Annotated in this window: 50 protein-coding genes and 7 tRNA genes (2 of these 57 cut by a window edge); 23 read left to right on the top strand and 34 right to left on the bottom strand. The window is 72.8% G+C overall.

The window, feature by feature from the left end; all coding sequences use genetic code 11:
• The 4 genes from AB0I22_RS07430 to AB0I22_RS07415 all read left to right on the top strand — a co-directional run.
• Positions 1–1,167, top strand: partial view of a histidine kinase gene (locus AB0I22_RS07430; RefSeq protein ID WP_363129687.1) — the 3' portion only. The gene continues 48 nt to the left of window position 1, outside the view; only the last 1,167 of its 1,215 coding nucleotides appear in the window; its start codon lies off the left edge, out of view; it ends in the stop codon at positions 1,165–1,167.
• A gap of 41 nt (positions 1,168–1,208) precedes the next feature.
• Complete coding sequence (locus tag AB0I22_RS07425; RefSeq protein ID WP_363129789.1) at positions 1,209–1,832, top strand: response regulator transcription factor; 624 nt, start codon at positions 1,209–1,211, stop codon at positions 1,830–1,832.
• Between the two features lie 219 nt (positions 1,833–2,051).
• The gene (locus AB0I22_RS07420) at positions 2,052–4,250 is read left to right on the top strand and encodes an elongation factor G-like protein EF-G2 (RefSeq protein WP_363129686.1); all 2,199 of its coding nucleotides are present in this window, start codon (positions 2,052–2,054) and stop codon (positions 4,248–4,250) included.
• Positions 4,251–4,422: 172 nt separating this feature from the next.
• On the top strand, positions 4,423–6,072 hold the full coding sequence (locus tag AB0I22_RS07415) for a hypothetical protein (protein ID WP_363129788.1): 1,650 nt from the start codon (positions 4,423–4,425) through the stop codon (positions 6,070–6,072).
• 28 nt (positions 6,073–6,100) lie between these two features.
• Here AB0I22_RS07415 and AB0I22_RS07410 read toward each other — a convergent pair whose 3' ends face one another.
• The 9 genes from AB0I22_RS07410 to AB0I22_RS07370 form a co-directional block, all read right to left on the bottom strand.
• Positions 6,101–7,294, bottom strand: coding sequence for a YncE family protein (locus AB0I22_RS07410; RefSeq protein WP_363129685.1), 1,194 nt, complete (start codon positions 7,292–7,294; stop codon positions 6,101–6,103).
• On the bottom strand, positions 7,291–8,097 hold the full coding sequence (locus AB0I22_RS07405) for a polysaccharide deacetylase family protein (protein WP_363129684.1): 807 nt from the start codon (positions 8,095–8,097) through the stop codon (positions 7,291–7,293). Before AB0I22_RS07405 ends, AB0I22_RS07410 begins: the two co-directional genes overlap by 4 nt.
• A gap of 263 nt (positions 8,098–8,360) precedes the next feature.
• Positions 8,361–9,419, bottom strand: coding sequence for an FAD-dependent oxidoreductase (locus AB0I22_RS07400; protein WP_363129683.1), 1,059 nt, complete (start codon positions 9,417–9,419; stop codon positions 8,361–8,363).
• Between the two features lie 31 nt (positions 9,420–9,450).
• A complete protein-coding gene (locus tag AB0I22_RS07395) occupies positions 9,451–11,676 on the bottom strand; it encodes a LodA/GoxA family CTQ-dependent oxidase (RefSeq protein WP_363129682.1) in 2,226 nt (741 codons plus the stop codon).
• Between the two features lie 200 nt (positions 11,677–11,876).
• Positions 11,877–12,914 (bottom strand): ferritin-like protein, encoded by a 1,038-nt coding sequence (locus AB0I22_RS07390; protein ID WP_363129681.1) that lies wholly within the window; start codon positions 12,912–12,914, stop codon positions 11,877–11,879.
• A 491-nt stretch (positions 12,915–13,405) separates the two neighbouring features.
• Positions 13,406–13,966: an HIT domain-containing protein gene (locus tag AB0I22_RS07385; protein WP_363129680.1), complete on the bottom strand. Its 561-nt coding sequence runs from the start codon at positions 13,964–13,966 to the stop codon at positions 13,406–13,408.
• A gap of 82 nt (positions 13,967–14,048) precedes the next feature.
• Positions 14,049–16,034 (bottom strand): threonine--tRNA ligase, encoded by a 1,986-nt coding sequence (gene thrS / locus AB0I22_RS07380; protein ID WP_363129679.1) that lies wholly within the window; start codon positions 16,032–16,034, stop codon positions 14,049–14,051.
• A gap of 125 nt (positions 16,035–16,159) precedes the next feature.
• Positions 16,160–17,344, bottom strand: coding sequence for a hypothetical protein (locus tag AB0I22_RS07375; RefSeq protein ID WP_363129678.1), 1,185 nt, complete (start codon positions 17,342–17,344; stop codon positions 16,160–16,162).
• Positions 17,344–17,910 carry a DUF4365 domain-containing protein gene (locus tag AB0I22_RS07370; protein WP_363129677.1) on the bottom strand — a complete coding sequence of 189 codons (567 nt, stop codon included), beginning with the start codon at positions 17,908–17,910 and terminating at the stop codon, positions 17,344–17,346. Before AB0I22_RS07370 ends, AB0I22_RS07375 begins: the two co-directional genes overlap by 1 nt.
• A 149-nt stretch (positions 17,911–18,059) precedes the next feature.
• Between AB0I22_RS07370 and AB0I22_RS07365 the strand changes: the two genes are divergently transcribed.
• Positions 18,060–18,803 (top strand): exonuclease domain-containing protein, encoded by a 744-nt coding sequence (locus tag AB0I22_RS07365; protein ID WP_363129676.1) that lies wholly within the window; start codon positions 18,060–18,062, stop codon positions 18,801–18,803.
• A gap of 6 nt (positions 18,804–18,809) precedes the next feature.
• Here AB0I22_RS07365 and AB0I22_RS07360 read toward each other — a convergent pair whose 3' ends face one another.
• From AB0I22_RS07360 to AB0I22_RS07345, 4 genes are all read right to left on the bottom strand, one after another.
• Positions 18,810–18,986, bottom strand: a complete 177-nt coding sequence (locus tag AB0I22_RS07360) for a hypothetical protein (RefSeq protein ID WP_363129675.1) — start codon at positions 18,984–18,986, stop codon at positions 18,810–18,812.
• A gap of 199 nt (positions 18,987–19,185) precedes the next feature.
• Positions 19,186–19,257, bottom strand: a tRNA-Val gene (locus AB0I22_RS07355).
• An 85-nt stretch (positions 19,258–19,342) separates the two neighbouring features.
• Positions 19,343–19,828, bottom strand: a complete 486-nt coding sequence (locus tag AB0I22_RS07350; protein WP_363129674.1) for an SRPBCC family protein — start codon at positions 19,826–19,828, stop codon at positions 19,343–19,345.
• 67 nt (positions 19,829–19,895) lie between these two features.
• Positions 19,896–19,967, bottom strand: a tRNA-Val gene (locus AB0I22_RS07345).
• Positions 19,968–20,319: 352 nt separating this feature from the next.
• Between AB0I22_RS07345 and AB0I22_RS07340 the strand changes: the two genes are divergently transcribed.
• The gene (locus AB0I22_RS07340) at positions 20,320–20,733 is read left to right on the top strand and encodes an SsgA family sporulation/cell division regulator (RefSeq protein ID WP_003959770.1); all 414 of its coding nucleotides are present in this window, start codon (positions 20,320–20,322) and stop codon (positions 20,731–20,733) included.
• Positions 20,734–20,932: 199 nt separating this feature from the next.
• Positions 20,933–21,490 (top strand): CGNR zinc finger domain-containing protein, encoded by a 558-nt coding sequence (locus AB0I22_RS07335; protein WP_363129673.1) that lies wholly within the window; start codon positions 20,933–20,935, stop codon positions 21,488–21,490.
• A gap of 78 nt (positions 21,491–21,568) precedes the next feature.
• On the opposite strand, the gene AB0I22_RS07330 is transcribed toward AB0I22_RS07335, so the two are convergent.
• Both AB0I22_RS07330 and AB0I22_RS07325 read right to left on the bottom strand, forming a co-directional pair.
• Entirely contained in the window at positions 21,569–21,709 is a 141-nt protein-coding gene (locus AB0I22_RS07330; protein WP_363129672.1) for a hypothetical protein, read from the bottom strand.
• Positions 21,710–21,777: 68 nt separating this feature from the next.
• Positions 21,778–22,233 (bottom strand): hypothetical protein, encoded by a 456-nt coding sequence (locus tag AB0I22_RS07325; RefSeq protein WP_363129671.1) that lies wholly within the window; start codon positions 22,231–22,233, stop codon positions 21,778–21,780.
• A 163-nt stretch (positions 22,234–22,396) separates the two neighbouring features.
• Here AB0I22_RS07325 and AB0I22_RS07320 point away from each other — a divergent pair, with 163 nt between their 5' ends.
• Entirely contained in the window at positions 22,397–22,933 is a 537-nt protein-coding gene (locus AB0I22_RS07320) for a DsbA family protein (protein ID WP_363129670.1), read from the top strand.
• 29 nt (positions 22,934–22,962) lie between these two features.
• On the opposite strand, the gene AB0I22_RS07315 is transcribed toward AB0I22_RS07320, so the two are convergent.
• From AB0I22_RS07315 to AB0I22_RS07305, 3 genes are read right to left on the bottom strand one after another with little or no spacing between them, the layout of a single operon-like run.
• Positions 22,963–23,793: a GNAT family N-acetyltransferase gene (locus AB0I22_RS07315; protein WP_363129669.1), complete on the bottom strand. Its 831-nt coding sequence runs from the start codon at positions 23,791–23,793 to the stop codon at positions 22,963–22,965.
• 40 nt (positions 23,794–23,833) lie between these two features.
• Entirely contained in the window at positions 23,834–24,706 is an 873-nt protein-coding gene (locus tag AB0I22_RS07310) for an aminodeoxychorismate lyase (RefSeq protein WP_363129668.1), read from the bottom strand.
• Positions 24,703–25,755 carry a chorismate-binding protein gene (locus tag AB0I22_RS07305; RefSeq protein WP_363129667.1) on the bottom strand — a complete coding sequence of 351 codons (1,053 nt, stop codon included), beginning with the start codon at positions 25,753–25,755 and terminating at the stop codon, positions 24,703–24,705. Before AB0I22_RS07305 ends, AB0I22_RS07310 begins: the two co-directional genes overlap by 4 nt.
• Positions 25,756–25,908: 153 nt before the next feature.
• Between AB0I22_RS07305 and AB0I22_RS07300 the strand changes: the two genes are divergently transcribed.
• The 5 genes from AB0I22_RS07300 (at position 25,909) to AB0I22_RS07280 (ending at position 26,457) form a co-directional block, all read left to right on the top strand.
• Positions 25,909–25,981: transfer RNA gene (locus AB0I22_RS07300), tRNA-Gly, on the top strand.
• A 33-nt stretch (positions 25,982–26,014) separates the two neighbouring features.
• Positions 26,015–26,088: transfer RNA gene (locus AB0I22_RS07295), tRNA-Cys, on the top strand.
• Position 26,089: 1 nt separating this feature from the next.
• Positions 26,090–26,161 (top strand) — tRNA-Val (locus AB0I22_RS07290).
• A 22-nt stretch (positions 26,162–26,183) separates the two neighbouring features.
• Positions 26,184–26,255: transfer RNA gene (locus AB0I22_RS07285), tRNA-Val, on the top strand.
• 130 nt (positions 26,256–26,385) lie between these two features.
• Positions 26,386–26,457: transfer RNA gene (locus tag AB0I22_RS07280), tRNA-Val, on the top strand.
• A gap of 224 nt (positions 26,458–26,681) precedes the next feature.
• On the opposite strand, the gene AB0I22_RS07275 is transcribed toward AB0I22_RS07280, so the two are convergent.
• Positions 26,682–26,909: a hypothetical protein gene (locus AB0I22_RS07275; RefSeq protein ID WP_363129666.1), complete on the bottom strand. Its 228-nt coding sequence runs from the start codon at positions 26,907–26,909 to the stop codon at positions 26,682–26,684.
• Between the two features lie 187 nt (positions 26,910–27,096).
• Positions 27,097–27,354 carry a hypothetical protein gene (locus AB0I22_RS07270; protein WP_363129665.1) on the bottom strand — a complete coding sequence of 86 codons (258 nt, stop codon included), beginning with the start codon at positions 27,352–27,354 and terminating at the stop codon, positions 27,097–27,099.
• Positions 27,355–27,582: 228 nt separating this feature from the next.
• On the opposite strand from AB0I22_RS07270, the gene AB0I22_RS07265 reads away from it, so the two are divergent.
• Positions 27,583–28,872, top strand: a complete 1,290-nt coding sequence (locus AB0I22_RS07265) for a serine/threonine-protein kinase (RefSeq protein WP_363129664.1) — start codon at positions 27,583–27,585, stop codon at positions 28,870–28,872.
• Positions 28,873–28,923: 51 nt separating this feature from the next.
• Here AB0I22_RS07265 and AB0I22_RS07260 read toward each other — a convergent pair whose 3' ends face one another.
• From AB0I22_RS07260 to AB0I22_RS07225, 8 genes are all read right to left on the bottom strand, one after another.
• Complete coding sequence (locus tag AB0I22_RS07260; RefSeq protein WP_363129662.1) at positions 28,924–29,742, bottom strand: RNA methyltransferase; 819 nt, start codon at positions 29,740–29,742, stop codon at positions 28,924–28,926.
• Positions 29,743–29,795: 53 nt separating this feature from the next.
• Positions 29,796–31,052: a uroporphyrinogen-III C-methyltransferase gene (gene cobA, locus AB0I22_RS07255; RefSeq protein WP_363129661.1), complete on the bottom strand. Its 1,257-nt coding sequence runs from the start codon at positions 31,050–31,052 to the stop codon at positions 29,796–29,798.
• Between the two features lie 205 nt (positions 31,053–31,257).
• Positions 31,258–35,214, bottom strand: a complete 3,957-nt coding sequence (cobT, locus tag AB0I22_RS07250; protein ID WP_363129660.1) for a nicotinate-nucleotide--dimethylbenzimidazole phosphoribosyltransferase — start codon at positions 35,212–35,214, stop codon at positions 31,258–31,260.
• Positions 35,215–35,476: 262 nt separating this feature from the next.
• On the bottom strand, positions 35,477–36,691 hold the full coding sequence (gene cbiE, locus AB0I22_RS07245) for a precorrin-6y C5,15-methyltransferase (decarboxylating) subunit CbiE (RefSeq protein ID WP_363129659.1): 1,215 nt from the start codon (positions 36,689–36,691) through the stop codon (positions 35,477–35,479).
• Between the two features lie 211 nt (positions 36,692–36,902).
• Positions 36,903–37,544, bottom strand: a complete 642-nt coding sequence (locus AB0I22_RS07240; RefSeq protein ID WP_363129658.1) for a GNAT family N-acetyltransferase — start codon at positions 37,542–37,544, stop codon at positions 36,903–36,905.
• A 178-nt stretch (positions 37,545–37,722) separates the two neighbouring features.
• Positions 37,723–38,580: a MetQ/NlpA family ABC transporter substrate-binding protein gene (locus AB0I22_RS07235; protein WP_363129657.1), complete on the bottom strand. Its 858-nt coding sequence runs from the start codon at positions 38,578–38,580 to the stop codon at positions 37,723–37,725.
• 93 nt (positions 38,581–38,673) lie between these two features.
• Positions 38,674–39,414, bottom strand: coding sequence for a methionine ABC transporter permease (locus AB0I22_RS07230; RefSeq protein ID WP_363129656.1), 741 nt, complete (start codon positions 39,412–39,414; stop codon positions 38,674–38,676).
• Entirely contained in the window at positions 39,411–40,538 is a 1,128-nt protein-coding gene (locus AB0I22_RS07225; RefSeq protein WP_363129655.1) for an ATP-binding cassette domain-containing protein, read from the bottom strand. The genes AB0I22_RS07230 and AB0I22_RS07225 overlap by 4 nt, the downstream gene beginning before the upstream one ends.
• Positions 40,539–41,135: 597 nt before the next feature.
• On the opposite strand from AB0I22_RS07225, the gene AB0I22_RS07220 reads away from it, so the two are divergent.
• Both AB0I22_RS07220 and AB0I22_RS07215 read left to right on the top strand, forming a co-directional pair.
• Complete coding sequence (locus AB0I22_RS07220; protein ID WP_363129654.1) at positions 41,136–41,495, top strand: hypothetical protein; 360 nt, start codon at positions 41,136–41,138, stop codon at positions 41,493–41,495.
• A gap of 2 nt (positions 41,496–41,497) precedes the next feature.
• Positions 41,498–41,947, top strand: a complete 450-nt coding sequence (locus tag AB0I22_RS07215) for a hypothetical protein (RefSeq protein WP_363129653.1) — start codon at positions 41,498–41,500, stop codon at positions 41,945–41,947.
• 51 nt (positions 41,948–41,998) lie between these two features.
• Here AB0I22_RS07215 and AB0I22_RS07210 read toward each other — a convergent pair whose 3' ends face one another.
• The 3 genes from AB0I22_RS07210 to AB0I22_RS07200 all read right to left on the bottom strand — a co-directional run bounded on the left by AB0I22_RS07210 (position 41,999) and on the right by AB0I22_RS07200 (position 44,420).
• Complete coding sequence (locus AB0I22_RS07210; protein ID WP_363129652.1) at positions 41,999–42,502, bottom strand: GNAT family N-acetyltransferase; 504 nt, start codon at positions 42,500–42,502, stop codon at positions 41,999–42,001.
• Positions 42,503–42,581: 79 nt separating this feature from the next.
• The gene (locus AB0I22_RS07205) at positions 42,582–43,136 is read right to left on the bottom strand and encodes a sigma-70 family RNA polymerase sigma factor (protein WP_363129651.1); all 555 of its coding nucleotides are present in this window, start codon (positions 43,134–43,136) and stop codon (positions 42,582–42,584) included.
• Between the two features lie 111 nt (positions 43,137–43,247).
• Positions 43,248–44,420: a glycerophosphodiester phosphodiesterase gene (locus AB0I22_RS07200; protein ID WP_363129650.1), complete on the bottom strand. Its 1,173-nt coding sequence runs from the start codon at positions 44,418–44,420 to the stop codon at positions 43,248–43,250.
• 231 nt (positions 44,421–44,651) lie between these two features.
• On the opposite strand from AB0I22_RS07200, the gene AB0I22_RS07195 reads away from it, so the two are divergent.
• Positions 44,652–45,320, top strand: coding sequence for a lysophospholipid acyltransferase family protein (locus AB0I22_RS07195; protein WP_363129648.1), 669 nt, complete (start codon positions 44,652–44,654; stop codon positions 45,318–45,320).
• Between the two features lie 130 nt (positions 45,321–45,450).
• Here the strand turns inward: AB0I22_RS07195 and asnB are convergent, their stop codons facing one another.
• Both asnB and AB0I22_RS07185 read right to left on the bottom strand, forming a co-directional pair.
• Entirely contained in the window at positions 45,451–47,319 is a 1,869-nt protein-coding gene (gene asnB, locus AB0I22_RS07190; RefSeq protein ID WP_363129647.1) for an asparagine synthase (glutamine-hydrolyzing), read from the bottom strand.
• 252 nt (positions 47,320–47,571) lie between these two features.
• The gene (locus tag AB0I22_RS07185; protein ID WP_363129646.1) at positions 47,572–48,486 is read right to left on the bottom strand and encodes a helix-turn-helix domain-containing protein; all 915 of its coding nucleotides are present in this window, start codon (positions 48,484–48,486) and stop codon (positions 47,572–47,574) included.
• A gap of 733 nt (positions 48,487–49,219) precedes the next feature.
• Between AB0I22_RS07185 and AB0I22_RS07180 the strand changes: the two genes are divergently transcribed.
• The 6 genes from AB0I22_RS07180 to AB0I22_RS07155 all read left to right on the top strand — a co-directional run bounded on the left by AB0I22_RS07180 (position 49,220) and on the right by AB0I22_RS07155 (position 55,659).
• Positions 49,220–50,413: a Xaa-Pro peptidase family protein gene (locus tag AB0I22_RS07180; RefSeq protein ID WP_363129644.1), complete on the top strand. Its 1,194-nt coding sequence runs from the start codon at positions 49,220–49,222 to the stop codon at positions 50,411–50,413.
• Between the two features lie 51 nt (positions 50,414–50,464).
• Positions 50,465–51,535, top strand: coding sequence for a cysteine synthase family protein (locus AB0I22_RS07175; RefSeq protein WP_363129643.1), 1,071 nt, complete (start codon positions 50,465–50,467; stop codon positions 51,533–51,535).
• On the top strand, positions 51,532–53,016 hold the full coding sequence (locus AB0I22_RS07170) for a 4-hydroxyphenylacetate 3-hydroxylase N-terminal domain-containing protein (RefSeq protein WP_363129641.1): 1,485 nt from the start codon (positions 51,532–51,534) through the stop codon (positions 53,014–53,016). Before AB0I22_RS07175 ends, AB0I22_RS07170 begins: the two co-directional genes overlap by 4 nt.
• The gene (locus tag AB0I22_RS07165) at positions 53,013–53,585 is read left to right on the top strand and encodes an NAD(P)H-dependent oxidoreductase (protein WP_363129640.1); all 573 of its coding nucleotides are present in this window, start codon (positions 53,013–53,015) and stop codon (positions 53,583–53,585) included. Before AB0I22_RS07170 ends, AB0I22_RS07165 begins: the two co-directional genes overlap by 4 nt.
• Before the next feature lie 41 nt (positions 53,586–53,626).
• Complete coding sequence (locus tag AB0I22_RS07160) at positions 53,627–54,427, top strand: alpha/beta hydrolase (RefSeq protein WP_363129639.1); 801 nt, start codon at positions 53,627–53,629, stop codon at positions 54,425–54,427.
• Between the two features lie 842 nt (positions 54,428–55,269).
• Positions 55,270–55,659 (top strand): hypothetical protein, encoded by a 390-nt coding sequence (locus AB0I22_RS07155; protein ID WP_363129638.1) that lies wholly within the window; start codon positions 55,270–55,272, stop codon positions 55,657–55,659.
• Positions 55,660–55,720: 61 nt separating this feature from the next.
• Here the strand turns inward: AB0I22_RS07155 and AB0I22_RS07150 are convergent, their stop codons facing one another.
• Positions 55,721–55,911, bottom strand: the final stretch of a protein-coding gene (locus tag AB0I22_RS07150; protein ID WP_363129637.1) for an MFS transporter. 1,366 nt of this gene lie beyond the right edge of the window; the window shows 191 of its 1,557 coding nt (coding positions 1,367–1,557); its start codon lies beyond the right edge, outside the window; it ends in the stop codon at positions 55,721–55,723.

The raw sequence follows: 55,911 nt of genomic DNA, 5'->3' as shown, positions 1-55,911 counted from the left end.
TTCTGCGCGCTGTACGCGGCCTTCGTCCTGCTGTGGGTCGCCGACCTGGCCTCCGCCACGGCGGGCCGCGCCGGCGCCGGTCCGCGGGCCTGGCTGCTCCCCGTGGTCGGGCCGCTGATCGCCGCGCTGGTGCTGCTGCCCGCGGCCCGGCCGCGCGGCCTGACCTGGCGGACCGCCGCCGCGGTCGTGCTCTCCTGGCTGCTGACCGGCTTCCTGCTGCTGCCCGGCGAACGCGTCGTGGACGGCGCGTGGGGGCTCCTGGAGACCGCCTGCCTGCTGCTGGCCCTGACGCGCGTCGCGCGGAGGGAGGGGCCGCCGGGCACGGCCGTCGCGCTGAGCGCGGCTCTGGGCCTCGCGGTCATCGTGGTGCCGCTGCGCATGGCCGAGCCGCACCTGATGGTCGCCTTCTCCTTCCTCCTCACCTTCTTCGTCGGCGCCGCCGTCGGGCTCGGCAGCTATCTGCGCGTGCTCGACGGCCGGCGCGTGCGCGCCATCTCCGCCGTGCGCGACGGCGAGCGGCGCGAACTCGCCCGCGACCTGCACGACTTCGTCGCCCACCACGTCACCGGGATCGTCATCCAGGCGCAGGCCGCCCGTACCGTCCGGGAGACCGCGCCCGAGCAGGTGGACCCGCTGCTGGAGAGCATCGAGCGGGCGGGGACGGAGACGCTGGACTCGATGCGGCGGCTGGTGCGCGTGCTGCGCGAGGAGGAGGGGGAGCCCCTGCGGCCGGGCGACACACTCGATGAACTCCCTTCCCTCGTGGCCGAGTTCACCCGCAATGGCGGCCCGCCGGTCGCCCTGGAGGTCACCGACGCGGCGCGGCGGGCCCGGCTGGGGCCCGCGGTGGAGACGTCCGTGCAGCGCGTGGTGCGGGAGGCGCTGACCAATGTGCGCCGCCACGCCCCCGGCGCCGCCACGGCCGACGTCCGTGTCGACGCGGACCGGGAGAGGCTCACCGTCCAGGTCCGCAACGCCCCTTCGGCCGAGCGGCGGTTCGCGCCGCTGGGCGGGCGCGGCGGCTTCGGGCTGCTCGGGCTGCGGGAGCGGGTGGAGGCCGTCGAGGGCGAGCTGCGGGCCGAGCCGACGGCGGACGGCGGCTGGCTGGTCGCCGCCGCCTTCCCCGCGCCGGCCGGCGCGGGGCCCATGGCAGGATCTCCCGGGTGAGCAGCTCCACGACGACCGTACTCATCGCCGACGACCAGGAGATGGTCCGTACCGGCTTCCGGCTGATCCTCGACGCGCAGCCCGGCATCACCGTGATCGGCGAGGCCGCGGACGGCGCCGAGTGCGTCGAGGCCGCCCGCCGGCTGCGCCCCGACGTGTGCCTGGTGGACGTGCGGATGCCGAGACTCGACGGCCTGGAGGTGACCCGGGTGCTCGCGGGCCCGGACGCCGCCGATCCGCTGCGGGTGGTCATCGTCACCACCTTCGACCAGGACGACTACCTCTACACCGCGATGCGGCACGGGGCGTGCGGCTTCCTCCTCAAGGACGCGGGGCCGGGGCTGCTGGTCGAGGCGGTACGGGCGGCGGCGCGCGGCGACGCGCTGGTCTCCCCGGCCGTGACCGTACGGCTGCTGGCGCGCCTGGGCGAGCAGCGGCGGAAGCCGGCGGCGCAGGCGGGGTCCGCGCCGCTGACCGGGCGGGAGTCGGACGTGGTGCGGCTGGTCGCGGTCGGCCGGACCAATCAGGAGATCTGCCAGGAGCTGTTCCTCTCCCTGTCCACGGTCAAGACGCATCTGGCGAGCGTCCAGACGAAGCTCGGGGTGCGCAACCGCGTCGAGATCGCGGCCTGGGCCTGGGACACGGGCGCGGTCAGCTCACGCTGAAGGACGGAAAGATGGAAAGACCGAAAGGCTGAAGGGTCCAAAGCCGCACGGCCCCTGCCGCAGTCCCGTCTTCCAGCCGCCTCCCAAAGGTCCTTTTCCGGCCGATGAGTTGATCTTCGTCCGGCCGGTCCCGTTACGGCCGCGTGTGCGATGTATGGACGCACCATGGCCCCGGTGGAAAGCTCGACGTACCGCAGTGTCGACCGGGAGGCGAGACACATGGGCGACAAGACGAGTACGCACCCAGGGGCCGCCGGCAGGGCAGTGGCGGCCGACCGGCCCAGCTCCGTACGGAATGTGGTGCTGGTCGGCCACAGCGGGTCCGGGAAGACGACCCTGGTGGAGGCCCTGGCGCTGGCGAGCGGCGCCGTGAACAGGGCCGGACGGGTCGAGGACGGCGGCTGTGCCTCCGACTACGACGAGATCGAGCACCGCCAGCAGCGCTCGGTGCAGCTGTCGCTGATCCCCGTGGAGTGGGGCGGCATCAAGATCAATCTGCTGGACACCCCCGGCTACGCCGATTTCGTCGGGGAGTTGAGGGCCGGTCTGCGAGCCGCGGACGCGGCCCTCTTCATCGTTTCGGCGGCCGACGGCGTGGACGGCGCCACCCGCATGGTGTGGGACGAGTGCGCCGCGGTGAACATGCCGCGCGCCCTGGTCGTGACCCATCTGGAGGCCGCGCGCGCCGACTTCGAGGAGATGACGGCGGTCTGCCGGCGGGCGCTCGGCGGCGACTCCCCCGACTCCGTGCTGCCCCTGTACCTGCCGTTGCACGGCGCCGAGGGCTCCGACGGCCACACGTCCGTCACCGGGCTCATCGGGCTGCTCTCCCAGCGGGTCTTCGACTACTCCACGGGCGTACGGACCGACAATCCGCCGGACGCGGCGCATCTGCCGCTCATCGAGGAGGCGCGCAACCGGCTGATCGAGGGGATCATCGCCGAGAGCGAGGACGAGACCCTCATGGACCGCTACCTCAGCGGCGCGGAGCTCGACGTCAAGACGCTCGTCGAAGACCTCGAACGCGCCGTGTCGCGCGGCAGGTTCCACCCCGTCCTGGCCGCCGCCCCCGCCGCCGAGGGCGCCCGGCAGGGCCTGGGCACCGTCGAACTGCTGGATCTGATCACCGGCGGGTTCCCCACCCCGCTGGAGCGCGAGGCGCCCGCCGTCACGCATCCCGGCGGCGCCCGGCGGGCCCCGCTGGCCTGCGATCCGGCGGGCCCGCTGGCCGCGGAGGTCGTCAAGACGTCCTCCGACCCGTACGTCGGCCGGATCTCGCTGGTCCGGGTGTTCTCGGGGACCCTGCGCCCGGACGAGACCGTGCACGTCTCGGGCCACGGCCTCCAGGACCGCGGCCACGAGGACCACGACGTCGACGAGCGGGTCGGCGCCCTGTCCTCGCCGTTCGGGAAGGTGCAGCGCAACGTCGCGGAGGCGATCGCGGGCGATCTGGCCTGTGTGGCGAAGCTGAGCCGCGCGGAGACCGGCGACACCCTCTCCGCCAAGGACGCGCCGCTCCTCATGGAGCCCTGGGTGATGCCCGACCCGCTGCTGCCCGTCGCCATCGAGGCGCACAGCAAGGCCGACGAGGACAAGCTCTCGCAGGGGCTCGGCCGGCTGGTCGCCGAGGACCCGACCATGCGGCTCGAACAGAACCCCGACACCCACCAGGTGGTCCTGTGGTGCCTGGGCGAGGCCCATATGGACGTCGCCCTGGAGCGGCTGCGCACCCGGTACGGCGTACAGGTCGACACCGTGCCGCACAAGGTCTCGCTGCGGGAGACGTTCGGCGGGAAGGCCGCGGGGCGCGGGCGGCACGTCAAGCAGTCCGGCGGCCACGGCCAGTTCGCGATCTGCGAGATCGAGGTGGAGCCGCTGCCGCCCGGCTCGGGCATCGACTTCGTCGACAAGGTGGTGGGCGGCGCCGTGCCCCGGCAGTTCATCCCCTCCGTGGAGAAGGGCGTGCGCACCCAGGCCGCGCGCGGCCTCGCCGCCGGGTATCCCCTCGTCGACGTGCGGGTCACCCTGCTCGACGGCAAGGCGCACTCGGTGGACTCCTCGGACGCGGCCTTCCAGACCGCGGGCGCGCTCGCGCTGCGGGAGGCCGCGGCCGAGGCCCGTATCCATCTGCTGGAGCCGGTCGCCGAGGTGCGGGTGCTGGTCTCCGACGAGTTCGTCGGGGCGGTGATGAGCGACCTCTCCGGGCGGCGCGGCCGGGTGGTGGGCACCGAGCAGTCGGGGGCGGAGCGCACACTCGTACGGGCCGAGATCCCGGAGATCGAGATCGGCCGGTACGCGGTGGACCTGCGGTCCCTCTCGCACGGCACGGGGCGGTTCAGCCGTTCGTACGCGCGCCACGAGCCGATGCCGGCGCAGCTCTCCGACCGTATCCGGGAACAGGCCGAGAACGGTCGATAGTTCGCGAGCCGCCTGCGGCAACTCGGTTGCGGCGGGCGGCTTCCCGATCTCCGGCGACAGGGGGTGGACACCGCCGATACGCTGGAGCGGCAGCTCACAAGGTGTGGCGTGAGCGGGTGTCGGGAACAGACCGCATCACCAGGTGTGCGCGGCGTTGGGGGCGGTAGTGACAATAGGGGACGCGTTCGACTTCAGCCCGGGGGCGCAGATTCCGCTTTCGGGCGCGGCCGGGCAGACGGCGGCGACGCAGGCGATCGCCTCCGCGGCGTACCGGGACGGCCCGATGGACGAGCTGCTCAAGGCCAACTCGGACACGGCCACCTCCGAGGTGCAGAAGCCGCGGTTCGCACTGCTCGAACCCAACCTGGGCGAGGCGTTCTCCCGCGCCGTGCAGAAGCGCATGATCGACGCCGGTCGCAAGCCGCTCATCCAGTCCTTCGGCATCGAGCCGCAGACCGTCGTCGAGCACTGCCTGGCCGCGCTGCGCATCCGCAAGCAGCGCGACACCCGGCTGACCGTGATCATGGTCGTCTTCGGAGTGCTCTTCCTCCCCGGCGTGCTGCTGTGGCTCGGCGGCTTCCAGCTCCGCCGGCTGATCGCCGGGGCCCAGAACAAGCGGGCCGGCTTCCTCGGCACGGCGCTGCTCCTCGCGCTCGGCATCCTCGGCGTGATCTTCATGATCCGGCTGCCGTTCAACGGGTTCTGGGGCGTCTACCTGCGCGCGATGCTCATCGCGCCGCTCATCGGCGGCTACTGGGCGAAGATCGTCTGCGAGCGCACCGCCAAGGACCTCCGCGACCGCTGGACCGGCCTCCTCGCGGGCGGCGGGGTGGGCGCGAAGATCCCCGAGGCGGTGCCGAAGAACCCCGGCGAGAGCGCGGCCGAGCGGCTGCGCCAGAGCCTGGCCCACCTCAGCGCGGAGCAGCGCAGCAACGTCGTCTACTACGCCGGCCCCAAGGGCATACTCGGCATGGGCACCCGCTGGGGCAGCTGGCAGATGGCCGAGGACCTGATCCCGAGCGACCCGGACAAGGACATCCACCCCTTCCGCAGCTGGGACGTCGTGCGGGCCGTGCACGATCAGCTCCAGCTCCTGGAGCGCAGCCCGCTGCACACCGGCGGCTTCACCCCGCCCTTCGTCGAGCACTGGGTGGTCTCCCCCATCGGCGAGGGCGCCTCGGAGGTCTCGCGCCCCGGCGGCGGCGAGAAGGGCTCGTACGAGATACGGGGCTCGGAGCTCCAGAAGATCTGCAACGAGCAGCAGTTCGGCAGCGGCAACCGGCACTACCTGGGCGTGCAGTTCGTGCTGTGGGACGGCCAGTTGGTGATCACCCTGCTGATCACGGTCACGGTGCTGCACAAGACCCTGCGCATCGAGATCACGGGGCACGCGCTCGGCCCCGTGCACCCGATGTTCTCGAACAAGCCGAAGGCCCGCACGAAGGAGATCAAGGGGCTCAAGTTCTGGGCGCCGACCCAGAAGACCCTGCCGATCGTGCACGCCCGCGAGATCGCGCGGCTGACGGCGCGGGCGCCCCTCACCTGGTACCCGCCGCTGCTGGAGTACTGGGGCGGCAAGCTCAAGCTCCCCGAGCCGTTCGGCCTGCGACACGCCTGGGCGGACAAGCCCTGGCGGCACCGGTTCATGGCGGACGACGCGATGCGCGCGGCCACGCCCGTGCTGCGGGTGGTGCACGAGGCGGCGCTGCACGTGCTGGAGGAGCACGGCGTGGACGTCACGAAGTTCGGCAATCGGGCGGCGTTCCTGAGCGGCGCGATCCAGGACCCCGCGCCGCGCAAGGCGGACGACTACGCGGGCTGACGGGCCTCCTCCCGCGTCCCGCACGCCGTCAGCGGAAGATCCCCGTGTGCCCGAGCGAGTAGCGGCCGGGCTGCGGGTAGACCGCCAGTCCGTGCGGGCCGCGGCCGACGGGGATGCGGGCGAGCTGGCGGCCGCTGCCGGTGTCGATCGCGTAGACCTCGGCGTCGTACCGGCCGGAGAGCCAGAGCACCTTGCCGTCCGCCGACACCCCGCCCATGTCTGGGCTGCCGCCGTCCGGCAGCTTCCATTTCTTCACCAGCTCGCGGCTGGGCAGGTCCAGGACGGAGACCGTGCCCTCGCCGCGGTTCGAGATGTACATCGACTTCGAGTCGCGGGAGACGTAGAGCCCGTGCGCGCCCTTGCCGGTGCGCATCAGGCGCGGCTCGGTGAACTTGTCGCCGTCCAGGACCCACACCCCGTCGGCCGTCATGTCGGCGACGTACCACGTCCTGCCGTCCGAGGAGATCTTCACGTCCTGCGGCATCGCGCCCTTGAAGGGCAGTTTCTGCTTGCCGGTCACCTTCATCGCCGCGGTGTCCACCTTCAGCAGCTCGCCGGAGAACTCGCAGGAGACGATGAAGTACCGGCCGTCGGCTGAGAAGTCGGCGTGATTGACGCCCTTGCAGCTCACCGGGACGGTCTTCTTCACCGCCATGGTGTGCGGGTCGCGGAAGACCAGTTCGCGGTCCATGGACGCCATCACGACGGCGTACTTGCCGTCCGGGGTGAAGTAGAGGTTGTACGGGTCGTGGACCTCGACGGGCTTGCCGGTCTTCCCGGTGGCCGGGTCCAGGGGCGTGAGCGAGTGCCCCAGGTCGTTGTTGACCCACAGCGTCTTCAGGTCCCAGGACGGCACGACGTGCTGCGGCTGCCTGCCCACCGGGATCGTCTTGATGACCTTGTACGTCTTCGGATCGATGACGCTCACCGTGTCGGAGTTGGTGTTCGGCACGTAGACGCGGGAGGGGAAGTCCTTCACCACCGGGGACAGGGCGTTCGGCCGGTCCGCCGCGTAGAGGTCGTGCGGGTCGAGGAGCGGCGGCATGCCCGGCAGCCCGTCGGCGGAGCTGTGGGAGGAGGCGTGCGGCCGCGGGGTGCGATCGGCGGCCTCGTCCCGGTGGCCGCCGCCCCCGCACCCCGTCGCGAGCAGGGCCCCGGCGACGGCGAGCAGGGAGACGCGGCGGACAGTGCGAGGAGTGGGCCCGGTCATGAGGTCGGTCATGAGGTCAGCAGCTCCGTAGTGGTCACGGCGCGGAGCCCGCGCCGGTGCAGGCCGTCGATGATGCCGGGCAGCGCGGTGAGCGTACCGGCGTGCCCGAAGTGCAGGGACACCACCGAGCCGGGCCGCACGGCGGCCAGCACGGTCCGGCGCACGGCCTCGCCGCCCGGGTCGGTGAAATCGAGGGAGTCCACGTCGTACGAGAGGACGTGCGGGTAGCCGGCCCTGGCGGCCAGCCGGGTGACGCGCTCGGTGGCGTACTGCGTACGGGACGGCCGGAACCAGCGGCCGATGGAACCGGTGAGCCGCCGCAGCCGGTCGGCGCACTCGGTGATCTCCGCGTACGCGGCGGCGCCGGACATCGTGGAGATGTCGAGGTGGCGCATGGTGTGGTTGCCCAGCTCGTGCCCGCCGTCGAGCACCCGGCGGGCCATCCGCGGCGCTTCGTCGAGCCATGCGCCGACGGCCAGCACGGTCAGCCGGGCCCCGGCCCGCTCGGCCTCGGCGAGCAGCGCGGTCGCGAGCTTCGGGTCGCCGCGGCCGTGGAAGGTGAGGGCCACCGCGGTCCCGGCCCGCGGCCCGTGCGCGATCTGGGCCGGGAGGCCCGCGGGCAGCGCGCGCGGCTCCGCGGACGCCGGCGCCGCCGGTACGGGCGTGGGCGCCGGGTTCCGGGCGGCCGACGGCGCGTGCCGGGCGTCGGCGGCGGTGCGGTGGTGCGCGCAGCCCGGCAGCAGCGCCGCGGCGGCCCCGGCGGCTGTGGTCCCTGCGGCGGCGCGCAGCACACCGCGGCGGTGAAGGAAGGTCACCGAACCATCAGAACGCCTTTGTCCGCGATGCGCGCGCCAACCCGGTTTTCGGGTGAAACCCGGCTGGATCTCATCTCTTCGGGCCCGCTGGGGCAGGTACGGCCGGCCACGCACCCCGTACGGACCGGTGCGACGCGCCGTCTCCTGCGGACCGGTGCGGCGGATCGGGTGCAGACCGGTGCCGCGGACCGCCGTCGGCCGAAACGGAGCGGGCGGGGGCGGAGCTGGAGGGAGGCCGGCACGGACGCCTCGGAAGGCGGCGCCTATCCGCCGGACGCCCGGCGCCGCCAGAAGGGCTCGGCGGTGTACCGGGGCGCGGCGGCGGCATGGACAGTGCGCCGGACGGTCAGGTGCCGGGCGAGCGCCTCCCGGACGAGGCGGGCGTAGGCGGCGGCCGTGCGCGGGTCGCGGCGCAGGAGGCCGAGGGCGGCGGCGGCCGCGGGCCGGGCGAGGTCGAGGGCGTGGTGGAGGCCGGCCGAGGAGAGCGGATCGAGGGCCAGCGCGGCGTCGCCCGCCGCGACCAGGCCGTCGGCCCAGGGCGGGTCCGCGCAGCCGACGGGGACGGCCCGGACGGCGGCCGGGGGCGGCAGGGGGAGGTCCGCCAGGCGCTGGGCGGTGCGGGGCGGCGGCGTCGAGGCGGCGTGCACGGCGGTGCGGTCCTGGACGCGCATCAGCGTCAGGCCGCCGCCGGGCGTCGGCGCGCTGTACCACCAGCCGTCGGCCACCGCCTCGACCAGCGACCACGACTGGCGCCCGGCGTCGGCGGGGCGGGCGCGCCAGACGGTGCAGCGCAGCCGGTCCGCCGCGTGCCAGGGCAGCCGTCGGGCGCGGGCCCGGGCCGCACCGGTGGCGTCGACCAGTACGGCTGCGGGGCCCGCCACCGGCTCCGGGCGCCCGGCCGGCGACACGGCCGTCAGGTGCCATCCGCCGGGCCCGCGCGCCGCCTTCACGTGGGCCCGCAGCGTTCGGACGCCCGCTCGGCGGGCGGCGTCGCGCAGGAGGGCGTCCAGTGCGGCGCGGTCGACGGCCAGCGGCGGGCCGTACGCGCTGAACAGGGCGGGCCGCAGATCCACGGCGCTCTCGTGGGACCAGACGCTGCGTGCCTCGTGGACGGGGGCGGCGGCCGGGGCCGTCAGCCGGTCGGCGACGCCGAGGTCCCGCAGCAGGGGCAGGGCGGCCGGGGAGAGCTGCTGTCCCACCGGGCGCCATGGGCCCCGGCCGTCGTCGACGAGGACGACGGAGGCGCCCGCGGCGGCGAGGTGCCAGGCCACCGCGGACCCGGCCGGGCCGCCGCCGACCACGGCCACGTCCGCCCGGGTCATCCGCGCCGCCGGGACCGGCCGGCGGGCGGGCTCATCGCCCGTCGCCGACGGCCAGGAAGCGGTCGCGGGCGTAGGGGTGGCCCAGGCGGGAGCTTCCGGTGATCCGCAGGCGCAGGGGGCCGGCCCCGCCCGCGGCGGTGTGCGCGCCCGGCTCGCGGGCCCCTGCCTCCGGCTGCCCGTCGCCGCCCGCCAGGGTGTACGCGCCGGGGGCGCTGCCCTCCGCCAGCGGCAGCTCGTCCCCGTCGGCCGTCACGAGGGCCGCCTCACGCGGCGGACGCTCGTCCAGGCCGGTGGTGACGGTGAGCGCGCCGTCCGGGGCCCGGGTGGCGGCGGCCCCGCCCAGGTGGACGCGGGAGTCGACGGCGACGGCGACCTGGTAGGCCATCGCGCCGCCACCGCGGGATGCGCTGACGCTCAGGCTCCACAAGCCGGCGTCGGCGTAGCGCTGGGGCAGGGCTTCGACGGGCAGCGCGACGCGCAGGACGAGGGCGTCGTCGTAGCGGATTCCGGTGCGGCGGGGGTCGTCCTCGGCGAGGGGGCCGAGGGGGCTCGCGAGGCGTACGTCGAGATCCTGCGGGACGGGCGCGCGCACGGTGATCTCGATGGCGCGGTCCTCCTCGGTGAGCCGGAAGCGCCAGGTGTGCTCGGTGTCCGCGGTGAGCTCGCCCCGACCGTAGAGGGCCAGGTCCTGGCCGGTGAGCCGGTCGGCCGGCTGCCAGGCGGCGGTCGTGGCGGCGGCCGCGGCCAGGGTGCTCCACTGGCCCTCGGGCGGCGGCAGCCGGGTGCTCTCCGTCCAGTCCCCGCGCTCCGTCTCCCGGTAGTCCCCCGCCTCGTCGGGCACGACGAAGCCGAGGCGGTGCCAGTTGTCCGCCATGGCGCCCGCGTCCCCGGCCCACTCACGTGTCCAGTCCTTGTAGCCGCTCTGCCCCTTGGGGATCGCCTCGTTCGGCCGGGGGACCGGCCACCACTCCCTGCCGCAGGCATGGAAGTCGGCCTGCCAGGGCAGGGCCATCCGGCTGGTGACATCGCCCGGCTCCACCGTGTGGGCGAAGCGCAGGCTCGCGATGTCCCCGCCGGACCAGTGGCCGGGTTCGAGGAAGAACGCCCCCGCCTCGATGCCCGGGAAGAACGCCTTGCCGACGCATGCCTCCAGGGCCGCCCGGTCGAGTCCGCCGGGGGTGACGGCTCGCGGTGCGCCGGCCCGCCAGTCCCGCAGGAAGTTCCCGTCGCGCCATTTCTGCAGCACGGCGAGCTGACGCCTTGTCAACTTCGAGTCGCCGTCGCCGCCGGCGGCGAGGCGGGGCATCGACCCGTCCGGATTGCCGTCCTTGCTGAGCCAACTGTCGATCTTGCGGCGGGCGTAGTAGCCGTACAGGGGCTCCGGCCAGGAGATGTGGTGGCCCGCCGCCGCCTCGAAGACCGCCTGCATGTGCCGGGCGCGGGCCAGCACCGGCTGGATGTCGAAGGTGTACGAGGGGACCACGTCATCGGTCGGCGGGCGGAAGAGGTCCTCCAGCCGGTCCCACAGGGTGACGACGGTGTCCAGGTGCGGGGCGTACTTGGGCGGCGTGACGACCGCCCACGCCCGTACGGCCCTGAACTCCCGCGACTCGCCCGCGCAGTCGACGCGCACGACGGCGTCGACCGGACCGTCGGAGGTGCTGTCCCACCAGCCGTCATTGTTGAAGGAGTCGGCCAGGGGGCGGTGGCGGGGTGAACCGGAGCGTCCGTCGCCGCCCAGGACCAGGAGGCGGCCCTCCTCGTCGGTGCGCAGTTCCCCGAGGGCCACCCGCTCTTTCACGCCTTCCAGCGTGATCTCGCCGACCGCGCTGGGCCCGTGCTGCCCGGGTCCGCTGATCCGCATCGGCCCGGGAGCGATCGTCAGGGCCTTGCGGCCCGCCTCGTCGTGCGGCTTCTCGGGCTCCCGCTTCTTGTTGCGGTATGCCTCGCTCCCGAACCCCTGGGCGCACGCCTTCTTGTTCACGAGATTCACGGTCCACTCGACGCTGACGCCGGCGCGGTGGGTCAGTTCGACCCACTGGTCCCCGGCCTCGTTGAAGCCGTAGCAGCGGAACCGGGCCGCCTGGCGCTTCACGCGGCCTTCGCCGTCCTTGAACAGGCCGCCGTCCGGCGCGGGGGCGGCGCCCGGGATCTCGGGCCCGGTGAAATAGCCGTCCGGGCTGTTGCCGACCCGGGCGAAGCCGATGCCCGGGTGGACGCGCACGGAGTGGATGTCCTTGAGGTCGAGACTGGTCATGGCTCTCCCGGTGACGGAGCGGTACGGGCTCGGGCGTGCGGCCGGGCGCGCCAGGCCCGTACGCCGGACGGTCGGCGCGGCAGAGGCCGGAGGGCGCGCCGCGGAGGCTGGGGGCGCGGAGTAGGGGCGTACGGGCTCGGGGCTTGAGCGGTCCGGACCGGAGGCCGGGTCTCGGCCAGGTGCGGGCGCGGCGGAGCGGTTCAGGCCCGGTGCACGGGCCGGAACTCCGGTCCGCGGATCTCGCCGGCGGAGTTCTTCTGCAACCCGATGAGGCGGGCCGCGGACTGGGCCATGCCGCCCATCACGCCCATCGCCTCCGCGACGCTCTTCTCCGCGGCCGGGCCGCTCCACAGGGCTTCGAGGCCGCCGAGGAGCCGCCCGTAGGCCGCGTTGCAGTCGTCCAGGGCGGCGCGCAGGTCGCCGGCGGCTTCCCAGCCGCCCGCGGGCACCTCGCCCAACGGGTACAGGGCCGGCCGTTCGACGGCCTCGCCGGTGAAGTCCCACTTGTCCTGGTGGGGCGGGGGCAGCTGCTGGAGCCGCCTGCCCTTCCAGTGCTCGGCGAAGCGGTAGTAGTGCGCGCGGTCGGCGGGGTCGGTGCTCCCGTTGGGCGACGCGCTGGTGCCCTCGCCCTGCTCCCTGATGGTGCGCATGGCGGCGAGGGCGCTCTCCTTCGTGTCGGCGCGCCGCAGTATGTCCCCGCCGATGTGTCCGCTGACCTGGACCCCGCCCCCGAAGCCGTACTTGTCGGCGATCGCGGGCAGCTCTTTCTCGATCTCCTTGTAGAACTGGCCGATCGTGGGGCCCTCGGCGAACGGCGTCACGGGCTTCTCCGGCTCCTCGATGTCCATGAAGCCCTTCAGCGCGTCCCGAGGGTCGGCGATGCCGCTCGCCACCCCCTTCAGCGGAACGACGAGGCCCGGGCGGACGCCGCCGGGCAGCCGGCTCGGGTAGGCGCGCGCGGCCGCGACGATGGACGGCTTCCCCTCCGCGGCGGTGAGCATGTTGCACGCCAGCCCCATGTGCAGCATCTCCTGCCAGGCGATCCCCAGCAGGGCGTCCGCCAGCTCGGAGGAGGCGTCCCGGACGGACCAGTACGCGTACAGGTACGGCGGGATGGTGGCGAGCTCCAGTGCGACGGCGGCCTGGAGGCACTCCCGCAGCCACTTCTTGTCGCGCTCCGGGGGCGCGACAGCCAGCAGGTCCGCGATCGACGCACTGGTCACGGCGGTCTCGCTCATGGCGGTGGTCCTCCTTCGGGGCGGCGGTCCGAGGACGGCTGGGGCTGCCCGGGGCACGCTCCCGCGCCCCGCCCCTGCCCGGTGACAGGGCGCGGGGCAGGGGGCGCGTACGGGCGGGAGCAGGCGCGCAGCCACGTCGACGGCAGACACCAATTACCCACGGCGGCGGCGCGGGTGAGCACATCTGCGCTCCGCGTCGGCGGAGTCCATCCGTTCAGCCGCACCCACATGACGGCCCGTCAGCCCGATCGGCCGAGGCCGCCCGCCCCCCCCACGGGCCGGCACCCCGAGGACCGCGCCCGGTCCACCGCCGCTCCAGGGGCGCGACAGGCGCCCCGCGCCGACCGGGTCGCGGATCGCGGCATCACGGCATCGCGAAACGATTCCTCGACCGTCTCAGACAGTGTCACGCCAGGACGGCCCGCCGAGTGCCACCGGGCGGCCGCCGTACCGCACCGCCCCTGATCCGGGGCCGGCGGGCGAGGAGGGGACTAGCCGAGCGGCCAGGCGTCCGCGAGCATCTGGCGGGTGTCCGCGAGGAGTTGGGGCAGCACCTTGGTCCGGCCGACGACCGGCATGAAGTTGGTGTCGCCGCCCCAGCGCGGCACGACGTGCTGGTGCAGATGGGCGGCGATGCCGGCGCCGGCGGTCGTGCCCTGGTTCATGCCGATGTTGAACCCGTGCGCGCCGGAGGCGGCCCGCAGCGCACCCATCGCCCGCTTGGTGAACTCCGCCAGCTCGGCGGTCTCGGCCGCGTCCAGCTCCGTGTAGTCGGCGACGTGGCGGAACGGGACGACCATGAGGTGGCCGCCGTTGTACGGGTAGAGGTTGAGCACCGCGTAGACATGGTTGCCCCGGGCGATGACGAGCCCGTCCTCATCGGATTTTGACGGAATCGTACAGAACGGACAGCCGTCCTCGGCCCCGGGCCCGGTCGGCTTGTTCTCGCCCTGGATGTACGCCATCCGGTGGGGCGTCCACAGTCGCTGGAAGGCGTCCTGCGTCCCCACTCCGATCTGCTGTTCCGGCTCGCTCGTCATGGTGTGCAGCATATGGCTTCGCCCGAACGCGACGTCGCCCCGGGGCGGCCTGAACCACCTCGGGGCGACGTGCGGCCGCTGCCGGTCCGTACGGTCAGACCTGCACGCGGTCCTCGACGGCCTTGACGATCTCGGCGAGGGCCTCGTCCACGGGCACGCCGTTCTTCTGCGAGCCGTCGCGGTAGCGGAAGGACACCGCGCCGTTCGCCACGTCCTCGTCACCGGCGATGACCATGAACGGCACCTTGCTCTTCTGCGCGTTCCTGATCTTCTTCTGCATCCGGTCCGACGAGGCGTCCACCTCGACGCGCAGCCCCTTGGCCTTCGCCTTGGCGGCGAACTCCTGGAGGTAGGGCACGTGCGCGTCGCCGATCGGGATGCCGGTGGCCTGCACCGGGGCCAGCCACGCCGGGAAGGCGCCCGCGTAGTGCTCCAGGAGCACCGCGAAGAACCGCTCGATCGAGCCGAACAGCGCCCGGTGGATCATGACCGGCCGCTGCTTGGAGCCGTCCGGCGCGGTGTACTCCAGGTCGAAGCGGTCGGGCAGGTTGAAGTCGACCTGGATGGTCGACATCTGCCACGTACGGCCGATGGCGTCGCGCGCCTGGACCGAGATCTTCGGGCCGTAGAAGGCCGCGCCGCCCGGGTCCATGACGAGCTCCAGGCCCTGCTTTCCGGCCGCCTTGCGCAGCGTCTCGGTGGCCTCCGCCCAGTTCTCGTCCGAGCCGATGGACTTCTCCGGGTCCTGGGTGGACAGCTCCAGGTAGAAGTCCTCCAGGCCGTAGTCGCGCAGCAGGTTCAGCACGAAGGTCAGCAGCGAGTCGAGCTCGTCCGCCATCTGCTCCTTGGTGCAGTAGATGTGCGCGTCGTCCTGGGTGAAGCCGCGGGCCCGGGTCAGGCCGTGCACGACGCCGGACTTCTCGTACCGGTACACGGTCCCGAACTCGAACAGCCGCAGCGGCAGCTCGCGGTACGACCGCCCCCGCGCGTCGAAGATCAGGTTGTGCATCGGGCAGTTCATGGGCTTGAGGTAGTAGTCCGTGCCCTCGTCGAGCTGCATGGGCGGGTACATGCCGTCGGCGTACCAGTCCAGGTGGCCGCTCTTCTCGAAGAGCTTGCCCTTCGTCGCGTGCGGGGTGTAGACGAACTCGTAGTCCGCCTCCTCGTGCCGCTTGCGGCTGTAGTCCTCCATCGCCCGGCGGATCACGCCGCCCTTGGGGTGGAAGACGGCCAGGCCCGAGCCGATCTCGTCCGGGATGGAGAAGAGGTCCAGCTCGGAGCCGAGCTTGCGGTGGTCGCGCTTCTCGGCCTCGGCGAGGAACTCCAGGTACGCCTTCAGCTCGTCCTTCGACGGCCAGGCGGTGCCGTAGATCCGCTGGAGCTGCTTGTTCTTCTCGCTGCCCCGCCAGTAGGCGGCGGCGCTGCGCATCAGCTTGAACGCCGGGATGTTCCGGGTCGTCGGCAGGTGCGGGCCGCGGCACAGGTCCTTCCAGCACAGCTCGCCGGTCTTGGCGTCGAGGTTGTCGTAGATGGTCAGCTCGCCGCCGCCGACCTCCACGTTCGCGCCGTCCGCGCTGTCGGCGGCGGCCGAGCCCTTGAGGCCGATCAGCTCCAGCTTGTACGGCTCGTCCGCGAGCTCCTCGCGCGCGTCCTCGTCCGTGGTCACCCGGCGCGCGAAGCGCTGGCCGCGCTTCTGGATCTCCTGCATCTTCTTCTCGATGCGCTTGAGGTCGTCCGGGGTGAACGGGGTCTCGACGTCGAAGTCGTAGTAGAAGCCGTCCTTGATGGGCGGGCCGATGCCGAGCTTGGCGTCCGGGAAGAGGTCCTGCACGGCCTGGGCCATGACGTGCGCCGCCGAGTGGCGCAGGATGTTCAGGCCGTCCTCGCTGGCGAGCTCTACGGGCTCCACCTCGTCGCCGTCGGCGAGCCCGTACGCGAGGTCCTTGAGCTCCCCGGCCACGCGGGCGGCGACGATCGCGCGCTCGCCCTCGAAGAGCGCGGCGGCCGTCGTGCCCGTCGTGACCACTCGCTCTTCCGGTTCGGCGGAATCGCGTTTGATGATCACACGGACGTCTGACACCGGTAGCTCCTGACACATGAGTCGTGCGGCAGCGGGCGCTGCGCACGGTGAATCGTACCGAGCCGCCGGGCCGCACCGCGAAACGGTTTGGCGACCGCCTCCCCGGCCTGATCACGCCGCGCGCTCTACTCGCCGCCGCACGCCCCCTCGAAGAAGTCCAGGTTCTCGTGCATCGACTTCAGCAGCCGGTCGCGCTCGGCGTCGTCGACCCGCACCGGGGTGACGCCGCTCGCCCCGGTGACCCGCCGGAAGCCGCCCCGGCTCTCCAGCCGGCCGCTGACCCGGATCGGCAGCCCCACCAGATGGGCGTGGCCCGCGAGGCGGTAGTCGTCCTCGTCGAGCGCGACCCGCACCTGCGCCACGTCGGCCCCGGAGAGCACCCGCAGCCGTACGCTCCCGGGCCCGGCCGGGCCCTCCCGGCGCAGCCGCACCACGGCGCCGGTCAGCCGTACGGGCACGGAGGGCTCGTCGCGTACGTACCGGGCGCCGGCCTCCCGCAGGGCGGGGAGGTCGCCGGGGGAGAACTCCACCGGCTCGGGCCGGGCCGCGAAGCCGTCGTGCGGGCCCAGCGCCGGCGACCAGTCCACGGCGATCCGGACGCCTTCGGAGCCGCGGACGAGCAGCACGAGCGCCTCGGTCAGCTCCTGGCACACCCCGGCCTCGACCGCCGCGTCGAACGCCTCCATGCCACCGGTGGCGCGCTGGTAGTCGGTGGCGTCGCGGGCGGCGTGCAGGGCGCGCAGCAGGGTCGTGACGGTCGGGCGGCCGTCCGCGACCGGCACGTACACGGTCAGCTCCCGGCCGCCGGGGGCGGGGCCCACCAGGAGCCGGTCGAGGGCGGCCTCCGCGGCCCTCCGATGCCGTGCGCCGTAGTAGCCGGCGCGGCCGCGGGCGGCGAGCGCCCCGGCGAGCAGCATGGCGCGGGCCCCGTCGCGCAGCCGCTCCTGGGCGCTCCAGGCGGCCGCTCCCCCGGCGGGCTCGGGCACCTCGCGCCGCCAGTGGATCTCGTCGCTCGGCGTGGCCAGGGCGACGAGCACCTCCCGGGCGGAGGGCGCGGCGCTGCGCTCCAGCGCGGTGAGCGCCTCGGCGAGCAGGTCGGCGGCGTCCGGGAAGCGGCGGCTGTCGGGGATGAGCAGGCTGGTGCCGCCCGCGGGTGCGCCGGGCGGCGCCCAGTGGGTGTAGCGCCCGGCCGCTCCCCCGCGCCGCCGCCAGCCGTGCCGGGCGAGCAGCGCGGCGAGGACGGCGGGGTCGACGTCCTCGGGGGTCAGGGGGCGTGTGGGGTGGGCGGACTGGTCGGTCGGCCGGTGCATCAGGGGGTTTCTCCCTCCCCGACCCGCGTCATGATCTCGCAGAGCGCGCGGTCGTCGAAGACGCGCGTGGTCGGAATCCGCACGGTGGTCCTGCGCCTGCCCGTCACCGGGTGTCCGGCCAGGTTGGTCCAGTAGCAGCAGTGCCGCAGTTCGAGGCGGTCGTGCCCGGCCCGCAGCCACGCGTCCTGGGTGCGCGGTACGAGCATCACGACGAGGATCTTGTGGACGGCGACCGGGGTCCGCGCGAGCTTGGCGAGGTGGCCGTTGTCGAGGGTGAAGGAGAAGGCGGCGCCGCTGGGGCGGGGCGCGATCTGGTACGTGCATTTGAGCTGCACCTTGATGGTCACCTCGTCGTCGACGGCGTGGCCGGGCGCGCTGTGGCTGACGTGCCAGTCGATGCCGCTGTCCGGAAAGGGCTGGGCCAGTGAGCAGCCCGCGGCGGCCGTGACGGCGTGCAGATAGCCGACTTGCAGGGTCTCCATGCAGGCGGTGGTGGCGAGCGAGCCGCGCAGCGGTGCGAGCCGCCCGGGCGAGCGCCCGCCCGGGTCGGGCTGCGTGAGCGCCATGGCCGAATTGACCTCCGGCTTCACCGATCCATCGGGTCCGTACACCTGAGTTGTCTCCGCGCGAACTACCCGCCAAACAGGGGCGGTTCGGGCACGCCGTTCGCCGGGTATCACCAGGTGGGGCGGGGATTCGATCAACTATGAGGGGAATGCGAGGAGTTGTGGACAAGCCGTGCTGGTACGAAGGACCGCTCGCCGCCTTCGACACCGAGACCACCGGAGTCGACGTCGAGAACGACCGCGTCGTCTCGGCCGCCCTCGTGCTGCAGTCCCAGCCGGGCGGCACCCCCACGGTCCGGCGGTGGCTCGTCGACCCCGGCGTGCCCGTCCCCGCCGGTGCGACCGAGGTGCACGGCCTGACCTGGGCGTATCTCCAGCATCACGGCCGCTGGCCGGCGCCGGTGCTGGAGGAGGTGGCGCGGGCGCTGGCCGCGGTGTCGGCGGGCGGCACGCCGCTGGTGGTGATGAACGCCCCGTTCGACCTGACGCTGCTCGACCGGGAGCTGCGGCGCCACCGGTCCGCGACGCTGCCGGACTATCTGGGCAGGTCATCGCTGTGCGTGCTGGACCCGAGGGTCCTCGACAAGCACCTCGACCGCTACCGCAAGGGCCGCCGCACGCTGACGGACCTGTGCGCGCTGTACGGCGTCGAGCTGGCCGGCGCCCATGAGGCCGCGGCCGACGCCCTCGCCGCGCTGGAGGTCGTACGGGCCGTGGGCCGCCGCTTCGCGACGCGGATCGGGCGGCTCAATCCGGCCGAACTCCACGCCCGCCAGGCACTGTGGCACGCGGCTCAGGCGCGCGGCCTCCAGGCGTGGTTCGCGACGCAGGGCACGCAGGAGGTCTGCGACCCGGCGTGGCCCCTGCGCCCGGAGCTGCGGGCCGCCGCCTGAGGCCGCTCAGCGGGCGCGGCGAGTGGTCCACAGTCCGACGCCCGCGCCGAGCGCGCAGGCCCCGGCCATCACGCTCAGGGTCAGTTGCAGTGCGCTGTCGCCCATCAGCAGGCTCGCCGCCACATTGACGGCGAGGCAGGCGGTGAACACCGTCCAGAGCGTGGCCCTCATCGCTGCGTTCATGTCTTTCGTCCTCCGGAGTCAGGCGGCCGTGCGGCCGTTCTCGATCTCCTCGAACGCTAGGCGGGGCGGCGTACCCGGAGAATGGGGAACGCACCCGTCCCATGGTGTACCTCGCTACACCCCGGCGGTCCCGGACGGCGCCGGAGGCGGGCCAACAACGAAGGCCGGTCCGCCTGTTGACGGACCGGCCTGTTCGGGGTGGGCGATACTGGGTTCGAACCAGTGACCTCTTCGGTGTGAACGAAGCGCTCTCCCACTGAGCTAATCGCCCGATTCTCCGGCGGGGGTCTCCCCCGCGGGACGCCCTGAACAATACAGGCCGCGGCCGCCGTACTTCAAATTCCCCGGACCGCTTCTCAGCCCCGCTCGGGGGCCGCGGGCGGGGCGGCCAGCAGCGCCCGCAGCCCGCGCCGCCCGCAGCGCATCATCCAGGCGTGGTTGGCGCGGAAGACGGGCCGGCCGGGGATCGCGAGCCGGCGCATCAGCGGCTTGGCCACCCGGACCTCCTGGTCGAAGCGCGCCCGCGAGCCGGCGCCCCGCGCGGTCACCGTCCAGCGCGCCCAGCCGCACAGGTCGCCGCTCATCTCGATCTCCAGCACTCGGGCCACGGGGTCGTGGCGCCGTTCGCGGGCGGTGATGACCAGGTCGTACGGGAGGAAGGACCGGAGGCGGGCGGTGCCCCCGCGCTCGTCGAGGGGGTGGACCTCCCGGACCTGGGGCCACCAGCGGGGGTACTCCTCGGCGCGGGCCAGCAGCTCGTAGACGGCGTCGGGCGCCGCGGCCATGTGCCAGTCGCTGCGGAAGCGGTAGCGGTGCAGGGCGGCGGCCCAGGGGCGTGTCATGCCCGCCAGCGCACACAAAAAGCCGGAAGTCCGCAAGGGGTGAGCCTCACGGACTTCCGGTCGGGGGTGGGCGATACTGGGTTCGAACCAGTGACCTCTTCGGTGTGAACGAAGCGCTCTCCCACTGAGCTAATCGCCCCCTGCGCAGCGCAAACATTACCCCATGCCGGGCGGTGGCCGTGACCATGGCCAGGGCGGCGGCCGGCGTCCGGCGCACACTCCTCACGGACCGCCCGGCAGGGCACGGCACGACCACTCGCGACTGTCCGTCACCACCACGTCACGTCAATACCGCATGGACGCCGCGTCAACATGGCGCACCGTGATGTTCACCGAAACGGCGGTATACAAGCGGGGCGAGTACGGCCGTCCGAGCTACCCGAAGACCCGCAAAGCGGTCAGAGGGGTTTACAACGGCACCGTAGGTGGCATGTCGATTTCGCCGACGTGCGAATCCCCGAGCGCACACTGAGCGAAAGGCCCTGGCGCTTATGAACACCACGGTCAGCTGCGAGCTGCACCTGCGCCTCGTCGTGTCGAGCGAGTCCTCACTCCCCGTACCCGCAGGTCTGCGGTACGACACGGCCGATCCGTATGCCGTGCACGCCACCTTCCACACCGGAGCCGAAGAGACGGTCGAGTGGGTCTTCGCCCGCGACCTGCTCGCCGAGGGCCTGCACCGGCCCACGGGCACCGGCGACGTCCGTGTCTGGCCGTCCCGCAGCCACGGTCAGGGCGTCGTCTGCATCGCGCTGAGCTCTCCGGAGGGCGAAGCCCTGCTGGAGGCCCCGGCGCGGGCCCTGGAGTCGTTCCTGAAGCGGACCGACGCCGCGGTGCCGCCAGGCACCGAACACCGTCACTTCGACCTCGACACCGAGCTCTCCCACATCCTGGCCGAGAGCTGAGGCCGGACCGGAGCCGGCGAGAGCACCAGCAGCGGCCGTCCTAACTCGGGGGGACGGCCGACCCGACCAGCGCATATGACGGACGACGGCGCCGTCGCCGCGGAACCACCGCGCGCGACGGCGCCGTCGTGTCACGGAGCCGCTAGAGTCTGCTCCCTCGACAGCCAGCCGCCCGTCCCAGTCGGTCAGGGAGCGAACCGTGCTGATCAACCACGACGCCCGGTGCGCACTCGACGCCGTCGTCAATCTGGTGAACACCGCTCCGCAGGGCGGCGACCGCGACGGCCTCGCCGACCCGGCCGGACTCCGCCGCTACGCGGCGAGCTGCGACTTCAGCGACGTCGGCCCGCTCGGCACGGCGGACGTGACGGCCGTACGGTCCGTACGGGAGCGGTTCGCGCAGGTCTTCGCCGCGCCGGACACCGCGAGCGCGGCCGCGCTGCTCAACGCGCTGGTCGCCGAGGCGGGCACCACGCCCCGGCTGACCGACCACGACGGCTACGACTGGCACGTGCACTACTTCGCGCCCGGCGCCTCGCTCGCCGACCACCTGGCCGCCGACGGCGGCATGGCCCTCGCGTACCTGGTGGTGGCCGGCGAGCGGGAGCGGCTGCGCAGGTGCGAGGCCCCGGGCTGCGGGCGCGCCTTCGTCGACGTCTCGCGCAACCGCTCCCGCCGGTACTGCTCCAGCCGCACCTGCGGGAACCGGCTGCACGTCGCCGCCTACCGCGCCCGCCGCCGGGAGACCGCCGGCTGAGCCCGGCGCGCCGCGCCGCCGCGGGCGGCCGGGCCGCCATGATCCGCCGCGTCTCCATGGGCCGTCGCGTCCGTCGCGTCACCACGGGTAGAGGTCGTGCACCGCTGTCAGCAGGATCAGCGTGGCGATGAATGCCAGGAAGAACATCAGCGGCGGTTGGGAAAGTGCGAAGAGGCAACCGCGCGGTTCCTCGGCCATCTCGGCCTGTTCGTCGTTCATCTAGGCCAGATGATGGCGCAGCCGCGCCCCGGGCGGTGATCAACACGCCCGTATCGTCGGCTAGTTCGTCAGATCCCGTGCTTTTTCAAAATGGCCTCGATGTCGGAGAAGTCCTCCCCGCCGCCGGCCGCCTTGCCCTTCGGCTTGGCCACCGCGGCGGTGGGCCGGGCGACCGCGGGGGCCTGGCCGAGGGAGGGCGCCGAGGCATCCGGGGCCATCGCCTCGCGCTGCTGGGCGGCCGCCGCCCGCCGTTCCTTGCGGGTGCCGCCGCCCCGGCGCTCGATCGCCCTGGTCACCATGAAGAGCACGGCCGAGATCGCGAGCACGCCGAAGCCCACCCACACGCTCGGCTTGAACACCAGGTCCTTGACCCAGTCGATGACGCCCGTCATCACCAGTCCGATGGGGACCAGGGCGTAGGCCGCGATCCGGGCCGCGGCGAGAAAGCGCTTGCGGTACGCCGTCAGCAGGGCGATGCCCAGGCCCGCCGCGGACACCGCGGCGCAAATGGTCGAGGTCAGCATCCGGTCCTCCTGCCGATGGGGTCTCCTCTCCATCCTGCACCGGACGGCCACCGGAGTGCCATGATCCGAGGTGGAAGAGGTCATATCTCGGGGTGATCTAAGGGGAGGGCTCCTCCCCAGGTCCTGGTTCCGGGCGGGCCGCATCGGCTGGGAGACTGGACTCATGAGCGACGCCACCCCCAGCAGCCCTGCCAGCCCCGGCCGCCCCGTTCTGGACGTCTGGTGCGAGCTGCAGTGCCCCGACTGCCACCGGGCCCTCGACGACCTCCACGCGCTGCGCGCCCGCTACGGCGACCGGCTGGAGATCCGGCTGCGCCACTTCCCGCTGGAGAAGCACCGGCACGCCTACGAGGCCGCGCAGGCCGCCGAGGAAGCCGCCGGGCAGGGGCAGGGCTGGTCGTACGTGGAGGCCGTGCTGGCCCGCACCGAGGAGCTCGGCGCCAAGGGGCGGCCGGTTCTGCTGGAGGCGGCCGGCGCGCTCGGGCTGGACGCCGAGGAGCTCGACACGGCGCTCGTCGACGGCCGGCACCTGCTGATCGTCGACGCCGATCAGGCCGAGGGCAAGGCCATCGGCGTGACGGGCACCCCGACCTATGTGATCGGCGGGGAGCGGCTCGACGGAGGCAAGAGCCAGGAGGGGCTGCGGGAGCGGATCGAGGAGATCGCCGACCGCCTGCTCGCCGAGGGCGGCCAGGGCTGAGCCTCCGCGACCGCAACAGCGGCTCGCGGCTACAACAGCGGCTTGTAGAAGTGGATTTCGGTCGTCTCGTAGCCGAGCGACTCGTACAGCCGCAGGGCCGGGGTGTTGTCCGAGAACACGTTGAGCGCGATCCGGTCGACCCCGGCCGCCAGGCACTCGCGCTCGGCCACCCGCATCAGGGTGCGGCCGTGCCCGCGGCCCCGGTGGCCGGAGCCCACCTCGACGTCGAAGACGAAGGCGCCCGACCCGTTCGGATCGCGCAGCCGGACCCAGAGGGCCCCGACGTCCACGCCGTCGTGGGCCAGCAGGCGCAGCGCCGTGTGGGCGGTGCGCGGACCGTCCGGGAGCGCCGACGCGTGGTCGGCCTCGGATTTGGCGCGGGCCTCGGCGCGGCCCATCCCCCGCTCCACCAGGCTCTGGATGTACCCCTCCTTGGCCGCCGCCTCCCAGGCCGGGTACTCGGCGGTGCCGATCGGGCGGGCCGCGCTCCCCGCGGGCAGCGCGGGGACGGTGGCGACCGCCTTGGCCATGCCGCGGCTGCGCTCGGTGTAGCCGAGCGCGGCGGCGAGCGAGCGGGCGGGTTCCGCGCCGGCCGGGATGCTCAGCTCCGCGCGGCTGCACCCCCAGTGGCGCAGCACTTCTTCGGCGGCGAGCGCGGCGACCGTGCCGCGGCCTCGGTGCCGGTCGGCCTCGTCGATATGGAGGCGGACGATCCGCCCCACGGACGTACCGAAGCGGTCGTCCGCCGACAGGTGGATCCCGCCCACGGGGCGGCTGTTGACGCAGACCTCGTACGGACGGGACCGTCCGCCGTGCGCGGTGCGCTGTTCTGCTGCGGTGGGCCGCAGGGTGGTGGTCACGTTGGTGTTGTACCTGCCCCGCGGCCGTACGTCACGGGGTTTACGGATTCGGCTCGGCCGCCGACCGCTCCTCGAATATCCGCATCGCCTTCGCGGTCACCGGGCCCTGCGCGCCCGGCAGCGGGCGCTCGTCGCCGCCGTGGCCGCGGAGCCGGTGCACGGCCTGCACATCGCGGAGGCTGGAGGTCAGGAAGATCTCCTCGGCGCGGTCCAGCACGTCGAACGGCAGCTCGCTCTCCGTGGCCCCCAGCCACTCGATCGTCAGCGCGCGGGTGATGCCCGCGAGGCAGCCGGAGGCGAGGGGCGGGGTGTGCGGTTCGCCGTCGAGTACGACGAAGACGTTGGAGCCGGTGCCCTCGCAGAGCGCGCCGACGGTGTTGGCGAACAGCGCCTCGCTCGCGCCGTGTTCGTGCGCGCGGGACAGGGCGAGCACGTTCTCGGCGTACGAGGTGGTCTTGAGCCCGGCGAGGGCGCCGCGCTCGTTACGGGTCCAGGGGACCGTGATGACGGCGGTGCTGTCGGGCCGCCGCTTGGCCACGCCGAGCGCGACGACCAGGGTGGGGCCCGCGTCGCCCCGGTCGGAGCTGAGCGGGGAGAGCCCCCCGGTGTAGGTGATCCGCAGCCGGCCGTGCTCCATCGGGTTGGCCGCCAGCACGGCCGCGCAGGCCTCGCGCGCCTCGTCGAGGTCCGGGTCGGGCAGCCCCAGGCCGCGCGCGGAGACCGCCAGCCTGCGCAGATGGCGGTCGAGCGCGAAGGCCCTGCCGTCCGTCGCGCTGAGCGTCTCGAAGACGCCGTCGCCGGCGGTCAGCCCGTGGTCGAACACCGAGACGCGGGCGCTGTCGGCGTCCCGCAGCCCCCCGTCGAGCCAGATCCGGGCTGCCGGGGCCGGCGCCCCGTTGAACTGTCGCTTCACCGTGGAATCCCTCCGCTCGCCTCACCGGCCCCCGACGCTACCCCGAGCAGCCTGGCCGCTTTCAGTTCGGTCTCCTCCCACTCCCGCAGCGGGTCGGAGCCCCAGGTGATCCCGGCCCCGGTGCCGAACCTCAGCACGGGCCCGCCGGCCGCCGTCCGGTCGATCCAGAAGGTACGGATGCCGACGGCCAGCTCGGCCGTGCCCCGGTCGGCGTCCACCCAGCCGACGCCGCCGCAGTACGGGCCGCGCGGCGCGGTCTCCAGCTCCTCGATGATCCGCAGCGCGCTGGACTTGGGCGCGCCGGTGACGGAGCCGGGCGGGAAGGTCGCGCCGAGGAGGTCCGCCCAGGTCGCCTCCGCGCGCAGCTCGCCGCGCACCGTGGAGACGAGGTGGACGAGACCGGGGTGCGGCTCGATCTCGCAGAGCCCCGGCACGGTCACCGAACCGCTCGCGCAGACGCGGCCGAGGTCGTTGCGGACCAGGTCGACGATCATGACGTTCTCGGCGTGGTCCTTCTCCAGCAGGTCGGCGGCGGTCCGGCCGGTGCCCTTGATCGGCCCGGACTCGACGGTGCGGCCGGACCGGCGCACGTAGAGCTCGGGCGAGGCGGTCGCCACCTCCACGCCGTGGGCGGGCAGCCGGATCGTTCCGGCGTGCGGGGCCGGGTTGCCGCGGGCCAGCAGCGCGGTGAGCGCGTCCACGTCGGCGGCGTCCGGGTCCGGCAGCGGCGCCGTGAGAATTCGGCAGAGATTCGTCTGATAGACGTCGCCCGCCGCGATGTGTTCGCGTATGCGGCGTACGCCCGCGGTGTACGCGCCCCGGTCGAGCGAGCTGGTCCAGTCCCGGGGCGCGGGGCCGCGCCAGCGCCCCGGCGCGGGCACCGGCGCGGGGCGTACGTCCCCGAACCGCGCGCACAGCAGTCCGCCCTCGAAATCGGCCGTCACCGCCCACCAGCCCGAGGAGTCCAGGGCTGCCGGGTCGCTGGTGACGTCGCGCAGGTCAAGGGCGAGAAGCCCGCCGAAGCGGGCCAGTGGGGCGAGGTGGGACACGCTTGCGAGTCTATGACCGGGGGCCCGGCGGGACGCCTCGGGGGAAACGAACACCGCGGCAAGCTGGGCAAACGGAATTTGAGCTGGCGCGGGAATCCGCTAGAGTTCAACACGTCGCCGGGACGCGGAAGCGCACCGGGCACAACGACACCTGCGGACGTAGCTCAGTTGGTAGAGCACCACCTTGCCAAGGTGGATGTCGCGAGTTCGAGTCTCGTCGTCCGCTCGAAGTGGGGATCTTCCCGACCCCCGCACTCCGGGTGGAGTGGCCGAGAGGCGAGGCAACGGCCTGCAAAGCCGTCTACACGGGTTCAAATCCCGTCTCCACCTCCAAGGACGATTAGCTCAGCGGGAGAGCGCTTCCCTGACACGGAAGAGGTCACTGGTTCAATCCCAGTATCGTCCACCGGGATCTTCACAGGTCCCCCGCGCGATTAGCTCAGCGGGAGAGCGCTTCCCTGACACGGAAGAGGTCACTGGTTCAATCCCAGTATCGCGCACGCGACAAGAGCGGCACCCGCGACACCGAGGACGATTAGCTCAGCGGGAGAGCGCTTCCCTGACACGGAAGAGGTCACTGGTTCAATCCCAGTATCGCGCACGCGACAAGAGCGGCACCCGCGACACCGAGGACGATTAGCTCAGCGGGAGAGCGCTTCCCTGACACGGAAGAGGTCACTGGTTCAATCCCAGTATCGTCCACACATCACAGCGGCCGGACCCTGAAAACGGGTCCGGCCGCTGGTCTTTGCCCGCCCGTATCCCCGGCCTGGTCCTCCCGTATCCCCGCGCATCCGTCCGGGAACGCGCGATGGCCGGGTACCTCCCCAGGTACCCGGCCACTCGTGCCGTCCGCCGCACCCCCGTCCCCACGGGGTTTAGGCCGGTTTCCCCGGCCCGGGCCGCTCTCCCGGGCCTCGGGGCGCTCAGCGCCCCAGTGTTCCGGCCACGGACGACGCTTGGATGACGACGGCGTCCCAGCCGCCGAAGGCCACGGCCAGGAGAACCGCCAGCGGCAGGACCATCGCCGCCGCGATCAGCGGATGGCGCGTACGGCCGGACTGCCGGACGCCGAGGGCGCCCAGGGCGCCGAAGGCATCAACCGCCCGGCGCCCACGGGCCCGGAGCATCGCGCGCCCTGCGGTGTCCGCCATCGTCCTTCTCCTGTCGTTTCCGGAGCGGCGGGCGTCTGACCTCGGGGGACGAGTGCTACGCCCGCCGCTTGACCTCAACATTAGGTGCGCCGTGCACCCCCGGCGTCATGCCCTCGTATCGATCGGCAGGCCTCCCGGAGGATGACGGCGGCCCGGACCGGCTACTCCCCTGGGTGGAGAACGGCCGTCACGTCTTGGGGTCTTCCCGGAGGGGTCGCTCCGTGTCGTCGATCCTCGGCACCGGGTGCTCGACCAGAGCCAGCACCCGAGTGGCCATGAAGCGCGCGGTCCGTACCACCGAGCCGCTGCGGGTGACTTCACTCACTTCCACCACTCCGCGCCGCACCGCCGTCTCGACCCTGCGCCCCGCCCTGCTCGCCACCATGTCGTACGTCCGCGTCGTGTCCCCGGCGTCCACCACTATCTCCACGCGGTCACCCTTCACCGGCTCAATCCCCCTTCAGTGCACTGCTTTTGAAACCCCGGCACCGGTTTCGGAACCCGGACCCGGCGGTCTGCGTCCACCCTCCTAGGGTCCCACCCGGCACTGACAATCCGGTTGACGACGCATGCGCGGCCTATCAGCACGCCGGGCCGTCAATCCGTAAGCTGTGCCTCGTCAAGACGGATGGGCAGCGGAGTGGGGCCTCCCCACCGGAGGTAGGGGACGGACATGGCGATGATGCGGCTCCGGCGCGAGGACCCGCGTGTCGTCGGCTCGTTCCGGCTGCACCGGCGGCTCGGCGCGGGCGGGATGGGCGTGGTCTACCTCGGCTCCGACCGGCGCGGGCAGCGGGTGGCGCTCAAGGTGATCCGGCCGGATCTGGCGGAGGATCAGGAGTTCCGCTCCCGGTTCGCCCGCGAGGTGTCGGCGGCGCGGCGCATCCGCGGCGGCTGTACGGCGCGGCTGGTGGCCGCCGATCTGGAGGCGGACCGGCCGTGGTTCGCCACGCAGTACGTGCCCGGGCCCTCCCTGCACGACAAGGTGAACGAGGAGGGGCCGCTGTCGGCCGCTCAGGTCGCCGCCGTCGGGGCCGCGTTGTCCGAGGGCCTGCTGGCCGTGCACGACGCGGGCGTCGTGCACCGCGACCTGAAGCCCTCGAACATCCTGCTCTCCCCCAAGGGCCCCCGGATCATCGACTTCGGCATCGCCTGGGCCACCGGGGCCAGCACGCTGACGCACGTCGGCACGGCCGTGGGCTCGCCCGGCTTCCTGGCGCCCGAGCAGGTGCGGGGCGCGGCGGTGACCCCGGCCACGGACGTCTTCGCGCTGGGCGCGACGCTCGCCTACGCCTCGACCGCCGACTCGCCGTTCGGACACGGCAGTTCGGAGGTCATGCTCTACCGCGTCGTGCACGAGGAACCGCAACTCATGGGCGTACCGGACGCGCTGGCGCCGCTGCTCCACGCGTGCCTGGCGAAGGACCCCGAGGAACGGCCGAGCACGCTCCAGCTGTCGCTGCGGCTCAAGGAGATCGCGGCACGGGAGGCGCACGGCATCGCGGAGAGCCGGCCGCCCGCCCAGCGCCGGGAGCCGGATCGCCCGACGGGCCGCCGGGCCGAGGAGTACGCGCAGCAGCACACCGAGCGGCGGCCGGGCGGCACCCCCGCGCCGCGTCCGCAGCAGCCCCGCACCGGGGACGGCGCACGGGCGTCCGCGCCGCGTACGGGCGGCAGCGGGCGGACGACGAACGGCGGGCGCACCGGCGGCGGGCGCGCGACCGGGCGGAACGGCTCGCGGCCCCCGGCCCGTACGACCGGCACGGGACGGCGGTCGCCGGGGCCGGACCGCCGCCTGCTGCGGCAGCGGCTGATCGTCTTCGTGGTCGTGACGCTGCTGGTGGCGCTGGGCATCGCGGCGGCGCAGGGCTGTCAGGGCCCCGCGAACAGCATGGGCGAACTCCACCGGGCGCCGGGGGGATCGGCCGAGGCCGGCTCGGCGGCGACGGTCCGCGCGCCCTGAGCGGCCCGCCGGATCAGTCCTGGGCATCCACCGCGTCAGGCGTCCGCCGGGTCAGTCCTGGGGGCGTCCGGCCGCCACCGCGTAGAACGCGACGGCCGCCGCGGCGCCGACGTTCAGCGAGTCGACGCCGTGCGCCATGGGGATGCGCACCCATTCATCGGCGGCCATCAGGGCCCGCGCCGAGAGGCCGTCGCCCTCCGCGCCCAGCATGAGGGCCGCGCGCTCCAGGCGGTGCGGGGCGGCCTCGTCGATGGCCGTGGCCTTCTCGTCCGGGGTGAGCGCCAGCAGCTTGAAGCCCGCGTCGCGGACCGTCTCCAGGTCGCGCGGCCAGGTCTCCAGGCGCGCGTACGGCACCGAGAAGACCGCGCCCATCGACACCTTCACCGACCGGCGGTAGAGCGGGTCGGCGCAGTCCGGGGAGAGCAGCACGGCGTCCATGCCGAGGGCGGCGGCGCTGCGGAAGATGGCGCCGATGTTCGTATGGTCGTTGACGGATTCCATGACCACGATCCGCCGGGCGCCGCCCAGCAGTTCGCCCGCGGTCGGCAGCGGCTTGCGCTGCATGGAGGCGAGCGCGCCCCGGTGCACGTGGTAGCCGGTCACCCGCTCGGCGAGTTCGGGGGCGATGGCGTAGACGGGGGCCGGCACCTCGTCGATGACGTCGCGCATGACGTCGACCCACTTGGCGGAGAGCAGCATCGAGCGCATCTCGTAACCGGCGTGCCCGGCCCGTCTGATCACCTTCTCGCCCTCGGCGATGAACAGCCCCTCGGCGGGCTCGCGCCTGCGGCGCAGCTCCACGTCCGTGAGCCCGGTGTAGTCGCGCAGGCGGGGGTCGTCGGGGTCGTCGACGGTGATGAGATCGGCCACAGGGTGATACTGCCTTGTCGTGGTTGCGGTGCCAATGTGAATGACGAGAACGGTTACCGGCCGGTACCGGAGCCGATGGCCACCACGTCGCCGATGACGATGACAGCCGGCGGCCGTACGCCCTCGGCCGTGACCGTCTCCCCCAGCGTCCCCAGCGTCGCGTCCACCCGGCGCTGGGCCGCGGTCGTGCCCTCCTGGACGACGGCGACAGGGGTGTCCGCGTGACGCCCGCCGCGGACGAGGGCCGCGGCGATGGCGCCGCTGTTCTCGACGCCCATGAGGATCACGAGGGTGCCGCGCAGCTTGGCGAGCGCCGCCCAGTCGACCGTGGACCGGTCGTCGTCGGGCGCGACATGGCCGCTGACGACCGTGAACTCCTGGGCGACGCCGCGGTGCGTCACCGGGATGCCGACGGCGCCGGGCACGCTGATGGAGCTGGAGATGCCGGGCACGACGGTGCACGGAATCCCGTGCTCCGCCAGCGCCGCGGCCTCCTCCATGCCGCGGCCGAAGACGAAGGGGTCGCCGCCCTTGAGGCGGACGACGGCCTTGCCGGCCTTGGCGTGTTCGATGAGCGCGTTGTTGATGGCCTCCTGGGCCATGAACCGGCCGTACGGGATCTTGGCCGCGTCGATGACCTCGACATGCGGCGGCAGTTCGTCGAGCAGATCGCGCGGGCCGAGCCGGTCCGCGATGACGACGTCGGCCTCGGCCAGCAGCCGCCGGCCGCGCACCGTGATCAGATCCGGGTCGCCGGGACCGCCGCCGACGAGGGCGACCCCGGTCGTACGGGCCCGGTGGTGCGGCGCGGGCAGCGTGCCGTCCCGCAGCCCCTCGATGATCGCGTCCCGCACGGCGGCGGACCGGCGCGGGTCCCGGCCGGTGAGGACCGCGACGGTCACGCCCTCGCTGCGCCCGGTGGCCGGCGTCCACGCCGACGCGGCCTCGGCGTCGTCGCTGCGCACGCACCACACCCGGCGCGCCTCGGCCTCCGCCGACGCGGCGGCGTTGACCTCGGGGTCGTCGGTGCTGATGAGCGCGTACCAGGCGTCGGCGAAGTCGCCGTCCCGGTACCCGCGCCGCTCCCAGCGCAGCTCGCCCGCCTCCGCCATGGCCTCCACTGACGGCTTCGCCGACGGCGATACGAGCAGGACGTCCGCGCCGGCCGCGATCAGCGCGGGCAGCCGGCGCTGGGCGACCTGCCCGCCGCCGAGCACGACGACGCGGCGCCCGGCGAGGCGCAGTCCGACGGGGTAGGCAGCGCTCGCGGCGTGCTCTGCGCGCCCTGCTTGCTCGACGTGTTCGGACATGGTGCTCGCGGCTCCTAGGTACGGCGACAGGGCGCCGCTTCGGCGGTGGAGCGGCAGGTGGGCGGGGGTGCGGCCCCTGGCGGACACTTTACGGTGCCACGCCGGGACCCACGGCTACAGCCCGAGCGCGGAGGGCGGGCGGGGGCGCTTACGGGCGACGGCGCTTGCGGACGGACGGCGGGGGCGGGCTCGTGCCCGCCCCCGGTCACGCCTTCTCGGTGACCCCGGCGGCGTCGAACGTGGCCACCTCGTGCATGGCCCGCGCGGCGCTCTGCACCACGGGCAGCGCCAGCAGCGCCCCCGTGCCCTCCCCCAGCCGCAGGTCGAGGTCGACCAGCGGCCGGAGCCCCAGCTTCGTCAGCGCCGCCACGTGACCGGGCTCGGCGCTCCGGTGCCCTGCGATGCAGGCCGCCAGCGCCTCCGGCGCGATGGCCCGCGCCACCAGGGCGGCGGCCCCGGCGCTCACGCCGTCCAGGATCACCGGGGTGCGCAGCGAGGCGCCGCCCAGCAGCAGCCCGACCAGCGCGGCGTGCTCCAGCCCGCCGACGGCGGCCAGGACGCCCACCGGGTCGGTCGGGTCCGGCTTGTGCAGGTCGAGGGCGCGCCGTACGACGTCCACCTTGCGGGCGTGCATCTCGTCGTTGATGCCGGTGCCGCGGCCGGTGATCTCGGCCGGGTCGGTGCCGGTGTACACGGAGATGAGCGCGGCGGACACGGTCGTGTTCGCGATGCCCATCTCGCCGGTCAGCAGCGCCTTGTTGCCGGCGGCGACCAGGTCTCGGGCGGTCTCGATGCCGACCTCGATGGCGCGCAGCGCCTCCTCGCGGGACATGGCGGGCCCGGTCGTGAAGTCGGCGGTCCCGGCCCGTACCTTGCGCGGCAGCAGCCCCGGCGTGCTCGGCAGGTCGCCGGCGACGCCCACGTCGACCACGCACACCTCGGCGCCGACCTGGTTGGCGAAGGCGTTGCAGACGGCGCCGCCGCCGAGGAAGTTGGCGACCATCTGCGTGGTCACCTCCTGCGGCCAGGCCGTGACGCCCTGGGCGTGCACCCCGTGGTCGCCGGCGAAGACCGCGACGGCCGCGGGCTCCGGGACCGGCGGCGGGCACTGCCGGGACAACCCGCTCAGCTGCGCGGCGATGATCTCCAGCATGCCGAGCGCGCCCGCCGGCTTCGTCATCCGCTTCTGCCGCTCCCACGCCTCGCCGAGCGCCTTGGCGTCCAGCGGGCGGATGCCCTGGAGGGTCTCGGCGAGCAGGTCGTGCGGCTCCTCGCCGGGCAGCGCGCGCCGCCCGTACGTCTCCTCGTGCACGACCCAGGACAACGGGCGGCGCTTGGACCAGCCGGCCTGCATCAGCTCCGGGTCCTCGGGGAACTCGTCGACGTACCCGACGCACAGATAGGCGACGACCTCCAGGTGCTCGGGGAGGCCGAGTTCGCGGACCATCTCGCGCTCGTCGAAGAAGCTGACCCAGCCCACGCCGAGGCCCTCGGCCCGGGCGGCGAGCCACAGGTTCTCGACGGCGAGCGCGGAGGAGTACGGGGCCATCTGCGGCTGGGTGTGGCGGCCGAGGGTGTGCCGGCCGCCGCGGGTCGGGTCGGCGGTGACGACGATGTTGACCGGGGTGTCGAGGATCGCCTCGATCTTCAGTTCCTTGAACTGCTTGGCGCGCGCCTTCGGCAGCGACTTGGCGTACGCCTCGCGCTGGCGCGCGGCCAGGTCGTGCATCGTGCGGCGGGTCTCCGCGGAGCGGATGACGACGAAGTCCCAGGGCTGGGAGTGCCCGACGCTCGGCGCGGTGTGCGCGGCCTCCAGGACGCGCAGCAGCACGTCGTGCGGGACGGGGTCGGTGCGGAAGCCGTTGCGGATGTCGCGGCGCTCGCGCATCACGCGGTGGACGGCGGCGCGCTCGGCGTCGTCGTAACCGGCGGCGGGGGCCGGTTCCGCGGTCTCCGCGGTGTCGACGGTCTCCGCGGCCTCCACGGTCTCTGCGGATTCCACGGTCTCTGTGGATTCCACGGCCTCTGTGGTCGCGACAGGCTCCGCGGTCTCGGCAGGCTCCGCGGCGGGCGCGGGCTGGTCGGCGGGGGCGCCGTCCTGCGGTGCGGCCGACTCGGCTGCCGCGTCGGCGACTATCGAGTGTTCCGGCGCGACCTGGGCGGCCGGGCCGGGCTCGGCCGCCGCTTCGGCCTCCTCGGCTTCTGCCGCTTCTCCGGTTTCTGAAGCTTCTCCGGCTTCTTCGGCTTCTGCGGCTTCTTCCGCTTCCTCGGCGAGGTGCGCGACGCCGTCGCTGCCTACGGAGACGGGGGCGGAGAGCGACGGTACGGTCGCGTCCTCGCGGGGCGCGGGCTCCGGGGCGGTCGCGGGCTCGGGCTGCCCGTCGGCCGTTCCCTGCTCCGCCTCTGCCTCCGGGCTGTCGGCTGCGACGGCCTCGTCGGCGGCCGGTTCCGCGGTGGCGGCGTCTTCGGCGACGGGCGTGCTCTCGGGGCTGACGGACGGCTCCACGGCCGGACCGTCGGCCTCGACGGCGACGGCTTCGGCAACGGCTTCCGGCTCGGCAGGGGCTTCCTCGGACGGGCCCTCGCCGTCGCTCTCGGCGGCTACGGCTACGGCCGCGGGCTGGGCTTCGGCGGGCGGCTGCGCGGCCTCTTCGGCGGCAGCCGCGTTCTCGCTCTCAGCGTCGGCGGCCTCGGTCACCTCCACTGCCTGAGGTTCGGGGGCGGGCTCGGGGGCGGCCGGGGCGACGGCGACGGCCTCGGGCTGCGCCTCGGCTGCGGTCTCGGCGGGCGCGGCGGCGGCCGGTTCGGCGACGGCCTCGGCCACGGCGTCGGGCTCGGGGTCGGGTGCGGTCACCGCCTCGGGCTCGGGCTGCGGTTCGGCGGCGACCGGCGCTTCCGCGACAGGGGCTTCGGGCGCGGCCTCGGCCGTAACTTCGGGCGCGGGCTGCGCTTCCTCCTCGGTCACGGCCTCCGGCGCACCGGCCTGCTCAGCGCTGTCCGCCTCCACGGGGCCCGGCTCCACGGGTGCCTCCGCGATGAGCTCGGGCTCCTCCGCCGCGGCTGCCTCGGCGGCTTCAGGAGCCTCAGCGGCAGCAGGGGCCTCCGGCTGAGGCTCCTGCTCGGGCTCGGCTTCGGCGGTCTCGACCGCAGGAGCCTCAGGAGCTTCAGGAGCCACGACGGCCTCGGGAGCACTCGCAGCAGCCTCAGCCGCCACAGCCTCCTCGGTCTGCGGCTGCGGCTGCGGCTCCGGCCCGGCCTCGGGCTCCGCCTGCGGCTCAACAGCCGCAGCAGCAGCCTCGGCAGGCATGGGCGCGGGCTCGGGGACCACCGCGGGAGCGGCGGCAGCGGCGTCGTCGGGTGCGGCAGCGGGCGCGGGCACGGAAACGGCTGCCGGCGCCTCCGTCACGGCGCCGTCCGGTGCGGCCGCCGTCTGCGGCTGGGCGTCCCAGGTCCCCGCCTGCGGCGGGATCTCGCCGAGCTGCGGTCCGGCGGGCGCGTTCGCGTCGTCGCGCGGCACGTCGAGGTATTCGGGGCCCGCGGTCGGCGGACCGGCGTGCCGTACGGGCGGCGCGCTCTGCGAGACGCCGGCGGCGGGGCCGCGGTCGGCGAGGGAGCGTACGACCCCGCCGGAGGTGTCCGGTACGGGCGGCCCCATGTGCAGCGGGCGGCGCGGCGGAGCGGGCGGTGCGGAGGCGGCAGGAGCTGAAGGAGCGGCAGGCGGTGCGGGAGCGGCCTGGGCCGCGGCGGCGGCCGGCTGCGGCCCCGGGTGCGCCGCGGCGGCGGGCCGCGGGTCGCGTACGCCCCCGTACTCGACCGAGCCGGAGTCGCGGCCGCCGGTCTCGTGCGTGCTGCCGCGCGGCCCGGGCGCGCCGAGGCCGTTCAGGGGCTGCTCCATCCAGGCGCCCTGGGCGCCCGGCATCAGCAGCAGGTCGTCCTCGTCCATCCCGCCGTCGAGGCTGCCGTCCAGGTCGCCGGCGGAGCTTTCGGCGGCGTCCGGGCCGGCGAGGAAGGCGTAGGTGGAGGGGCCCTGGGCCGGGCGGCCCGGCCGCTCGACGCGACCGGTGTCGGCAGGGGCTGCGGCATCCGCGGGGAGCGGGTGTCCGGGCTGTGCGCCTGCGTTCCCCGGCTGTCCCTCGCCCGGGATCTGGCCGGTGTCGGTCATGCGTACCCCTCGCCCATCGGTAGTGCTCCTTCGAACCGCTCCCGCCCTTGAGACAAGAACGAGCGCCCGTGTCTCGCGGCACGTTGCACGCGGTATGTAGCCCGTACCACCCTGCCTCGTGCGCCACCGAGCCGGTGGTGCTTTCCGGACATCGGCGACTGGGAAGTCGGATGCCGGGCGGCGGTACAACAGTCGGCCAGCCTACCCTTTGCCGTGCTCGGCGGGGTCATGGGCAGGACCGGAACCGGCCTCGTGAGCGGGGTCACGGGTGGGCGCGGTGGCCGCTCAGCAGGAAGGCCACGGCGCGCTCGCGCTCCGCCCACACGTGGGTGTCCAGCTCCATCGCCTGGAGCAGTGCGCACTCCACTCCGTACCCCGCCGCCGCGAGCACCCGGCCCACGGCTTCGGCCTCGTCGCGGGTCGAGGCGTGCGTCACGATCCGCTCGGGCCGGCGGGCCGCGCACGCCTCTACGACGGCCGCGCCGCCGCCGCCGACGCGGACGACGTCGGGTTCGGGGAGGTCTTCGAGCACCTGGGGCGCGGTGCCGTGGACGATGTCGAGCTGTACGCCGAAGCGGCGGGCGACGGCGGCGGCGCGGCCGCAGGCCTCCGCGTCGCGGTCCACGGCGATGACGGCCGCGCCGAACCGGGCGGCCTCGACGGCCGCCGCGCCGCTGCCCGAGCCGATGTCCCAGACGAGGTCGCCCACGCGCGGCCCGAGGCGGGCCAGTTGCGCCGCGCGCAGTTCCATGGACTCGCCCTCGCCGAGGACGGTCCCGTACGCGCCGGAGGGCAGCGCCCAGCCCCGTACCGGCGGCGGGTAGCCGGGCTCGTGGCCCGCGAGCCAGCCGCTGCCCTGTGCGGCGGCGGCGCCGGAGCCGCCGATGACGATGACGACGTTGGGGTCGCGCCAGGAGTGGTCGGCGACCTTGTCGGAGGTGAGCACGGTGACCTGTTCGCGCTCGTTGCCCAGTTCCTCGCAGATGACGAACGTACGGTGCACCGGGCCGAGCAGGAGGGCGAGCTCGGCGGGGCCGGCGCCGGGCGAGGTGAGGACGGCGACCTTGGTGTGGGCCCGGCAGACGTTGACGGCGCGGCGCAGGTCGCGGCTGTGGGCGACGACGACCTGGGCGTCGTCCCAGGGCATGCCGGCGCGTGCGAAGGCGGCGGCGACGGCGGAGACCGCCGGGACCACCTCGACCTCCAGTCCGTGTTCGGGGGCGCGCAGGGTGCGTACGACGCCGAAGAAGCCGGGGTCGCCGTCGGCGAGGACGACGGCGGTGCCGCGGTGCTGTGCGATGCGCCGGGCGGCGAGGTCCAGGCTGCCGAGCCTGATCCGTTCGGCGGCGGGCGGGACTTCGGGCAGTGCCAGGTGGTGGGCGGCGCCGGCCACGAGGGTGGCCGCTTCCATGGCTGAACGGGCCGCATCCGTGAGCGGGGAGCCGTCCCAGCCGATCACCGTGACCCGGTCGGCCATCGTCGTCAGTCTCCTGGGGTGTGTCGCGGGTCGGGCGGTTCGACAGGTCTGTCGGCGGTCGGGTCGGCGGGCAGGCCGCAGCGGACCCGCGGCGGCGCGGGTCCGGGCACGGGCGCGAACACGGTGAGCGTATCGCGCAGTGGTCCAGACCGGGCAGCGGTCGTCTCCGGCCGTCCCGGCCGGCGGCCCGCGCCCGTTCCCCGGCCCGCCGTCAGCTCCAGTCGGGATACGCCGCCGCGTATCCGGAGTCGTCGGCGGCCTCGTCGTGGGCGCCTTCGAGGTCTTCGGGGAGCAGGCTCCACACGAGGAGGTCGGTGCGGATCCGGGCCCAGCCGCCGTCCTCGGTGCGGGTGCGGGCTATCCAGGCGTTGCGGAGGACGCCTTCGCTGATGCAGCCGGTCTTCTGGGCGACCTGTTGGCCTGCGGCGTTGTCGGCGGCGGTGCGCAGTTCGAGGCGCTCGAAGCGCTGGTCGCGGAAGAGCCACTGGGCGACGGCGAGCACCGACTCGCTGGCGTATCCCTCGCCGCGGGCCCAGGGGGCGGTGGCGTAGGAGATCTCGGTGGCGAGCATCGTCCAGTCGGTGTTGCGCAACTGGACGGTGCCGACGAGGCGCTGGGTGAGGAACTCGGTGACCGCAAAGACGATTCCTCGCCCGTCGGCGCGCTCGGCGGGGGCGCGGCGCACGGCCCAGTCGCGGGCGTCGGCGGCGGTGTAGGGGTGGGGTGCGGCGGTCCAGGCGGTGACGAGTTCGTCGTTCATCATCTCGGTGAGCGCGGGGACGTCCGCTTCCTCGAACGGGCGCATCACCAGCCGGTCCGTGCTGATGGAGATGTCCGGAAAGGTGGATGTCATGCTCTGCTCCAACGCCGGGGACCGGGGGTGATCTGGACCGTCTTGAGTGCACAAGCATGCAGCATGGGCCCACTGGCGTGCCAAGCGCGTGGGCCCCGCGCACGCCGGTCGCGTGTGCGGGGCCCGGGTCCGTACGGACGGCGGTGCGGGCGCGGGGGCCGCGGGGCCGGAGCCGGTGTCAGCTCTTGGCGGGGCCGAAGGCCGGCAGCACGGAGCCGTCGGTGTACTTGGACTCGATGAACTTCTTGACCTCGTCGGAGTTGAGGAGCTTCGCGAGCTTCTCGATGCGCGGGTCGTGCTCGTTGCCCTTCTTCACGGCGAGGAAGTTGGCGTACGGGTTGTCCTTGACCTGCTCCAGGGCGAGGGCGTCCTGGGAGGGCTTGAGGTGCGCGCCGATGGCGAAGTTGCCGTTGATCACCGCGGCGTCGACGTCCTTGAGCCGGGTTGGGATCTGCGGGGCCTCCAGCTCGGTGAAGCTGAGCCCCTTCTTGTCGGTGATGTCGGACAGCTTGGCGTCGGCGCCGACGCCGGGCTTGAGGTCGATGAGCTTGTGGTCGGCGAGCAACTTGAGGGCGCGGCCCTCGTTGGTGGCGTCGTTGGGCACGGCGATCTTGGCGCCGGACTTGATGTCGGAGAGCTTGTCGGCCTTCTTGGAGTAGAGGCCCAGCGGCTCGATCTCGACGTTGACGACGGGCACGATGTGCGTCTTGTTCTTCTTGTTGAACTCGTCCAGGAACGGCTTGTGCTGGAAGAAGTTGGCGTCGACGTCGCCGTTCTCGGTGGACGTGTTGGGGAGGTTGTAGTCGTTGAACTCCTTGACCTCCAGGTTGAGCCCGGCCTTCTTCGCCAGCTTGTCCTTGACGTAGTCGAGGATGACGGCGTGCGGGGTGGGGCTGGCGGCCACGACGAGCTTCGCGTCGGCGTCGCCCTTCTTGCCCCCGGAGTCGGTGTCGGAGGGCGCGCTGCACGCGCTGAGGCCGACGGTCAGCGCCGCGGCGACGGCGACGGCTGCGGAGATCTTGATGGTGTCGCGCACGAAGAGTGCCTCTTTCTCATCTCACGAAATGGTGCGCCCGGCGAAGGGTCCGGGCTCGTGGGCTTCGGGTGCGGGGCGGCGCCCCGCGCGGGGTCAGGACTTGGGGATCGCGGCCTCCTGGGCGGTCCGGCCCGACCAGGGCAGCCGGATGCGTACGGGCGACTGGGCGCGGGAGGTGCCGCGCGGGGCCAGCCGCCGCGCGACGAGGTCGCCGATGAGCTGGATGAGGGTGACGATGACGATCAGCACGATGACGGTGACGATCATCAGGCCGGTCTCGAAGCGCTGGTAGCCGTAGACGATGGCCAGGTTGCCGAGGCCGCCCGCGCCGATCGCGCCGGCGATGGCGGAGTAGCCGATGAGCGCGATGACGGTGGTGGTGAGCCCCGCGACGATCGAGGGCAGCGCCTGCGGCAGCAGGACCTTGAGGACCAGCGTCCAGGTGCCGCCGCCCATCGACTGCACGGCCTCGATCAGGCCGTGGTCGACCTCGCGGACGGCGGTCTCCACGAGCCGGGCGAAGAACGGGATGCCGCCGATGGCGAGGGCGACGACCGCGGCGCTGGGGCCGATGGAGGTGCCCACCACGAAGCGGGTGAAGGGGATCAGCACCACCATCAGGATGATGAACGGTATCGAGCGCCCGACGTTCACGACGGCGCCGATGGCCTTGTTCGCCACGACGTTCTGGAGCAGGCCGCCGCGGCCGGTGAGGACCAGCAGGACGCCGAGCGGCAGCCCGACGACGACGGTCCACACGGTGGACCACAGGACCATGAAGAGGGTGTCGAGACAGGCGTCGGACAGCAGGGGCTGCATCTCGGACCAGGTCACTTGGCACCGTCCTTCTGAAGCCCCGCGCCCTTTTCGAGGGCGGCTTCGGCGTCGGCCGCATCGGCTACGGCCGCGACCTCGACCTGTAGCCCCTGTTCGCGCAGGAAGCCGATGGGGACGACGTTCTCCTCGAAGCGGCCGGGCAGTTCGATGCGCATCCGGCCGACCTGCTTGCCCGCGACGGTGTCCATCGCGGCGCCGAGGATCGAGATGTCGATGTTGTACGTACGGGAGAGCTGGGAGATGACCGGCTGGGTGGCGGCCTCGCCGTGGAAGGTGACGTCGACGACGGTGCGGTCCGCGCCGGAGGGTTCGCCGCCGACCGGGAAGAGCTCCGCGGCCAGCTCCGAGCCGGGGGTGGCCAGCAGTTCGGAGACGGTGCCGGATTCGACGACGCGGCCGCCCTTCATGAGGGCCGCGGAGTCGCAGATGGTCTTCACGACGTCCATTTCGTGGGTGATGAGCAGCACGGTCAGGCCGAGCTGCTGGTTGAGGTCGCGCAGCAGCTGGAGGATCGAGCGGGTGGTCTCGGGGTCGAGGGCGGACGTCGCCTCGTCGGAGAGCAGCACCTTGGGGTCGCCGGCGAGGGCGCGGGCGATGCCGACGCGCTGTTTCTGGCCGCCGGAGAGCTGGGCCGGGTACGCCTTGGCCTGGGCGGCGAGGCCGACGAGGTCCAGCAGTTCCAGCGCCTTGCGGGTGCGCTCCTTGCCGGAGACGCCGAGGATTTCGAGCGGCAGCTCGACGTTGTCGCGCACGGTGCGCGAGGAGAGCAGGTTGAAGTGCTGGAAGACCATGCCGATGCGGCTGCGGGCCCGGCGGAGTTCCGCGTTGGCGCGCTGGCCGCGTCCGGCGAGGGCCGTGAGGTCCTGGCCGGCCACGGTGACCGTGCCGGAGCTGGGGCGCTCCAGGAGGTTGACGCAGCGGATGAGGGTGGACTTCCCGGCGCCGCTCTGGCCGACGACGCCGTAGACCTCGCCCTCGCGGACGTGCAGGTCGACGCCGTCGAGGGCGGTGACCTCGCGGCCGCGCGAGCGGTAGACCTTGGTCAGGTCTGTCGTGGTGATCACAGGGGTTTCCGTCACTGTCGAGTGCGCGGCGCGGTGGCGCCGGGCACGGGCATGCATTGCGGAACGCGGCAGCGGGGAGCCCGGCGGGGCGCGCGGGCGCGGTCGGGGGTTCCGGTGACGCAGGGCGTGGCCGGCCGGTACGGGCTCGGCTCGTACGGTCACGGCTTCACTTCATGGCGCACGGTCTCGCTTCGGGGCGCGAGGCTCGGACAGGGGCCCTCAGCGGTCACACATTCGACACAGGCAACGAGCACCGGGCGTCGTCATCGCCTCGGTCGCAAGGGTGCGGCTGCTCGTCGTGGTCATGTCTTCAAGTAAAACAGACGTGCGCATGACCTGATCGGACGTGCCCACATTCTGGACGCTCCTGCCCAATCTGTGGACATTCTCGTCCGCGCCCCAGCCGGTCGCGCGCGCCCCCGTACGACCCGCCGCGCCCCATACGGGCAGCGCCGCCGGCCCGTCCCCGGGGGCGAGCGTGACCGGCCCGCCGCGCTCGTACGCTGTGGCCGGGACCACGGCCCGCGCCTGTGCCGCGCCCCGTGCGGCCCGGCGGACCGGCGGGGGCGCGCGGAGTCCGGCGGCGGTCGCCGATTAGAGTCGGCGCATGCCTGTCAAGCCCGCTCCCTCCGCTCGTACCGCGCGGAGGCCCCGGTGATCACCGCTCTGACCGTCGCGGTCAGCGTGTGCGCGCTCGCGCTGGCCGCGTGGTGCGGCTTCGCCGCCTACCGCGACCAGCCCACCAAGGACTGGCACTTCATCGGCATGGCCGTGGTGTCGCTGCTCGCGCTGGCCCAACTGGTCGTGGGGATAGTGCAGTTGGCGCGGGGCGAGAAGCCGGACCAGGGCCTGCCGATCTTCCTGGCGTATCTGATCGGCTCGGCGGTGTGCGTACCGGCGGCGGGCTTCATGTCGTTGTCGGAGCGGACCCGCTGGGGTTCGGTGACGGTCGCGGCGGGCGGCGTCATCCTGGCCGTGCTGGAAGTGCGGCTCTACGACATCTGGGGAGGCTGACGATGCCCGGCTCCGCGACGACCGCGCGCTCCGATGACGAGACCGGACGGCCCGGTCAGAAGCCCGGGTTCAGCCTCGGCCAGGGGCCGGGCCGGCTGCTGGTCTGGCTCTACGGCGTCTTCACGGTCGCGGCGGCGTCCCGCTCGGTCGTCCAGATGATCATGGACTTCGGGCGGGCGCCGCTCGCGTACGTGCTCTCGGCCGTCGCCGCCGTCGTGTACGCCTTCATCACGTACTCCCTGGTGCGGGGCGGCGAGGGCGCCCGCCGGGCGGCGCTGGTGTGCTGCGCCGCCGAGCTGGCGGGGGTGCTGGTCGTCGGCACCTGGACGCTGGTGGCACCGTCCGCCTTCCCCGACGCGACGGTCTGGTCGGACTACGGCATGGGATACCTCTTCATCCCGGTCATCCTGCCGGTGACCGCGATGATCTGGCTCCGCCAGGCGAAGCGCTGACGCGACCGGGGTGGTCCGCGACGGCCAGGCCGTCGCGGACCACCGCACCGCTCAGGCGCTGGCCACGTACGAATCCGCGTCGGCGGCCTTCTCCAGGGTCACCAGGGTGAGCTGCCGGCTGACCTCCTCACGGGAGACGGGCGCGTAGCCGTACTTCCGGTAGAGGCGCAGATTGCCTTCGTTGCGATGGCCGGTGAACAGCCGGTAGCGCTTGGCCGCCCGGTCCTGCGCCAGCCGCTCCTCGATGGCGGCGAGCAGCCGCCCGCCGAGGCCGTGCCGTTGCAGCCGCGGGTGGACGATCAGCTTGCCGATGCTCGCCGTGCCGTCCGCGTCGACCGCGCCCCGGACCGAGCCGACGACCTCCCCGCCGAGCCGGGCCACGAGCACGCACCCGGCGCCCAGTTCGGCGCGCACGTCGTCGAAGGACTGGGTGAGCGGTTCGATGGAGTAGTCGCCGTACAGCGCGGCTTCTCCCTGATAGCAGAGATACTGGAGTTTGAGGATCTGCTCGACGTCGTGTTCGGTCGCCGCAGAGATGGTCACGCTCATGCCCATGTGCGCATGCCTCCCTTTTCGGTGCCGCTCGGGCCGGAGCGACGCCGAGGGTGGACGTCGTCTCCGTGGCGCCGATTGCCTAACGCTCCTTTCCCCAGGGGTCAGGAGCGGCAACCTCCGCCGTGAGCATTCTGCGCAGGCATCCCAGGCAACGGGAACGGACTGGCCCCAAAGATCCTTGTGAGATACCCAACTCCCCTGCGATTTCCCGATACGTAGGGTCGGTTTTGGACAAAAGGGCGCCCAGCAGCCGCGGGCACCGGCCGGGCAGCCGCCGCACGGCGGCCCGTAGCGCGCGCCGCTCCTCGGCGGCGAGCACCTCGGATTCGACCTCGGATTCCGGGCCGGTGCGGGCAGTGGCGTACGGACCCGCGTACGGGCGGCCGGGGGCCGGGGCGCCGGCCTGGTCGTACGGCACCTCGCGGCGGGCCCGGCGGCGGGCGTCGCGCGCCTCGGTCCGTACGGCCGTGCGCAGCCAGGCGGCGGGCTCGGCCGGCGGCCCCGCCCGGCGGGTGCGCTCCAGCAGCCGCAGCCAGACGCCCTGTTCGAGGTCGGCCGCCTCGATCCCCGCCGCGTGCGCCTCGGCCCCGGCCTCGGCCGCGAGCAGCGGGCTCAACTCCTCCAGGATGTTCATGCCGGGCGGGACGTGGCCGTGCCGACGCGCGGTTGCCGATCCGGCCGCGCCCCACCCGTGCGGGTCAGGCGGCGCCTGCCCCTTGACGCCTCGTCGCCGAGGACTGACGCCTCACCGCCCGCGGAACGCGTCCCGGGCGAGCACCGCGGTGTCGCAGTTGTCGGAGAAGATCCCGTCGATGCCTGTCTCGAAGTAGACCTGGAACGCGCCGAAGGCGTCGCCGTAGGCGTTCGGGTCGCTGCCGCGGCGGAAGTCGGCGGGCAGGAAGGTGTTCTCGTTGCGCATCGTGTACGGGTGCAGGATCAGCCCGGCCGCGTGCGCGTCCCGTACAAGGGTGGTCGGCTTCGTCAGCTTGCCGTCCTTGTCCCGAGGGATGATCAGCAGCAGCGTCGGCCCGATGCCCTGCGCGAAGCCGGCGACCCATTCCAGCCCCTTGGGGGTGATCAGGTCGGCGACGGTGCGCGGGTCGTTCGCCACCACGAAGTCCCACGGGCGGGTGTCCGCGGCGTCCAGCAGCAGGACCTTGGGGGCGGCCGCGCCGAGTCTGCCGAGCCGCTGGAGGCTGCTGGGCTCGAAGGACTGGAGGAAGGTGTGCCCGTTGCGGCCGGCGCGCCCGTAGCGGCGCAGCAGCCTGAAGAGACGTTCCTCCAGCCCGAGGCCGATACCCCGGAAGTACGTGGGGTGCTTGGTCTCGACATGCAGCCAGATCCGCCGGCCACGCTTGCGGCCCTGCTCCTCGGCCCATTCGAGGACCTCTTCGTAGGTGGGCACCTCCCAGCGTCCGTCGTAGAGGGTGTTGTGCTGGCGGTTGCCCGGAATGCGCTCCTTGGCGCGCAGCGTCTTGAGCTCGGCGAGCGTGAAGTCCTCGGTGAACCAGCCGGTGAGCTTGGCCCCGTCGACGGTCTTCGTCGTCTTGCGGTGCGCGAACTCGGGGTGCGCCGAGACGTCGGTGGTGGCGGTGATGTCATTCTCGTGACGGCAGACGAGATGCCCGTCCTTGGTGGGCACGACGTCCTGCTCGATGACATCGGCCCCGTTGTCGAGGGCGAACTGGTACGAGCCGAGCGTGTGCTCCGGGCGGTAGCCGCTGGCGCCGCGGTGGCCGACGACCGTCGGCGTCGGGAGATCCCGGTACGCGCCGTGCCCGGTGTGCGAGCCGTGTGAACTGCCGCGCGTCGCCGCCTGGGCGGCCCCGGCGCCGCCCAGCACCGTGGCTCCCGCACCGAGGGCGGCCGCCCCCAGGAGGGCGCGGCGCGCCGGTCCCTGTCCCCGTTCCTGCTCCATTGGGCACTCCTCTTCTGTCATGTACCGAACCGATCATGGGTCGGGCCGATCGTAGACGCGCACTGCTTTCGTATGGGACCCCCTGGGCGAAATAGCGGAGAAACACACATCAACACTGCGTATCGACCGGAGAGCCCGGTGTGCGTCACGCGGGTTCCCCCGAGTATCGTCCGGAGCTGCGCAGCGGTGTGCAGCGTGCGCAACAGCCGACCACCACGACCGGAGGACCCGTTGTCCCGGATCATGCTCAAGGCGATTCTTGGATTGCTCATGCGCGTCCTGTACCGCCCGCGGGTCGAGGGCCTGGGGAACATCCCCGCGTCCGGGCCGGTGATCCTGGCGGGCAACCACGTCACCTTCATCGACTCGCTGTTCATGTCGCTGGTCGTGAAGCGGCCGGTGTACTTCATCGGCAAGGACGAGTACGTCACCGGCAAGGGCCTCAAGGGCCGCCTCATGGCCTGGTTCTTCACCGCCTCCGGCATGATCCCCGTGGCCCGCGACGGCGGGCGCGGCGGCGTCGCGGCGCTGATGACGGGGCGCCGGGTGCTGGACGAGGGCAAGGCGTTCGGCATCTACCCGGAGGGCACCCGCTCCCCCGACGGCCGGCTCTACCGCGGCCGTACGGGCGTGGCCCGGCTCACGCTGATGACGGGCGCGCCGGTGGTCCCGTTCGCGATGATCGGCACCGACAAGGTGCAGCCGGGCGGCAAGGGCCGGCTGCACATCAGCCCGGTGACGGTCCGCTTCGGCGAGGCGCTGGACTTCTCCCGGTACGAGGGCATGGACCGCGACCGTTATGTGCTGCGGGCCGTGACGGACGAGGTCATGAGCGATGTCATGGACCTCTCGGGCCAGGAGTACGTGGACGTCTACGCGACGAAGGCACGCGCCGCCTGAACCTGGGCCGCGCGCCCCTGGACGACGAGCCCCTGGACGAGCGGGAACCCTCCCGCCGGCCAGGGGCTTTTCGCTGTCCGCCGGGTCGCTTTCGGCCCATTCGCCGACGACCCGTTCGCCGTCCGCCCGGTCAGGGCAGCTTGATCGTCGGCGCGTACATGTCGATCCACACGGCGAGGTCCAGCGTCCGCTCCAGATCGCGTCGCGACGCCTGGTCGATCTGCGGCGTCCGGGCCGAGACCGCCTCGCGCAGCCGTCCCTTGTCGACGAGGTCGAACACCGGGTGCCCCGGCGTGGACAGCAGCTCCTCGCACTGGTCGCGCAGGGCGGCGGCGTACGTCGGGTCCTGGGTGGAGGGGTAGGGGGACTTGCGCCGCCGCACGACGGACTCGGGCAGCACGTCGGCCGCCGCCGCGCGCAGCAGCGACTTCTCCTTGCCGTCGAAGTTCTTCAGCGCCCAGGGGGTGTTGTACACGTACTCCACCAGCCGGTGGTCGCAGAACGGGACGCGCACCTCAAGGCCGGAAGCCATGGAGGTGCGGTCCTTCCGATCGAGCCAGATGCGGACGAACCGGGTCAGGTGCAGATAGCTGATCTTGCGCATCTGCCACTCCGGGTCGCTCTCGCCGTCGAGCCGCCGGATGTCGGTGACGGCGGAGCGGTACGAGTCCTGGATGTAGGCGTCGAGGTCGAGCGCCCCCTCCAACTGGTCGCTCAGCAGGCTCTGCGGCCTCGCCCGGGCCTGCCCGTCCTGCCCCTGGCCGAAGAACTGCTGGTGCTGCGCGAGCCAGGGGAAGGTGGTGCCCTTGCGGGCCTCGGGATCGAAGAACTGCTTGTAGCCGCCGAAGAGCTCGTCGGCCGACTCGCCCGACAGCGCCATGGTCGCGTGCCCGCGGATCGCCTTGGCCAGCAGGTACAGCGAGGTGTCGAGGTCGCCGAGGCCGGAGGGGATGTCGCGGGCGCCGATCACCTTGCGGCGCACCTCGGGGTCGGCGATGTCGGCGGAGCTGAGCACGATGTCCTGGTGCAGGGTGCCGGACTTGCGGGCGACGTCGTGCACGAAGGGGGTGTCGGGGGCGTCGCGCAGCGCGTCGGGGACGAAGTTCTCGGTCAGTCCGACGAAGTCGACGGCGAAGCTGCGCACCTTCTCGCCCTGGCCGGCCAGTTGCGCCGCGGCGATCGCGGTCATCGCCGAGGAGTCGAGGCCGCCGGAGAGCAGGGTGCAGCTCGGCACGTCGGCGACCATCTGGCGGCGCACGATGTCGTCGAGCAGTTCGCGCACCCGGGCCACCGTGGTGTCCCGGTCGTCGGTGTGCTCCCTGGTCTCCAGGGTCCAGTAGCGGGTGGTGCGGATGCCCGAGCGGCCGACGGTGACGACGGTGCCGGGCTCGACCTCGCGCATCCCCTCCCACACGGCGTGGCCGGGCGTCTTGATGAAGGCGAACAGTTCGCGGAAGCCGTCGGCGGTGACGGTGCGTTCGGCGAGCGGGTTGGCGAGGATCGCCTTGGGCTCGGAGCCGAAGAGCACGCCGTCGGGGGTGGGGTAGTAGTAGAAGGGCTTGATGCCCGAGCGGTCGCGGATCATCAGGAGCCGCTGCTCGCGGCCGTCCCAGATCGCGAAGGCGTACATGCCGTTGAGGCGCTCGGCGACGGCGTCGCCCCACTCCAGGTAGCCGCGCAGCACGACCTCGGTGTCCGAGTGGGTGGTGAACGCGTGGCCCCGGGAGGCGAGTTCGGCGCGCAGCTCGGTGAAGTTGTAGACCTCGCCGGAGTACACCAGGGAGACGGTGCCGTGCGGGGTGTCCTCGTTCATCGGCTGCGTGCCGCCGGGCAGGTCGATGATGGCGAGCCTGCGATGGCCCAGCGCGGCGTGCTCCGCCACGTAGGTGCCGCGGCCGTCCGGGCCGCGGCAGGCCATGGGGTCGGTCATGGCGTCCACGATCGGCTGCTGGGTGCGCAGGTCGCGATCGAAGGCGACCCACCCTGCGATGCCGCACATATGTCTCCTGCCTTCCTGTACGAATCGTTCGGGCCCGCGGATTGTTCAGGCCCGCGGATTGTGCGGGCTCGCGATTGTGCGGGCCTGCGGATTGTGCGGGCATCCGGAATAGTCATGGGTCCGCCCCCGGCGGATTTCACGAATACCCGCCGCGGTGTCGCGATCGCGGCGCGGCCGAGCCGGGTTCACACGGCGGCGGCCCGCTTCGGGATTTGCGCCGAGCGGGTCCCGAACAGCATCCCGGTGTATGACTTAAGGGGTCTTGCACAAACGCGACACGACTGTCGCCCGGCCGTACGGCAGTTCGCCGGTGAACTGGTCGGGAAGGGAGTCGAGCGGCCCGCCCCGGCCGGCTTCGGCGCGGGTCGCGGGGAATCTTCCGGGGGTGCAGCCAATCATCGCCTTGAAGCTCCGGGTGAAGTGCGGCTGGTCGTGGTAGCCGGCCGCCGCGGCCACTTCCGCCCATGTCATGCCGCGCGCTTTGTAGCGCAGCGCCGCCTGGAGCCGCAGCACCTGCGCGAGCGACTTCGGCGGCAGCCCGACCTGTTCCAGAAAGCGGCGTTCGAGTTGGCGGTCGCTCCAGCCGGTTCCGGCGGCCAGCCGGCGTACGGACGTACGGCCCGCGGTGCGGTGCAACTGCCGCCACGCCCAAGTGAGTTCGGGCGAGCACTGCGGTCCGGCGAGCAGCCGGGAGGTGAGCACTCCGTCGAGCAGGGCGAAGCGCGAACCCCAGGTGGGCGCCTCGGCCAGACTGCCGACGAACCGGCGTAATCGCCGGCCGAACAGCTCGGCCATGTCCAGGTTCCGGCAGGCCAGTTGGGCCATCGGCACCGCCAGCAGGCGGTACGCCGCGAGCGGCGTCAGCAGCACGGTGACGCCGTGCACCGGGCCGGCGTGCTCGCCCACGGTGGCGGTGGCGTGGACGCCGCTGATCAGGGAGATCGCGGTGACCGGCCGGGTGGGCCGGACGGCGTCGCCCACAATCAGCGGCCCGCTGAAGCCGAGTACGACCTTGACGACGCCGTCCGGCGCGACCAGCCAGCGGCCGGGTCCTCTCGCCCCGAACATGAAGCCCCGATATCCCAGCACATGGCCGCGCAGGGCCGGTCCGGAGGACCCCCAGACCAGCTCTTTCGAATGCGTCGCCGCCAATTGGCCATTACTCACGCCTGATACCCCCGAGGCCTTCGGAACACCGGTCCGTACGGATTGCGATGCGTTGTGCGCTGAGGTTTTCGCCCGTTTCCCCACAAGGACAGCCGTAGCCGGGGGAACTGGTGTGAGAGGACGCCGAAAGGCAGCGGAAGCCCGTCCGGCCAATGCCCGAACGTGTGCCGCACGAAAACAGGCGCGACAGCAGAAGTCCGTGGGCATTCGCAGAATACACAGGCAAGTTGGAGGGGGCATCGGTTCGCACTGGGCGATATCGGGCGCGGACCGGCCGGGAGCGGTCGTACGGGCGGGCATTCGCCCAGCTCATTCGGGTGTCGAGGGCGCCGCGCGACCTGGCGGCGAAACGGTGGGATCTGCTCCGGCTCGCCAAAACATGTGATCTCAGTCACTTCGGCGCGGGCATTCCCGGGCGCCGCCGAACCACCGGTCCGTGCCGCCGAGGTCGCGTTCGTACAAGACCCCTCTATGCGGTCACAGGAATGCTGTCACACAACACGGCACGACAGGGACCCCGAAACAGAACCGTTCCCGCAGGGAATCGGACGGTGATTCGGCGTCTTCGCACCCCCCTCCCACAGCCCCTCACGCGTTTCACGGCCGGCCGCCCCACGCGGTCCCGGCGACGCCGCACCATCCCCGACCGGACCGGCCATGCCGTGCCCGGTCGCCGCACGGGCCGGCTCCGCGCCGCCGCCGGCGACTCAGACCAGCGAGGAGAACGGATCGCATGCGCCTCAACCATGACCGTCTGCAACAGCGAATGAGCCAGTTCGGTCTGGACGCCGTGGTGAGCACCACCGCGGAGAACCTGACCTATCTCACCGGCGTCGAGAGCGTGCACCTGGACATGTTCCCGCACTCCGGGCGGGCCTTCGCCGTCCTGTCCCAGGACACCCGGGCGGGCGCGGTCTTCGTCTGCGGGCGCTGCGAGGTCGACCAGTTCCTGGACGCCGACGAACGGATCTCCGAGGCGATCGGCTACGGCCCCTTCTACCGCGAACTCCCCGAGGAGGCGGAGCTGGACCACGACGACGAGCTGCTCCGCTCCATGACCGGCGACACCCGCTTCCCCGACGCGCTGGCCGCCCTCGTCCACGCGGTGCGGCAGACCTGCCCGGGCGGCGGCCGGGTGGCCGTCGACGAGGAAGGCGTGCCGCCGGACTTCCTCGACGCGCTCGGCAAGGAGCTGACCGGCTGGCAGCTGGTGCCCGGCGCCGCCCATCTGCGCCACGCCCGCCAGGTGAAGACCGCCCGCGAACAGGAACTGGTGGCCGCCGCCGCGGCCGTCGCGCAGAACGCGATCCTCGCCACCGTCGCCATCATGCGCGAGGGGGTGACCGAGCGGGAGCTGGTCCGGGAGTTCAACCGCTCGGTCGCCGCCCAGGGCGGCACGCCGAGGTTCACCCTGATCCGGATCGGCGCCAACGCGGTCGCCGGCCAGCGGCGCCCCACCGGCACCGTGCTGCGCCGGGGCCAGGCCGTGTGGTTCGACGTCGGGGCCGTGGTCGACGGCTACTGGTGCGACATCGCCCGGGTCTGCACGCTGGGTGAGCCCGAGGAGCGGCTGGCGCGCCTGTACGCGGCCGTGCTGGCCGGCGAGGACGCCGCGCTGGCGCAGGCCCGCCCCGGCATGACCGGCCGGGACCTGTTCACCCTCACCGTCGAGGCGGTGCGCGACGCGGGCATCCCGCACTACCGGCGCAGCCACGTCGGCCACGGCATCGGCGTCGAGGTGTACGACCGGGTCCTGATCCGGCCGGACAGCACGGACGAGCTGCGGGACGGCACGGTCGTCAACATCGAGACCCCCTACTACGAGTACGGCTTCGGCTGTGTGCACGTCGAGGACCCCTTCGTCGTCGGGCCCGAGGGCAACCGCCTGCTCACCACGCTGGACCGCGGACTGCTCATCGCCCCCTGAACCGGCCCCGGCCCCCATCGGCTCATCGGCACCGCCCCACGAGGAGAAACCGTGATCTACGAGAACGTGCTGGAGACGCTCGGGGACACCCCGGTCGTCCGGCTGCGCCGGCTCCTGCCCCGGCCGCAGGACCGCGTCTACGTGAAGCTGGAGGGCGCCAACCCGTCGGGCAGCATCAAGGACCGCGCCGCCCTGCACATGGTCGAGCAGGCCGAACACGAGGGCCGCCTGCGCCCGGGGGCGACGCTCATCGAGTCGACCTCGGGCAACCTCGGCAAGTCCCTGGCCCTGATCGGCGCGGTCAAGGGCTACCGGATCATCCTGGTCGTCGACCCCAAGACGCCCCAGTCCGTGCTCTCCTACGCCACGAGCCTCGGCGCCGAGATCGACATGGTCGCCCGGCCGGACGCGGACGGCAGCTACCAGGCGGCCCGCATCCGCCGGGTGCGCCGGCTGGTCCAGGAGACCCCCGGCGCCCACACCCTGGACCAGTACAACAACCCCGACAACCCGCGGACGCACCGGCTGCACACCTCCCGCGAGATCACCAAGGACTTCGACCACCTGGCCGCGCTGGTCGCCTCCGTCAGCACCGGCGGCCACCTGAGCGGGCTGAGCGCGGGGCTCAAGGAGCAGTTCCCGGACCTGCACGTCCGCGCCGTGGACGCCGTCGGCTCCGCCGCCTTCGGCCACCGCTTCGAGCCGTACAAGATGCGCGGCATCGGCCTGAGCTGGCGCCCCGGCAACCTGCGGCCCCAGGCCGTCGACTCGCTGCACCGGGTCGCCGACACCGAGGCCCTCTCCGTCTGCCGGGTCCTGGCCGGCGAGGAGGGGCTGCTGCTCGGCGAGTCCGGCGGCGCCGCGGTCTTCGCGGCCCTCGTCTTCGCCGCCGCCAACCCGGGCGAACCGGTCCTGGCGATAGCGCCGGACACCGGCGCCAACTACCTGTACGAGACCTACGACGACCAGTGGCTGCGCGAGCACGGCACCCCGCCGGAGGTCCTCTGGCGCACCAGCGGCGACCTGCTGCACCACGCCCGTACGCCGCTCCACCCGCCGGCCCCGCTCGGCGCCGAGGACGCGGCCGGATCCGGCCAGGTAGCGATGGGGGTACAGGCATGATCCGTACAGGAGCCGAGTATCTGAGCGGACTGCGGGACGGGCGGGAGGTCTGGCTGAGCGGGCGGCGCGTCGACGACGTGCTCGCCGAACCGGTCCTGGCCTCCGCCGCGCACACCGTGGCCCGCCTCTACGACCAGCAGCACGACCCGCTGCTGCGCTCCGTGCTCACCTATGAGGACGGCGGCGAGCGCTACCCCATGTCGCTGGCCGTGCCGCGCGACGCGCACACCCTGCGGCGGCGCGGCGCCGCGTTCCGCACCACCGCCGAGGCCACCTTCGGACTGGTCGGCCGGTCGCCTGACTTCGTGAACGCCGTGGTCACCGCGTTCGCGTCGGCGAGCGGGTTCTTCGACCGGGCCGACCCGCGCTTCGGCCGCAACGTCGCCGCGTTCCACGCCGCGTGCCTGTCGAGCGACCGGTTCCTCTCGCACGCCGCCATCAACCCGCCGCTCAGCCGCGCCCGTTCCTCCGGCGAGCAGGACGACCCGTACGTGCATCTGCGGATCGTCCGCGAGACCAGCGAGGGCATCGTGGTGCGCGGCGCGAAGCTGATCGGCACCCTGGTGCCGGTCGCCGACGAGATCGTGGTCTTCCCGCTGCCCAAGTACCACCCCGGCGACGAGGCGTACACCGTCGCCTTCGCGATCCCCGTGGCCACACCGGGGCTGCGGATCGTCTGCCGGGAACCGCTGGTCACCGACCCGTCCCGGCTGGTCAGCACCCCGCTGGCGCCCTTCGAGGAGATCGACGCGACCTGCGTCTTCGACGACGTCCTCGTGCCGTGGGACCGGGTCTTCTTCCACGGCGACGTCGACGCCGCCAACCGCATGTACGACGTCACGACGGCACGCCACCACACCGGTCAGCACGGCATCGTGCGCGGCGCCGTCAAGGCCGAGCTGCTGACCGGCATCGCCGTCGCGCTCTCCGAGATGTCCGGCACCAACTCCTTCCTGCACGTCCAGGAGATGCTCGGCGAGGTGCTGGGCTCCCTGGAACTGGCGAAGGCCGGCATCCTGGCCGCCGAGGCGGACGCGGAGATGAGCGAATGGGGCACGCTCACCCCGGCGATCGCCCCGGTGCTGGCCCTGCGCTACCACTTCCCCCGGATGACGAGCCGCATGATCGAGGTCATCCAGCTGCTGGGCGGCGGCAGCCTGCTCAGCACCCCCTCCGAGGAGGACCTGAGCAGCGAACTGTGGCCCAGCATCGAACGCTTCTTCCGCGGCGCGGACGGCGTGCCCGCCGAGCAGCGCGTCCGGCTGCTGAAGCTCGCCTGGGACGCCACGGGCAGCGCGTTCGGGCAGCGCCAGATGCAGTACGAGCGCTACCACTCGGGCGACCCGGTCCGGCTGGCCGCCGCCCAGTACTTCGGCTACCACACCACCCCGCTGCTGGAGACCGTGCACCGCGCCCTGCGCCCGGCGACACCGGGAACGGGCACGGCCCCCGGCGTGACCCCGCAGGAGGCCCACTCGTGATCACCGCCGAGCCCCGCCGGATACTGGTCCTGGCCGGGGCCGCCGCCCACGCCTCGCGTACCCGGTCCGTGGCGGAGCTGGTCTGCCGCGACGTCGCCGCGGCCGGCGGCCGGCCCGTCCTGTGCGACCTCGCCGAACACCCGCTGCCGCTGCTGCACGCGGACCCCGACGGCGCCAACCTGGCCGACGTGCGGATCCAGGCCGCCGAGGCGGACGCGATGATCTGGGTGACCCCCTGCTACCACGGCAGCTACTCGGGCATCCTCAAGAACTGCCTCGACCACCTGCGCGAGGACGCGCTGCGCGGCAAGCCCGTCGGGATGGTGGCGGTCGGCGCTTCCCTGACGGCCATCTCCGCGTGCGAGCACCTGCGCACCGTCGCCCGCACCCTGGGCTGTGTCACCGCCCCCACCCAGGCGGTGGTCCCCAGCAGCGGGCTCGCCGGCGGCGACGGGGACTCCGGCGCGTACCCGCGGATCATCCGCATGATCGGGGAACTGCACGCGCTGACCGGCGTGACGGGGCTGCTGCGGCAGTGCGCGACGGCGGACGCGGTAAGCCCCGCGTAATTCCCGGGCGTACTCGGGGCGGAGTCCCTAGGGTGGGCCGGATGACCTCCGTCCCGCCCTCCTTCCGCACCCTGCGCGGCCGCCGCCTGAGCTACCTCGACTTCGGCGGACCGGGCGCGCCCGTACTGGCCCTGCACGGCCACTTCGGCCGGGCCCGCTCGTACGCACCGCTGGCCGCCGCCCTCGCGCCGCGCCACCGGCTGATCGCGCTCGACCAGCGCGGGCACGGACTCAGCGAGGGCGGCGGACCGCTCTCCGCGGACGAGTACGCGGCGGACGCCGCCGCCCTGATCGAGGAGTTGGGCGCCGGCCCGCTGCCGGTGGTCGGCCACTCGATGGGCGGCCAGGTCGCCTACACCCTCGCCGCGCTGCGCCCGGAGCTCGTACGCGCCCTGGTGATCGAGGACATGGGCGCGGTCAACCAGCCGCCGGAGGTGGCCCGCCCGGTCCTCGACGTGTCCGACTGGCCGGTACGGGCCGACAGCCGCGAAGCGCTGGGCGCGGCGATCGTCGCTCGGGGCATCCCCGACCCGGAGTACTTCCTGGACAGCGCGGAACCGGACGGCGACGGATGGCGGCTGCTCTTCGACCCGGCCGAGATGATGGAGTCCCAGCACGCGACGATGGGCGACCACTGGCACCGGTGGCTCGGCTCCTCATGCCCGGCACTGCTCCTGCACGGCGGACACAGCTTCATGCTCTCCGCCGCCCACGCCCGCGAAATGGCCGAACGGCGGCCGGACACCGAACTGCTGGAGTTCCCCGAGTGCGGGCACTGGCTCCATGACGACGACCCGGACGGGTACGCCGAGGCCGTGGCGTCATACCTGTCCCGGGCCTGAGCCCGTCGCTGAGCGGGATCGTCGAACGGCTCGCCGCCGATAGCCTCACGACAGCACGGGCCCGGCTACCCCACCGACATGGAAGCCGACAGCAATTCCTCCTCAGCCGACGAGTGGGATCTCGCCATGGGTTCCTGAGCCGTCGACGCCCGGGTAGTAACTGAGGCTGCCGTCATTCCATCGCACGAGGACGCATCGGGACGGGTGCTGTCCGCGAATTCCCTACGATGATCACTTGGGCGTTCTTCCTTGCCGAGCCGGCGGGCCTGATATCGGTGCTGCCGTGGAGCCCTTGGGTATCGACGCCGGGCCAGAGTTGCCGACGCCGGGGCGCCTGCTCCAGGCACCGCACCCCTCACTCGGCGACCTATTGATCCCACCGACCCGAGTGTGCGGCAAGGGCCGGTTTGGCGTTTCGTCACCTCGTGGTGATGGCGCTGGGACACGACCGCACAAACATCGCTCAGCCCACCGTCAGTTCCTGAAGGATTCCTGAAGATCGAGCCCGATTCGTCTGCGCGGACGGAGCATTCTACCTCTTTGGGTAAATGCATCGCAAAGATCGCTCGGCTTCTGTTTCACAATACGATCAGGATCGGCATGCTGTGGCAAGTGCCGTTGCGCGGAGGCGCATCCGGCGGCAGCGGCCAAGACTTGGGAGCGTCCTCGCTCGCCATCCCCGTAGTCGGTGAGGTCTCTGCACCGATCCTGGGAGAGGCCTCGGTCACCCTAGGGCACGAGTCCGTTTCTGGAATCATAGGACTCTTCGGCTAGCCGGCGAAAGTCAGCAATAATCATTTCGAGGCCCGCTCGGCAGGCCCCGAAGAGACAAGGAAGACCACGTGCACGCCCCAGCCATCCCCTTGTACGCCTGGTGGATTATTTCCATCGCCGCCACATTGGCATTCCTCATCTTCTTTGTGACACTCATGCCGACCCGTAAGTATAAGATTCAGGTGTGCTTCGCACCCGTACTTGGCGTGGCTTTCGGCGTGGCGTCCGCACTCCTGAAAGACATAAAACTTGAAGAATTACTGCCAATGTACTCCACCGCACTACTGGTGTTCCCTATCGGCGTCATGGGGCACCGGCGAGAAATAAGGCAGAAAATTCTGAACAGGTCAATGCACGGAGAGCATCCGGAGGACAAGCCGTCCCGTGCGCTGACGGCACAACTGACCCTTTCGCTTGTGATATTGGGCGCGCTCATGGCATGGCTTACCTTCACCTGATCCAACCCAGGAGGAACACGTCGCTTCAGCGCCCTGGCAGACCGCTTCCGCTGGGGCCGTCTCAGTGCTCGACCGGCCCGTCCTCCAGTCGTTGCCCGCGGAGCAGGAACCAGGCCGCGATCGCCGTGGCGAGCAGGACGGCCGCGCCCGCGGCCGCCGCGATGCGCAGTCCTTCCGTGAAGGCGTCCTGTGCCGAGGCGAGGAGGGCCGCGCCCTTGTCGTGCGGCAGGGCGGCGGCGGATTCGACCGCGC

The sequence above is a fragment of the Streptomyces sp. NPDC050610 genome (assembly GCF_040654875.1).
In the GTDB taxonomy this organism is placed as follows: Bacteria; Actinomycetota; Actinomycetes; order Streptomycetales; family Streptomycetaceae; genus Streptomyces.
Note: the sequence above shows the minus strand (reverse complement) of the source record. Positions and strands in the feature narration are given on the sequence as shown.

Excerpts from the sequence above, each read along its gene's own strand:
- AB0I22_RS07340 (WP_003959770.1), top strand. The coding sequence starts at position 20,320 with ATGAACACCACGGTCAGCTGCGAGCTGCACCTGCGCCTCGTCGTGTCG.
- AB0I22_RS07180 (WP_363129644.1), top strand. The coding sequence starts at position 49,220 with ATGCGCCTCAACCATGACCGTCTGCAACAGCGAATGAGCCAGTTCGGT.
- AB0I22_RS07265 (WP_363129664.1), top strand. The coding sequence starts at position 27,583 with ATGGCGATGATGCGGCTCCGGCGCGAGGACCCGCGTGTCGTCGGCTCG.
- AB0I22_RS07375 (WP_363129678.1), bottom strand. The coding sequence starts at position 17,344 with ATGCACCGGCCGACCGACCAGTCCGCCCACCCCACACGCCCCCTGACC.
- AB0I22_RS07425 (WP_363129789.1), top strand. The coding sequence starts at position 1,209 with ATGGTCCGTACCGGCTTCCGGCTGATCCTCGACGCGCAGCCCGGCATC.
- AB0I22_RS07350 (WP_363129674.1), bottom strand. The coding sequence starts at position 19,828 with ATGACACGCCCCTGGGCCGCCGCCCTGCACCGCTACCGCTTCCGCAGC.
- AB0I22_RS07210 (WP_363129652.1), bottom strand. The coding sequence starts at position 42,502 with ATGGGCATGAGCGTGACCATCTCTGCGGCGACCGAACACGACGTCGAG.
- AB0I22_RS07320 (WP_363129670.1), top strand. The coding sequence starts at position 22,397 with ATGAGCGACGCCACCCCCAGCAGCCCTGCCAGCCCCGGCCGCCCCGTT.
- AB0I22_RS07385 (WP_363129680.1), bottom strand. The coding sequence starts at position 13,966 with ATGCTGCACACCATGACGAGCGAGCCGGAACAGCAGATCGGAGTGGGG.
- AB0I22_RS07365 (WP_363129676.1), top strand. The coding sequence starts at position 18,060 with ATGCGAGGAGTTGTGGACAAGCCGTGCTGGTACGAAGGACCGCTCGCC.
- cobT (WP_363129660.1), bottom strand. The coding sequence starts at position 35,214 with ATGACCGACACCGGCCAGATCCCGGGCGAGGGACAGCCGGGGAACGCA.
- AB0I22_RS07200 (WP_363129650.1), bottom strand. The coding sequence starts at position 44,420 with ATGGAGCAGGAACGGGGACAGGGACCGGCGCGCCGCGCCCTCCTGGGG.
- AB0I22_RS07275 (WP_363129666.1), bottom strand. The coding sequence starts at position 26,909 with ATGGCGGACACCGCAGGGCGCGCGATGCTCCGGGCCCGTGGGCGCCGG.
- AB0I22_RS07330 (WP_363129672.1), bottom strand. The coding sequence starts at position 21,709 with ATGAACGACGAACAGGCCGAGATGGCCGAGGAACCGCGCGGTTGCCTC.
- AB0I22_RS07420 (WP_363129686.1), top strand. The coding sequence starts at position 2,052 with ATGGGCGACAAGACGAGTACGCACCCAGGGGCCGCCGGCAGGGCAGTG.
- AB0I22_RS07205 (WP_363129651.1), bottom strand. The coding sequence starts at position 43,136 with ATGAACATCCTGGAGGAGTTGAGCCCGCTGCTCGCGGCCGAGGCCGGG.
- AB0I22_RS07160 (WP_363129639.1), top strand. The coding sequence starts at position 53,627 with ATGACCTCCGTCCCGCCCTCCTTCCGCACCCTGCGCGGCCGCCGCCTG.
- AB0I22_RS07225 (WP_363129655.1), bottom strand. The coding sequence starts at position 40,538 with ATGCATGCCCGTGCCCGGCGCCACCGCGCCGCGCACTCGACAGTGACG.
- AB0I22_RS07360 (WP_363129675.1), bottom strand. The coding sequence starts at position 18,986 with ATGAACGCAGCGATGAGGGCCACGCTCTGGACGGTGTTCACCGCCTGC.
- cobA (WP_363129661.1), bottom strand. The coding sequence starts at position 31,052 with ATGTCCGAACACGTCGAGCAAGCAGGGCGCGCAGAGCACGCCGCGAGC.
- AB0I22_RS07215 (WP_363129653.1), top strand. The coding sequence starts at position 41,498 with ATGCCCGGCTCCGCGACGACCGCGCGCTCCGATGACGAGACCGGACGG.
- asnB (WP_363129647.1), bottom strand. The coding sequence starts at position 47,319 with ATGTGCGGCATCGCAGGGTGGGTCGCCTTCGATCGCGACCTGCGCACC.
- AB0I22_RS07370 (WP_363129677.1), bottom strand. The coding sequence starts at position 17,910 with ATGGCGCTCACGCAGCCCGACCCGGGCGGGCGCTCGCCCGGGCGGCTC.
- AB0I22_RS07410 (WP_363129685.1), bottom strand. The coding sequence starts at position 7,294 with ATGACCGACCTCATGACCGGGCCCACTCCTCGCACTGTCCGCCGCGTC.
- AB0I22_RS07325 (WP_363129671.1), bottom strand. The coding sequence starts at position 22,233 with ATGCTGACCTCGACCATTTGCGCCGCGGTGTCCGCGGCGGGCCTGGGC.
- AB0I22_RS07170 (WP_363129641.1), top strand. The coding sequence starts at position 51,532 with ATGATCCGTACAGGAGCCGAGTATCTGAGCGGACTGCGGGACGGGCGG.
- cbiE (WP_363129659.1), bottom strand. The coding sequence starts at position 36,691 with ATGGCCGACCGGGTCACGGTGATCGGCTGGGACGGCTCCCCGCTCACG.
- AB0I22_RS07390 (WP_363129681.1), bottom strand. The coding sequence starts at position 12,914 with ATGAGCGAGACCGCCGTGACCAGTGCGTCGATCGCGGACCTGCTGGCT.
- AB0I22_RS07400 (WP_363129683.1), bottom strand. The coding sequence starts at position 9,419 with ATGACCCGGGCGGACGTGGCCGTGGTCGGCGGCGGCCCGGCCGGGTCC.
- AB0I22_RS07240 (WP_363129658.1), bottom strand. The coding sequence starts at position 37,544 with ATGACATCCACCTTTCCGGACATCTCCATCAGCACGGACCGGCTGGTG.
- AB0I22_RS07395 (WP_363129682.1), bottom strand. The coding sequence starts at position 11,676 with ATGACCAGTCTCGACCTCAAGGACATCCACTCCGTGCGCGTCCACCCG.